This window comes from Variovorax sp. Soil_C_33 (genome assembly GCF_057656935.1).
In genome coordinates, this window is record NZ_JBDGJK010000006.1 from 166629 (window position 1) to 222098 (window position 55470).

A 55470-nucleotide genomic window follows, 5' to 3' on the forward strand; every position below is an offset into this window, starting at 1 on the left:
GCCACCGGCGATCTCTCGCGCAACCGCAAGGTCGGCCTGCTGCTGGCCCAGGGCCGCACGCTGGCGCAGGCGGTGGACTCGCTGGGCCACGTGGCCGAGGGCGTCTACTGCGCGCGCACCGTGGTGCAGCGCGCGCGCCATCTGGGGGTCGAGATGCCGATCGCCGACAGCGTGGTGGCACTGCTCGATGGCCGCGTGCGGCCGGCGGAAGCGGTCGCCGAACTGATGGGGCGCGAGCCCGGCGTCGAATCAATCTGAACAATGGACGACATCTTCGATTTTTCTACCGCCCGTGTGGCCGAGCTCGCGCAGGCCGATGCCACGCGGGCGCTGCGCGAAGACGCCGGCGACGGCGACCTCACGGCCGGCTTGGTGCCCGCCGGCCGCCGTGCCACAGCACGGGTTCTGCTGCGCGAGGCCGCCGTGCTGTGCGGCGCACCGTGGGTCGAGGCCGTCGTGCGCCAACTCGACCCGCAGGCCCGCATCGTGTGGCAGGGCGCGGAAGGCGCGCATTGCGCGGCCGACCAGACCGTGCTCGAAATCTCGGGCGATGCGCGGGCCTTGCTCACTGCCGAGCGCACCGCGCTCAATTTCCTGCAGCTCCTGAGCGCCGTCGCGACGCGTACCGCCACCTATGTCGAAGCGGTCCGCGGCACGCGCGCCGCCATCGTCGACACCCGCAAGACACTGCCGGGCCTGCGACTCGCGCAGAAGTACGCGGTGCGCGTCGGCGGCGGCACCAACCACCGCATCGGCTTGTACGACGCCATCCTGATCAAGGAAAACCACATCGCCGCCGCAGGCGGCGTCAGCGCTGCGCTGCAAGCCGCGGCGCGCGTGGCCGGCCGGGCGAAATTCGTCGAGATCGAGGTCGAGACGCTGGACCAGCTCGACGAGGCGCTGACCCAGGGCGCGCGCATGGTGCTGCTGGACAACATGGACCTTCCCACCCTGCGCGAAGCCGTGCGCCGCAACGAGGCGGCCGGAAAGACCCGCGCCGTGTTGGAGATCTCCGGCGGGGTCACACTCGAAAGCGTGCGTGCCCTGGCCGAGACCGGCGTCGATCGCATCTCGGTGGGCGCGCTGACCAAGGACATCAAGGCAGTCGATTTTTCGATGCGCTTCTAGATAGGCTCACCCCCAGGCTTGCCCACTTCGTGTGGCCGCCAACCCCCTCACCGGGGGCAACACCAGCGGCCCGGCAAAGCCGGTTCCGCGGTGTTCCTGGAAGGAACGGACATTTTGCGCAACTGGTAATGGATCAGCCATGGCTACTGCATCTTCCACCGTTATCGATGTCGACTACGAGCAGCCGGCCGAAGCCGGCGTCGCCTGCGACACGCGCCATGCCTGGGCCCGCGTTCTGCCCGAGCCGGCGCCGGCCGAACGCGAAGCGCTCAAGCAGCGCATCCGCCGCCTGCTGCGCGAGCGCGATGCGGTGATGGTCTCGCATTACTACGTGCATCCCGACCTGCAGGACCTGGCCGAGGAAACCGGCGGTCTGGTGAGCGATTCGCTCGAGATGGCGCGCTTCGGCCGCGACCATGCGGCGCGGACGCTGGTGGTCTCAGGTGTGCGCTTCATGGGCGAGACCGCCAAGATCCTCTCGCCCGAGAAGCGCGTGCTGATGCCCGACCTCGACGCCACCTGTTCGCTGGATCTCGGCTGCCCGGCGGATGCCTTCGGCGCCTTCTGCGACCAGCACCCCGATCGCACCGTGGTGGTCTACGCCAACACCAGCGCGGCGGTGAAGGCGCGGGCCGACTGGCTGGTCACCTCCAGCTGCGCGCTCGACGTGGTGCGTGCGCTGACGGCCGAGGGCCGCAAGATCCTGTGGGCGCCCGACCGGCACCTGGGCGACTACATCCGGCGCGAAACCGGAGCCGACATGGTGAGCTGGGAAGGTGCCTGCATCGTGCACGATGAATTCAAGGCGCTCGAGCTCGAACTGCTGAAGGAGGCCCATCCGCGGGCCAAGGTGCTGGTGCATCCGGAAGCTCCGGCCGACGTGATCGCGCTGGCCGATGCGGTGGGTTCGACCTCCGGCATCCTGGGCGCGGCGCAGCGCATGGACGCCGCCGAATTCATCGTCGCCACCGACAGCGGCATGCTGCACAAGCTGCGCACGCTCAATCCCGGCAAGATCTTCATCGAGGCGCCCACGGCCGGCAACGGCGCCACCTGCAAGAGCTGCGCGCACTGTCCGTGGATGGCGATGAACGGCCTGGCCGATTTGGCGCGCGTGCTCGAAACGGGTGCCGGGGAGATCCATGTCGACCCTGCGCTGGGTCTTCGCGCTCGCGTGCCGATCGACCGCATGCTGGCCTTCACGGCCGGGCTCAAGAACGGCCAGCCGCCCGGCAGCCTGATTGCCGGCATCGGCGCTGCCTGAGCCTCAGGCGCCGAGCTCCAGCGTGCAGGCGTCGCCCAGCGCGTCGCGCCAGACGCGCACCCGCGAGGGCGGCGTCCGCATGTCGGCCAGCGCATGGGCAATGAACAGGCAAAGGTTTTCCAGCGTGGGGATGCCCAGGCCGGGCACGTCGTCGAGCAGGTGATGGTCGAGCCGTTCGCGCACCGCCTGCAGGTGTTCGCGCAAGAGGCCGAGGTCGATGACCATCCCGGTGGCCGGATCGAGCGGCCCGCTGACGGCGACCTCCGCGTGGTAGGTGTGGCCGTGGATGCGGCGGCTGCCTTCGGCGTCGATCTCGCGCCTGAGGGTGTGGGCGGCGTCGAAAAAGAAGCGCTGACTGACGGTGAGTTGCTGGGTAGACATCGGTTGCGGGGTGCGGACCTCAGCGGATCCCAGTCAATTTGTGGGTCTGCAGGCTCAACCGCCAGCCGGGACGGCGCATGCAGGTATCGATGCACAGGGCCGTGTTCTCGGCCTGTGCCGGGCCGTCCATCGGCTGCAGGAAGCGGTGCGCGAAGCGGCTGCCGGCCTGCAGCGCCTCCAGGTCGAGACCGGGCTGCGGCCACACCACCTTGAGTTCCTGTCCCGTGCGCTGGACCCAGGGCGCGCCGGCCTTCGGGCTGATGCAAAGCCAGTCGATGCCTTCGGGCGCAAGCACGGTGCCGTTGCTTTCCACCGCGATCCGGAAGCGGCGCGCGTGCAGGGCGGCGATCAGCGCGGCATCGACCTGCAGCAGCGGTTCGCCGCCGGTGAGCACGACCATCCGGTGCTCGGCGTCACCGGCCGGCCATTGCGCGGCGACGGTGTCGGCGAGCAGTTCGGCGCTCGCGAACTTGCCGCCCAGGGTGCCGTCGGTGCCGACGAAATCGGTGTCGCAGAAGCGGCAGACGGCGTCGGCGCGGTCGCTTTCACGGCCGCTCCACAGGTTGCAGCCGGCGAAGCGGCAGAACACGGCCGGCATGCCGGCCTGGGCGCCTTCGCCCTGCAGGGTGTAGAAGATTTCCTTGACGCTGTAGCTCATGAAGACTCAGAGGTCGATCTCCAGGTTGTCGATCAGCCGCGTGGCGCCCAGGCGGGCCGCGGCCAGCGCAACCAGCGGCTCGCCGGGCGCCGGCGCCTGCAGGTCGGCGCGGCGGCGCAGCACCAGGTAATCGGGCTGCCAGCCGCGCTCTTTCAGGGATTGCAGCGCGCGCGCCTCGATCGCGGCCAGGTCGCGCTCGCCCGAACGCAGCGCATCGGCCATGGCCTGCAGCGCCTTCGACAACTGCACCGCCTCCGCGCGCTCGGCCTCGCTCAGGTAGCCGTTGCGCGAGGACAGCGCCAATCCGTCATCCGCACGCCGGGTCTCGCCGCCCACGATCTCGATCGGCAGCGCGAACTGCCGCACCATGTGGCGGATGACCATCAGCTGCTGGTAGTCCTTCTTGCCAAACACCGCGACATGCGGCTGCACGCAGGCGAAGAGCTTCATCACCACGGTGCAGACGCCGACGAAGAAGCCGGGCCGGAAATGGCCTTCGAGGATGTCGGCCAGCGCCGGGTCCGGATGCACCTTGCAGGTCTGCGGCTCGGGGTAGAGCGCCTTCTCGTCGGGCGCGAACAGCACATCGCAGCCGGCCGAGCGCAGCTTCTCGCAATCGCTCTCCCAGGTGCGCGGGTAGGTGTCGAAGTCCTCGTGCGGCAGGAACTGCAGCCGGTTCACGAAGATGCTGGCCACGGTGACGTCGCCCAGCGGCCTGGCCTGCTGCACCAGGGCCAGATGGCCCTCGTGCAAGTTGCCCATGGTGGGCACGAAGGCGGGGCGCTGGAAACGGGCCAGGTGCTTGCGCAGTTCAGGAATGGTGTGTGCGATGTGCATGGTCGTCATGTGCCTACCAGGCGTGAAGTTGGTCGTCGGGAAAGCTGCCGTCCTTCACCGCGCGCACATAGGCTGCAAGAGCCTCTGCGATGCCGGACGCATCGGCCATGAAGTTGTGCACGAACTTCGGCATCTTGCCGAGGTTGATGCCCAGCATGTCGTGCAGCACCAGCACCTGGCCGGCGGTGCCGCGGCCGGCGCCGATGCCGATGGTGGCGCAGTGCTTCAGTTCGGCCGTGAGCTCGGCGGCCAGCGCGGCCGGCACCATCTCCAGCACCAGCATCGCGGCGCCCGCGTCCTGCAGCGCATGGGCCTGCTGCTTGAGCAGGGCTGCCGCTTGCTCGCCCTTGCCCTGCACGCGGTAGCCGCCCAGCGCGTGCACCGTCTGCGGCGTGAGGCCGAGGTGCGCGCACACCGGGATGCCGCGCTCGACCAGGAAGCGGACGGTCTCGGTGGTCCAGCCGCCGCCTTCGAGCTTGACCATGTGGGCGCCGGCCTGCATCAGCACCGTGGCGCTGGCGAGGGCCTGCTCGCGCGATTCCCGGTAGCTGCCGAAGGGCAGGTCGGCGATCAGCCAGGCCGTGCCCTGCACGCGGCGCAGCCCGCGAAAGACGCTCTCGGTGTGGTAGCGCATGGTGTCCAGCGTCACGCCCACGGTGCTGTGCAGGCCCTGGCAGACCATGCCCAGGGAGTCGCCGACCAAGAGGCATTCGACGCCGGCCGCATCGGCCATGGCGGCGAAGGTGGCGTCGTAGGCGGTCAGCATGGTGATCTTCTCGCCGCGCGCATGCAGCTCCGCCAGGCGCGGCAGGCTCAGCGGTTTGCGCAGCGACGGCGGGGACGCGGGCGGCAGGGTGCCGTAGGGGGTGGCGGCGTTTGGCATGGTGTGCTTCTCAACAATGGCGCAGCGCGCCGCAGGTTCGAACCGGGCGGCGCCTCAAGCGGCCGGCGGCACCAGGATCGTGGGCGCCGCGGGCGCGGCGAGCGAAGGATAGTCGCGGCTGAAATGCAGGCCGCGGCTCTCGCGCCGCGCCTGCGCCGAGCGCACGATGAGCTCGGCCACCTGCACCAGGTTGCGCAGCTCCAGCAGGTCGCGCGTGACATGGAAGTGGGCATAGAACTCGTGGATCTCGGCGGCCAGTAGCGCGATGCGGTGGGCGGCGCGCTCCAGCCGCTTGTTGGTGCGCACGATGCCCACGTAGTCCCACATGAAGCGGCGCAGCTCGTCCCAGTTGTGCGAGATGACCACGGTCTCGTCGGCATCGGTGACCCGGCTGTCGTCCCAGGGCGGCAGCTCGGCGCCGGCGTGCGCCTGTGCCTCGGCGATGGCCAGAGCAGCCGCGCGCGCGAACACCATGCATTCGACCAATGAGTTGCTGGCCAGCCGGTTGGCGCCATGCAGGCCGGTGCAGGCGGTCTCGCCGATGGCGTAGAGGCCCGGCACGTCGGTGCGGCCGCTCAAGTCGCTCAGCACGCCGCCGCAGGTGTAGTGCGCGGCCGGCACCACGGGAATGGGCTCGCGCGTGATGTCGATGCCCAGCTCGGCGCAGCGCGCGAGGATGTTGGGAAAGTGCTCCTGCAGGAAGGCCGGGCTCTGGTGCGAGATGTCCAGGTGCACGCAGTCCAGCCCGTGCTTCTTCATCTCGAAGTCGATGGCGCGCGCCACCACGTCGCGCGGCGCGAGCTCGGCGCGCGCGTCGTGCGCGGGCATGAAGCGGGTCCCGTCGGGCAGTTTCAGCAGGCCGCCTTCGCCGCGCACCGCCTCGCTGATCAGGAAGGACTTGGCATGCGGGTGGTACAGGCAGGTCGGATGGAACTGGATGAACTCCATGTTCGCCACCCGGCAGCCCGCGCGCCACGCCGCGGCGATGCCGTCGCCGGTGGCCGTGTCGGGATTGGTGGTGTAGAGGTAGACCTTGCCGGCGCCGCCGGTGGCCAGGATGGTGTGCGGCGCGCGGAAGGTGATCACTTCGTCGGTCGCCTCGTCCAGCGCATAGAGGCCCAGGCAGGCCGGGTCGGCCAGCCCGAGCTTGCGGCCGGTGATCAGGTCGACCAGCGTGTGTTCCTCGAACAGCGTGATGCCGGGCGTGCGGCGCACGATCTCGATCAGCGTGCGCTGCACCGCGGCGCCGGTGGCGTCGGTCACGTGCGCGATGCGGCGCTGGCTGTGGCCGCCTTCGCGCGTCAGGTGCAGCTCGCCGTTCTCGAGCGAGAAGGGCACGCCGAGTTCGCGCAGCCAGGCAATGGCCTCGGGCGCATGCTCGACCACGAAGCGGGTCGCGGCCAGGTCGCAGAGGCCGGCGCCGGCGACCAGGGTGTCGTCCACATGGGACTGCAGGCTGTCGCCCTCGCCCAGGACGGCCGCGATGCCGCCCTGCGCCCACTGGCTGGAGCCGTCGTTCAGCGCGCGCTTGGTGAGCACGGCCACGCGATGCGTGGGCGCCAGATGCAGCGCGGCGCTGAGGCCGGCGAGGCCGCTGCCGACGATCAGGACGTCGAAGTCACGCGATGCCATGGAAGGAGGGTCGGGAAGAAGGTCAGGCGGGCGAGTAGGCGAGCCGCACGTAGATCGGCGCGAAGGCCTCGGCCTGCGTGATGTCGATCAATGTTTCCTTCGCGAGCTCGAGCATCGCGATGAAGGTCACGATCAGCACCGGCACGCCGCGCGTCACGTCGAACAGCTTCTCGAACTCGACGAACTGCCTCCCCTGCAGGTGGCGCAGCACGATGCTCATGTGCTCGCGCACGCTGAGCTCCTCGCGCGAGATCTTGTGGTGCTGCACGAGCTTGGCGCGCTTCATGATGTCGGCCCAGGCCTCGCGCAGGTCGACCACGTTCACGTCGGGAAAGCGCGGCTTGAGCGACTGCTCGATGTAGACCTGCGCCTTCCAGAAATCGCGCCCGGCCTGCGGCATCGCGCTGATCGATGCAGCCTGCAGCTTGGCCTGCTCGTACTCGAGCAGGCGGCGCACCAGTTCCGCGCGCGGGTCCTCGACCTCCTCGCCGTCCGCCGACTTCTTGGGCGGCAGCAACATGCGCGACTTGATCTCGATCAGCATCGCCGCCATCAGCAGGTACTCGGCCGCGAGCTCGAGGTTGGTCTGGCGCACCTGGTCCACATAGGTCAGGTACTGGCGCGTCAGCCCCGCCATCGGGATGTCGAGGATATTGAAGTTCTGCTTGCGGATCAGGTAGAGCAGCAGATCCAGCGGCCCTTCGAAGGCCTCCAGGAAGACCTGCAGCGCCTCGGGCGGGATGTAGAGGTCGTTCGGCAGCGCGAACAGGGGCTCTCCGTAGAGCCGGGCGAGCGCGACCTGGTCGATCACCTCGGGCATCGCGGCGATCGGCGGCGCGTCTTCGTCGATGACGTCCTCTGCCTCCACGGCGCGGGCATCGTCGCCCGCCATGGTGGCCCGGGAATGCGCTACAGGCCGGATGGGCACTTGTTACTTCACGCGCGTCTGGTAGACGTAGGGCTGCTGCGGCACATTGGCCTGGCCGTACTCCTCGAGCGCGTCGCGGTCGAGGTGCTTGTCCCACAGCAGCGCGCGGCCGGCGCGCTGTTCGGCCTCGAGGGTTGGCTTCTTTTCCTTCATCTCTTCGATGAAGTTCGTGATCTCGGAGGTGTAGTGGGGGCGGGCGAAGATGGACATGGGGGTTTGGACCTTTGCGGCGAATTTTACCGGGGCTCAATCCCGGTCTTCCCGCACCGGTGGATTCCTCATTGTTGGAGGGGTCGCCATGCGCTAGCGTGGCGGCTCCCCAACACCATAAGGAGATTGCTCATGCGCCGACTTTCGCTGTACCTCGTTTCGACGGCCGCGGCGGCCATTGCACTGGCGGCCTGCAGCGGCATGACCGGTACGCCGCAAAGCAAGATGAGCTTCTTCCTCACCAGCGCGAACCCCGGCAAGGGCGCCGATTTCGGCGGCCTCGCGGGCGCCGACCGCCATTGCCAGAGCCTGGCCGCGAGCGCGGGTGCCGGCGGCCGGACCTGGCGTGCCTACCTCAGCAGCAGTGCCATGGCGGGCACCCCGGCAGTCAATGCGCGTGACCGCATCGGCCGCGGCCCCTGGGTCAACGCCAAGGGCGAGCAGATCGCCAGCAGCGTGGACGACCTGCACGGCCCCAGCAACAAGCTCAACAAGCAGACGGCGCTGACCGAAAAGGGCCAGATCGTCAGCGGGGGCGGCGACCCCGTCAACCTGCACGACATCCTGACCGGCTCGTCGCCCGACGGCCGTGCCGTGAGTAACGACAAGGACAACACCTGCGGCAACTGGACCAAGAGTGGCGAAGGCTCGGCCATCGTGGGTCACCACGACCGCAGGGGGCTGGACGACAGTGCGCCCGCGAAGTCCTGGAACTCCTCGCACCCCACCCGCGGCTGCAGCCTGGAGGCGCTCAAGACCACAGGTGGCGGCGGTCTGATGTACTGCTTCGCGCAGAATTGAACGGTGCAAGGACGAAACAGACGAAATGGCAAGACCGCCGCGGTGGCCATTTTTCTGGCCACCGCGCTTTGCCTGACCGGCTGCGACCCGCAGCGCATCAGTGAGCTGGAGGAGGGCGTGTCGACCGAGGCCGACGTTCGGGCCCGCTTCGGCCAGCCGGAAAACATCTGGGACGCGCCGGGCGGCCGTGTCTTCGAATACAACCGCCAGCCCGCGGGCCAGAAGAACTACATGATCACCATCGGCGCCGACGGCAAGATGAGCGCGCTGCGCCAGGTGCTCACGCCCGAGAACTTCGCCCGGGTGCAGCCCGGCATGGCGATGGAAGACCTGCGCAAGCTGCTCGGCAAGCCGGCCAGGCGCACGCCGTACCCGCTCAAGAACGAGACCGCCTGGGAATGGCGCTGGCTCCAGCCGCCGAATTCGCCGATGGTGTTCGTTGCCACGCTCAATGACGACCAGCGCGTGGTGCGCTCCGGTTCTTCGCCGGACCGAAGCACCGAAGCCAATTCGAACTAGTGTGCGGCCTGGCCGGGTGCGCCCGAGGTGATCTCGTCCGCGAAGCCCGAGCGCACGATCACTTCGAGCGGCTGCGGCTGCAGCGACTCGATGCGCAGCACGCCGTCGCGCGCCAGCACCGCCTTGTGCAGCTGGCGCAGCGCGTCCAGGCCGGTGGCGTCGAGCGAAATCAGCTGCATCGCATCGAGCACCACCGTCATGCCGCGCGGGGCCCGCTCGACCGCCTGCACGGTCGGGTCCAGCTTGGCGGCGGCGCCGAAGAACAGCGCGCCGTAGAGCCTGAAGGTCAGCACCGGCGGCTGCAGCGACACCATCTCGACGCTGAACAGCGTGCTCATGCGCCGGATGAACAAGGCGCAGGCCAGCACGATGCCCGCCTGCACCGCCACCGTCAGGTCGAACACCACGGTGAGGAAGAAGGTGCCGAGCATCAGGAACCTGTAGTGCTGGCTGAAGCGGCGCAGCATGTAGGGCGAGAACTCGCGCCATTCGCCCATGTTCCAGGCCACGAACACCAGGATGCCGGCCAGCACCGCCAGCGGCACGTGCTGCGCGAGCGGTGCCGCCACCAGCACCACCACCAGCAGCGTGAGCGCGTGCACGATGCCGGCGATGGGCGAGCTGGCTCCGGCGCGCACGTTGGTCACGGTGCGTGCGATGGTGCCGGTGGCCGGCATGCCGCCGAAGAAAGGGGTCACCACATTGGCGATGCCCTGCGCCATCAGTTCCTGGTTGGGGTCGTGGCGAGGCTGGCCGCTGGCCTGGTCGGCCACGCGCGCGCACAGCAGCGACTCGATGGCGCCGAGCAGCGCGATGGTGATCGTGGGCGTCACCAGCTGCTTGACGGTTTCCCACGAGAAATCGGGCAACGCGAAGCCTGGCACGCCTTCGGGAATGCCGCCGAAGCGCGTGCCGATGGTCTCCACCGGCAGGCTGAAGCCCCAGGACACCAGCGTCAGCGTGACCAGCGCGACGATCGGCCCCGGCATGCGCGAACCGGCACGCACGGCGCGCAGCTCGGTCATGCGGCCCAGCACCAGGTGCACTGCGTAGCCGAAGCGCGTCTTGTCGTGCAGCAGTTTCGGCCAGGCGAACAGGCCGATGAGGCAGACCAGGCCGAGCCCGAAAGCGTAGAGATTGAAGCTGCCGAGGTTCGTGGCCAGCGTGTGCAGCTGGGAGAACATGTCGGCCGGCATCTTCTCGATCGAGAGGCCGAGCCAATCCTTGAGTTGCGAGATCAGAATCAGCGCCGCGATGCCGTTGGTGAAGCCGATCACGATCGACACCGGCACGTAGCGGATCAGGTTGCCGAGCCGGAACAGCCCCATCAGCAGCAGCAACACGCCGGCGCAGGCGGTCGCGATCAGCAGGTTCGCCACGCCGTAGCGCTCGACGATGCCGTAGACGATCACGATGAAGGCGCCGGCCGGCCCGCCGATCTGCACTGCCGAGCCGCCCAGGGCCGAGATCAGGAAGCCCGCGATGATCGCGGTCCAGATGCCGGCCTCGGGCTTGAGCCCGGAAGCGATCGCGAAGGCCATCGCGAGCGGCAGCGCCACGATGCCCACCGTGGCGCCGGCGCCGAGGTCCTTGAAAAAACGTTGCCTGTCGTAGCCGGCCAGCGCGTCGATCAGTCGGGGGCGGAAGTGCGCAAGCTTCAATGGCGAGGTCATGACGCTATTGTGGATGCGCCTTTTTCGCTCAGCGATCTTCGCTGTCGGGCAGCACGGCATCGGCCGTGGCGCCCACTGCCTTGCCCGCGATGCGGGCCGTGCCGATCGCCGCATCGGCCGCCAGGCCGACCGCGCCGGCGCCCACGCTCACCGCCGTGCTCGCGACGCTGACCACTGCGCAGCCGCCAAGCGGCAGGCCGAAGGCCAGGATGAGGGCGGCGATGAGGACGCAGCGGTTCATGAGCGGCGCTAGCGTACCCGCATGCCGGGTGTTGCGCCACTCGTCGGCTCGAGCACGTAGATGCCCGGCTGGGCCTTCTCGTCCGCATGGCTGGCGGCCAGCACCATGCCTTCGGAGATGCCGAACTTCATCTTGCGAGGCGCGAGGTTCGCGACCAGCACCGTGAGCTTGCCGACCAGCTGTTCGGGCTCGTAGGCCGAGGCGATGCCGGAGAAGACGTTGCGGGTCCTGCCCTCGCCGGCATCTAGCGTCAGATGCAGCAGCTTGGTCGAGCCTTCGACCTTTTGGCAGGCCACGATCTTGGCGATGCGCAGGTCGATCTTGGCGAAGTCGTCAATGGTGATGGTCGGGGCGATGCCTTCGCCGCCGGGCAGGGCGGTGGCGGGAGCGGCTTCCGGGGGCGGCTCGGGCGGCTCGAAGAGCTGGTCGAGCTGCTTGGCGTCGACGCGCTGCATCAGGTGCTTGTACTCGCCGATCGGGTGGCCCGAAGGCAAGGGCGCATGAACGTCGCCCCACGCCAGCGGATCGATCTTCAGGAATTCTTCGACGTTCCTGGCGAGCGTCGGCAACACGGGCTTCAGGTACAGCGTCAGCAGGCGGAAGGCCTCGATGCAGGCCGAGCACACGTCGTGCAGCCGCGCCTCCTGGCCTGCCTGCTTCGCGAGCTCCCACGGCTTGTTGGCGTCGACGTACGCGTTCACGTGGTCGGCAAGGGCCATGATCTCGCGCAGCGCGCGCGCGAAGTCGCGGCTGTCGTAGAGGGCGCGGATGTTCTCGGCCTCGAGGCGCAGTACCTCCAGCACATGCAGGCCGTCGCTGCTGACCTGCCCCAGCCGGCCGCCGAAGCGCTTGGCGACGAAGCCGGCCGCACGGCTCGCGATGTTGATGTACTTGCCGATCAGGTCGGCGTTCACGCGGGCGATGAAGTCGTCGGGATTGAAGTCGACGTCTTCCACCTTGGCGTTGAGCTTGGCCGCGATGTAGTAGCGCAGCCATTCGGGGTTCATGCCGATCGAGAGGTACTTCAGCGGATCGATGCCAGTGCCGCGGCTCTTGCTCATCTTCTCGCCCGAGACGGTGATGAAGCCGTGCACGTTGACCTGGCTCGGCGTCTTGAGGCCGCTGAACTGCAGCATGGCGGGCCAGAAGAGCGTGTGGAAGTAGACGATGTCCTTGCCGATGAAATGCACCTGCTCGACGGCAGGATCGGCGACGAACTCGTCGAAGCTCTGCGAGGTGCGCGAGGCCTCGTGCCAGTGATGGGCGGCCTGGCCCTTGTCGAAATGGTTCTTCAGGCTCGCGAGGTAGCCCACGGGCGCATCGAGCCACACGTAGAAGTACTTGCCCGGCGCGTCGGGAATCTCGATGCCGAAGTAGGGCGCCTCGCGCGAGATGTCCCAGTCGGCCATGCCGGCCTCGAACCACTCGCTGGCCTTCTTCGCCATCTCGGGCTGCAGCTTCCCGTCCTGCGTCCAGGTCTTCAGGAAGTCGACCACCTTCGGGTCCGACAGCTTGAAGAAGAAGTGCTCGGAGCTGCGCAGCTCGGGCGTCGCGCCGGTGAGCGTCGAATAGGGGTTGATCAGCTCGGTCGGCGAATAGACGCTGCTGCACACCTCGCAGGCGTCGCCGTACTGGTCCTTGGCGTGGCACACCGGGCATTCGCCCTTGATGTAGCGGTCGGGCAGGAACATGCCCTTCACCGGGTCGTAGAACTGCTCGATGGTGCGCGTGGCGATCATGCCGCCGGCCTTGAGCTTGCGGTAGATGCCCTGGGCCAGCTCGGTGTTCTCGGTGCTGTCGGTCGAGTGCCAGTTGTCGAAGCGGATGTGGAAGCCGTCGAGGTATTCCTTGCGGCCGGCGGCGATCTCGCCGACGAATTCCTGCGGCGTCTTGCCGGCCTTTTCGGCCGCGATCATGATCGGCGCGCCGTGCGCGTCGTCGGCACCCACGAAATGCACCATGTGGCCCTGCATGCGCTGGAATCGCACCCAGATGTCGGCCTGGATGTATTCCATGATGTGGCCGACATGGAACTTGCCGTTGGCATACGGCAGGGCGGTGGTGACGAAAAGCTTGCGCTGGGACATCGGGGAGGCGCTTTCTGGGGGGACGAGGGAGCCGGCGGGAGGGGCATTTTAGGCGGCCGGGCGCCGCTGATAGATTCCGCGGGACATGAAGCACGCCGTCTTCTTCCGCAACCTCAACCTGGGCCGGCCGAATTGCCCGACCCGGGCGCAGTTCGAAGCCGCCTTCCTGGCGGCCGGTGCCGGATCCGCTTCTTCCTTCCTGACCAACGGGACGATGGTCTTCGAGGCCCGCAACAAGACCGCCGCGCGCAAGGTGCTGCTGCGGTCCTGCGAGGCGCTCGCAATCGAATGCGGCCTGCGCGAGCCGGCCTTCCTGCGCAGCGTGGATCACCTCGCCGAGCTGGTTGCCCTCGATCCCTTCGCGTCCGTCGATCGCGACAGCGTCTACGAAGTCTGCGTGAGCTTCCTTCATCCGAAACACATCGCGCTGCCTGCGCTGCCGCTGGTATCGAAGCGCGAGGACGTCGAAGTGCTCCACGCCACCGAGGGCGAAGCCTTCAGCATCAGCCGCGTCGTCGGCAACACGCCGGGCAGCCCGAACGCCTTCCTCGAAAGGCTGCTGGGCGCGCCGGCGAGCACGCGGGCCTGGAAAACGGTCGTGCGGCTGGTTGACAAGCATTGCTGAGCCGCCTGGCAAACCAACCGTGGGTGCGGTGTGGTGACAAAAGGCACACATTAGGCTAGGATGCCGGGATGAAGTCTTTTCGGTGGAGCCCGGAGAAAAACGACATGCTCAGGGCAGATCGAGGAGTCTCTTTCGAGAGCATCGTTGTCGCTATCGAATCGGGCGGCTTGCTGGATATCCTGGCCCACCCCAATCAGGTGAAATATCCGAAGCAGCGAGTACTCGTCGTGGCTTATGACGGCTATGCGTATTTGGTGCCGTTTGTCGAAGAGGAAGACTGTTTCTTCTTGAAGACCGTCATCCCGAGCCGCAAAGCGACACGCGACTACTTGAATACGGGTGAATCAGATGCAGAACATTGACGACAACGAAAGCGAAATTTCCAGCGCCTACGACAAGGGAAAACTCAAGTCGGTCGCCACCAAGAGCGAGCTTGCCAAGTTCAAGGCGGTGGCGCGGGCCACCGCCATCAAGGATCGGCGCGTCAATATCCGCCTTTCCTCCGGCGACTTGAACGACATCCAGGTCAAGGCCCTCGAAGAAGGCATGCCCTATCAAACCTTGATTGCCAGCGTGCTTCACAAGTACGTCACGGGCCGCCTGGCAGAGCAGCCCGAACGCACCACTCCCTCGCCGCGCGCCGCCGCGCGCAAGCGGCGTCCCAGCTCCGCGAGTTGACTCGGTCATGACTCCGACCCTCCCCACCCTGTCCCTGATCGAAACCCGCGTGCTCGGCGTCCTGGCCGAGAAGCAGCGCACCGTGCCCGACAGCTATCCGCTGACCCTCAATGCGCTGGTGGCCGGCTGCAACCAGAAGACCAGCCGCAACCCGCTGATGGAAGCCACGGACACCGACGTGCAGGCCGCGCTCGACAGCCTCAAGGGCTACAGCCTGGTCATGGAAACCAGCGGCGGGCGCGTCTCGCGCTATGAGCACAACATCGAGCGGGTGCTGCGCGTGCCCTCGCAGTCAGCCATCCTGCTGACGGTGCTGATGCTGCGCGGGCCGCAGACCGCCGGCGAGCTGCGCATCGCCTGCGAGCGCATGCACAACTTCGCCGACATCTCCTCGGTCGAGGCTTTTCTCGACGAGCTGGCGGCGCGGCCGGCCGGCGCGCTGGTGGTGAAGATGCCGCGCCTGCCCGGAGCACGCGAGAGCCGCTGGGCCCATCTGCTCGCCGGCGAACCGCCCGAGAGCACGCCGGAGACCCGCACCGCGAGCGGTCCTCAGGATGCCTCGCTCGGCGAAGTGGCGGCGCTGAAACTCAACGTGGCGCGGCTCGAGGCGGAGGTTGCCGCGCTCAAGACGCTGACGGCGCGGATCTGCTCCGAGCTCGGCATCGCCAACGACGGCTGAGCTTCAGACCTCGTCGCGCACAGCGGAATCCGAAGCCAGCGCCTGCTCGACCACCTCGCGTGTCAGCGTCGGCGCAAAGGATTCGATGAAGGCATGCACATAGCCGCGCAGATAGGCGCCGCGCCGCACCGCGAGCTTGGTCAGGTTGATGCCGAACAGCGGGCCGGCATCCAGCGCGCGCAGCTGCGTGTCGCGCTCGGCCTCGTAGGCGACGCCGGCGACGATGCCCACCCCCATGCCGAGCTGCACATAGGTCTTGATCACGTCGGCGTCCATCGCGGTCAGCACGATGCTGGGCGCGAGGCCCTCATCCTCGAAGGCGCGGTCGATCTTCGTGCGGCCGGTGAAGCCGGTGTCGTAGGTGATGAGCGGATGGCGCGCGAGCGCTTCGAGCGTGAGCGGCGCATCGAGCAGCGCGTGCCCCGGCGGCACGATCACCGAATGCGTCCAGCGGTAGCAGGGCAGGGCCACGAGCTGCGGATAGTCGCCCAGCGCCTCGGTCGCGATGCCGACGTCGGCCTCGCCGTCGATCAGCATCTGTGCGATCTGCTTGGGCGAACCCTGGTGCAGGTGGAGCTTGACGCCGGGGAAGTGGCTGCGGAACTCCTGCACCGCCACCGGCAGCGCATAGCGCGCCTGCGAATGCGTGGCGGCGACCGAGAGCAGGCCGCTTTGCCGTGCCACGAATTCCTGCCCGGCATGCCGCAGGTTGCTGCTCTCCATCAGCATGCGCTCGATGATCGGCAGCACATGGCCGCCGGGTTCGGTGAGGCCGGTCAGGCGCTTCCCGGCACGCACGAAGAGCTCGATGCCGAGCTCTTCCTCGAGCTCGCGGATCTGCCGGCTCACGCCGGGCTGGGAGGTGTGGAGCGTGTGCGCGACTTCGGTCAGGTTGAAGCCGCAGCGCACGGCTTCGCGCACCGAGCGCAGTTGTTGGAAGTTCATGGGGCTCGAACGGAGAACGCGCCGCAAGGGGCGTGGCGCGCCATTGTCCGCAGCGGCCTCGAATCAGGGAACGACCGATTCGTTGATTCCAAATAATCAACTCATCTAACCGTTTGCAGAGAACGACAGGTCGAAGGTGGAACGCACCTCCAGCGGCTGCTTGATGAGTCCGACCTGGTGATAGAAGTCGGCGGTGCCCTGCTGGTCGGCGATCACCCGCGCATCGACGGGTACCCACTTCTGCTGGCGGCGCTCGAACTGCAGCTTCGCCGCATCGGCCGGGATGCCGATGATCCGCGCCAGCGTGGCCGAGAAGGCATCGACGTTGCGGTACGACCAGCGCTGCGCGCGCACCACCCGCTGCAGAAAATCCTGCAACACAGGCCGCTTGACGGCGATCGCGGCGTCGGTCGCGGCCAGGTAGCTCAGGCCCGGCAGCAGGCCGCGGCCGCTCGCCAGTACGCGCGCGTGCCTGCTGGTTTCGGCCAGCGCGGTGTAGGGTTCCCAGGTGGCCCAGGCATCGACCGAGCCTTGCGTCAGCGCGAGCTTGGCGTCGGCCGGCGCGAGGAAGCGCAGGTTCACGTCCTCCGGCTTGAGGCCGGCCGTCGTGATGGCCTTCAGCGTGATGTAGTGGCCGATCGAGCCGCGGTTGGTCGCGATGCTCCTGCCCTTGAGATCGGCGGCGGTCTTCAGCGGCGAGTCGGGCCGCACCAGCACGGCGGTGCCGTACGCATCGGAACGGTTGGCGCCGATCGCCTTGACGCGCGTGCCGGCCGCGAGCGCGAAGACAAGCGGCGCATCGCCAATCGGGCCCGAGTCCACGGCTTGCGCATTGAGCGCCTCGGCCAGCGGCGCGGCGGCCGGGAACTCGGACCACTGGATGTCGTAGCTCAAGCCTTCGAGGCTGCCGGCCGCTTCGAGCAGCGCGCGCAGGCCGCCCTTCTGGTCGCCGGCCTTGAGCACGGGGCGCGATTGCGCGTGCAGCGCGACGGCGGGCAGCGCCAGGCTGGTGGCGCCGGCGAGCGTGTGGGTGATGAAGCGGCGGCGGGATGCGTGGGTCATGTCTGTAGAGGATTCAGGGATCACTGAAGCAGTTCAGGCTCGGCCTCGACCAGCCCTTCGTAGAGGCTTTCGAAGGCATGCAGCGCGCCTTCGGGTCCGCCGATCTGGCCGTGCGTGTGGCGTGCGACGGCCTCGGCTATCGGCTGCGGGGTGCCGGCCGCTTCGGCGAGCAGTTGCGTGTGGCAGGCGTTGTCGAGCGCGATGTACCACCAGGCCGCGGCCTCGACCGTGGGGCCGGCCGTCAGGATGCCGTGGTTCTTCAGGATCGCGCCCTTGCGCTCGCCCAGCGCCTTCGCGATGCGCAGCCCCTCGCTCTCGTCGACCACCATGCCGGTGAAATCGTCGAAGAGCGCGAGGTCGTCGTGGAATACGCAACTGTCCTGCGTCAGCGTGTCCAGCTTGCGGCCCAGCGTCGACCAGGCCTTGCCGTAGGTCGAATGCGTATGCGCGGCCGCGATGATCTTCGGGTTGTATTCGTGGATCGCCGCATGGATCGCGAAGGCCGCCTTGTTGAGCGGCCGCTCGCCGATCACGGTCTCGCCCTTCGAATTGACCAGCAGCAGGTCCGACACCTTGATGCGCGAGAAGTGCACGCCCAGCGGGTTGACCCAGAAATGGTCGCTGAGCTCCGGGTCGCGCGCCGTGATGTGGCCGGCCAGCCCCTGCGCGAAGCCGAAGCGCGCGAACAGGCGGAAGGCACCGGCCAGCCGCTCCTGCCTATGGCGGCGCTCGGCTTCGATGCTGGTGCGCGGCGCGGGCGGGTCGAACCAGTATTTCTGCTGCGGATTCGGGTTGAGCCGAAGTCGCTCGGCGGGGCGGTCAATGGATAGAACGGCGCTCATGCTCATGCCGCCTTGCGTTGCGCGGCCACACGTTGCGCCACCAGTTCGCGCGTGCGCGGAATCAGTTCGCGGCCATAGTCGATCGCGTCTTCGAGCGGATCGAAGCCGCGGATCAGGAAGGTGGTCACGCCGAGCGCGTGATAGTCGAGCAGCGCATCGGCCACTTGCTCGGGCGTGCCGACCAGCGCGGTGCTGTTGGAGCGTCCGCCGATCTCCTGCGCGACCGCGGTCCACAGCCGCTTGTCGAGCCGCGTGCCTTGCTCGGCCGCGGCCAGGAGGCGCTTCGCACCCTCGCTTTGCTGCGGGCCGCCGCGGCCGAAGCCCTGCACCACGCGCAGGCGGCGGGTTTCGGCCAGGATGTTGTCGGCACGTTCCCACGCCTTGGCCTCGGTCTCGGCGAGGATCGGTCGGAACGAGACCGAGAAGCGCACGCTGCGCCCATGCTTCGCGGCCTCCGCGCGCACGCGGCCCGTGAGCTCGGTCGCCTGGGCCAGCGATTCGCCCCACAGCGCATAGACGTCGGCATGCTTGCCGGCCACCGGAATCGCGGCTTCCGACGCGCCGCCGAAATACACCGGCACGTGCGGCCGGCCGTTCGAGGTCTGCGCCGGCTTCACTTCGGAGAACGCATCCTTGAAACGGTAGTGCGCACCCTCGTGGTCGAAAGGCTTGTCGCTGGTCCAGACCTTGCGCAGCACCTCGAGGTACTCGTCGGTGCGTGCATAGCGCTGGTCGTGGTCGAGCCAGTCGCCGTCTCGCTTCTGCTCCTCGTCGGAGCCGCCCGAGATGTAGTGCACGCCGAGCCGGCCGCCGCTGAACTGGTCGAGCGAGGCGAACTGGCGCGCCGCCAGCGTCGGCGCCACGAAGCCAGGGCGGTGTGCCAGCATGAAGTGGATGCGCTCGGTGACCGAGGCGGCATAGGCCACGGTCAGCGTGGCATCGGGGCTGGTTGAATGGTGCGGCACCAGCACGCGGTCGAAGCCGGCCGCTTCGTGCGCCTGTGCGAAGGCGCGCACGTAGTCGCGGTCGATCGCAGGGCCGCGCGCGGGATGGATCTCCGAGACCTTCTGGGCCTGGATCATGCCGATGAATTCGATGTGGCTGTCGCTCATGGGTGTTTCTTCCTTCGATGCAAAAAGTGGTCAGGCCGGGTTGTTGTTGCGCGAGAGGGCGGCGGCGAAGCTGCGGTCCCACAGCGGCGCCACCTCGGCCGGGCCGTCGAGCACGCCGAGCTTCTGGAAGGTGTCGGCCACCTCCTGGTGGCTGCGCACCGCCGCGCTGGTGACCGGGCCCAGCGCGTAGTCGTTGCTGCGGCCGTTGAAGAGCTCAATCAGGTCGCTAACCGGCACCCGCGTCTCGGCCGACTGCGCCTTCGCGTAGGCGAGGTAGTTGCCGTTGGCCCAGGCATAGGCGCGCTGCAGGCGCTGCAGGAAGTCGGCGATGGCGGCATGGCGCAGCGGATCGTCCACCGCGCGCGGATTGGCATAGACCGGGAAATTGCCGGAGAGGTAGCCCTTGCCGGTCTTGATGGTGCGGGCGCCGTACTGGGTGCGGGCCAGCTGCCCGTTGTAGCCGTAGATCGCCCAGGCATCGAGGTCGCCGCGCGCAAAGGCCGAGAGCCCATCCGCCGGGCTCAGGTTGATGGCCTGGATGTCGTTGAAGCCGAGGCCGACCTCGGCCAGCTGCTTGCTCAGGTAGTAGTGCGCGGTGGTGGCGCGCACGTAGCCGACGCGCTTGCCCTTGAAGTCGGCGATGGTCCTGATCGGCGCGTCCTTGCGCGCCAGCGTGGCCTGGTTGTTCAAGTCTTCATGGATCACGGCGACGAAGCGCACCTTGGCCTTCTGGCGCGCCGCGAAGGTGGCCGGTATCTCGCTGCCCGAGCCCAGGTCCAGCGCATCGCCCTGGATGGCCTCGATGTGGAGCACGCCGTTGTTGAGTTCGCGCCAGTCGATCTTGTAGGGCGTCTTGCCCTGGCCCGAGGCCTCGATCAGCGGGCGCCAGAGGCCCTTGTAGGTGCCGATGCGCAGCGTGAGGCCGGAGAGATCGGTGCTGCCGGCGGCCTGCGTCCACCGGCTGGCGGCACCGAAGGCCGCGGCCGTGCCGGCGGCTTGCAGCCATTGCCGGCGCGACCAGGCGGAAGGGATGGATGTCATGGAAAGCGCTCTTCTGGTGGACCTTGAGGAGGCGTGACCGTAATGCGCGCCGCGGCCGAAGAGAACGCAGGAATGCGAGTTTGGATATGCGGGATTCGTCCTTCCCCGCGCGCGGCGCGGCGCTTAAGGTGCCGGCCATGAGCTCCCAAGTCCTGCGCCGCCTGCCGGCCGACCCCGCAACGGATGCCGCGCTGCTGGCCCGCCTGTCCGCCCTGTTTGCCGAGACCGCTGCCGACCACGACCGGAGCGGCGCCTTCCCGCGCGAGAACTTCGCCGAGCTGCAGGCGCAGGGGCTGATCGGCCTGGTCGCGCCGCAGGCCCACGGCGGCGGCGGCGCCTCGCTGGCGGCTGCGCGCCGCGTGCTCGCCGCCGTGGCCTGGGGCGAGCCGGCAACCGCGCTGATCCTCACCATGAGCTGGCTGCAGCAGCATGCGATCGGCCGCACCGACAGCCGCTGGCCGGCCCACCTGCGCGAGCGCGTGCTGCGCGATGCGGTGCGCGAAGGTGCGCTGATCAATGCCTTGCGCGTGGAGCCCGCGCTCGGTTCGCCGGCACGCGGCGGCCTGCCTGCCACCATGGCGCGGCGCGAAGGCAACCAATGGAGGATCAATGGCCACAAGCTCTACACCACCGGCATCGAAGGGCTGACGTGGCTCGCGGTCTGGGCTCGCACCGACGACGAGGCGGCGCCGCGCACCGGCTTCTTCCTGGTGCCGCGCAGCGCGCCCGGCATCCGCGTGGTGGCCAGCTGGGACCAACTGGGCCTGCGCGCCTCGGGCAGCCACGAGGTGCTGTTCGAGGAGGTCGCGATCCCGCTCGACCACGCAGTCGACCTGCGTGCGCCGGCCGAATGGGCGTCCGATGCCGGCAGCCAGACCGATATCGACGCCCATGCCACGCAGCAGGCCTGGATGGTGGTGCTCTTGGGCACGCTCTACGACGCGGTGGCGCGTGCCGCGCGCGATTGGCTCGTCGGCTTCCTGAACCGGCGCGCGCCGAGCTCGCTGGGCGCCTCGCTCGCGAGCCTGCCGCGCGTGCAGGAGCACGTCGGCGAGATCGAGGCCCTGCTGCGCAGCAACCGCGTGCTGCTCGACCAGGCCACGGCCGAGGTCGACGCCGGCCATGCGCCTGCCGCCACCGACAGCGGCCTCTTGAAGTACACGGTCACGAACAACGCCATCCGTGCCGTCGAGCTCGCGCTGCAGCTCACCGGCAACCACGGCCTCGCGCGCCAGAACGCGCTGGAGCGCCACTACCGCGACGTGCTGTGCAGCCGCATCCACACGCCGCAGAACGATGCGATCCTGGTGGGGGCGGGCAAGGCGGCGCTGGGGGTGCATGCATGAGCTCGCGCCGTCACTTGCTGAAGCAGGGCGCCGCACTCTCGCTGGCCGGCCCGCTGCACGCGCTGGGGCAAGGCCGCGCGACCACGACCCTGGTGCTCGGCGACCAGGCCGGCGGCCTGCGTGCCCTGTTCGAAGCTTCCCGCGCGCTCGAAGGCGCGCCCTTCCAGTACCGCTGGGCCAACTTTCAGGGCGCGGCGCCGCTGTTCGAAGCCCAGCGCAGCGCGGCCGTCGACACCGCGGTCGCGGGCGACCTGCCGGTGCTCGCCGCGGCGGTGGGCAGGACGCCGCTCAAGATCGTCGCCACCCGCGTCGGCAAGCCCGAGGCGCTGGGCATCGTCGTGCAACCTGACTCGCCGCTGCGCCGTGTCGCGGACCTGCGCGGCCAGAGCGTCGTGGTGTCGTCCGCGCGCGGCAGCATCTCGCAGTACCAGCTCTACGGCGCGCTCGAAGAGGCGGGCGTGAAGCGCGACGAAGTCAACGTGCGCTTCGTGCTGCCGACCGATGCCGCGGCCGCCTTCGCCTCGCGCCAGATCGACGCCTGGGCCGTCTTCGACCCCTACTACGCGATCGCGCTGCAGCAGGGCGGGCGCGTCCTGCGCGACGGCCGCGGCATCAACACCGCGCTGGCCTTCATCACCGCGAGCGAGCCGGCGCTGGCCGATGCCGCCAAGCGCGCGGCGATCGCCGATTTCCTGCAGCGGCTGGGCCGCGCCGGCGAATGGGCCAAGGCCAACGCAGAGGCCTACGCCAGGGTCTACGCCGATCTCACTCGGCTGCCGCTCGAGACCTCGCGCACCATCACCGCCCGTGCGGCGGTCACCGGCCGGCCCGTCAGCGAGGCCGATATCGTCGCGCTGCAGGCCGTGGCCGACCGCTCGGCGCGCGACGGCATCCTGCCGCTGCGCGTGGACGTTCGGGCCATCACCGACGCGCAGGTCTGGAAGCCGGCCGCGTGAGCGCGCTGGCGCCGCTGCGCGAGTTCGTGGTCGACTTCGGCCGCCTGCTCGACACGCATCCCGACGAGCCGCGCATCCTGGAGGAGGGCGGCGCGCTGCTGCGCCGGCTGGTGGCGCGCGATGACTGGCTGCCCGATGCGTATGCCCAGCCGCACCCGGAGCGCTACCAGCAGTTCCTGCTGCATGCCGATTCGACCGAGCGCTTCTCTGTCGTCAGCTTCGTCTGGGGCCCGGGCCAGGCGACGCCGGTGCACGACCACACGGTGTGGGGGCTGATCGGCATGCTGCGCGGCGCCGAGTACAGCCAGGGTTATCGCGAGCGCCATGGCGAGCTGCGTCCCGCGGGCGAGCCCCTGTGGCTGGCGCCAGGCGACGTGGAGGCGGTGTCGCCCCGCATCGGTGACGTGCACCGCGTGCACAACGCCTACGACGACCGTGTGTCGATCAGCATCCATGTCTACGGCGCCAACATCGGCGCGGTGCGGCGCCATACTTACCCGGCAGGCGGCGGGCGCAAGCCCTTCGTCTCGGGTTACTCCAACACGCAACTGCCCAATCTCTGGGACCAATCCGCCGAACTCCGCCATCCATGACCGACACGCTGTCCTTTGCCGCCGTGCGCGCCCACCTGCTTGCCGGCGACGAGATCGCCTTGCTCGACGTGCGCGAGGAACATCCCTTCGCGCAGGCCCATCCGCTGTGGGCCGCGAACCTGCCGCTGTCGCGCATCGAGCTCGATGCCTGGCGCCGCATCCCTCGCCGCGACACGCGGATCGTGGTTTATGGCGAGCACGAAGGCGTCGACCTCGCGCCGCTCGCCGTCGAGCGACTCGCTGCGCTCGGCTACACGCAAGTGCACCTGCTGGAAGGCGGGCTCGAAGGCTGGCGCAGCGCCGGCGGCGAGCTGTTCCGCGACGTCAACGTGCCGAGCAAGGCCTTCGGCGAACTGGTCGAGCACCAGCGCCATACGCCCTCGCTTTCGGCCGAGGAAGTGAAGGCGCTGATCGATGCCGAAGCCGACGTGGTGGTGCTGGATGTGCGCCGCTTCGACGAATACCAGACCATGAGCATCCCGACCGCGACCAGCGTGCCCGGCGCCGAGCTCGTGCTGCGCGTGCGCGAGCTCGCGCCCGACCCGGCCACGCGCGTGATCGTCAATTGCGCGGGCCGCACGCGCAGCATCATCGGCAGCCAGTCGCTGGTGAACGCGGGCATTCCGAACCCGGTCGCGGCGCTGCGCAACGGCACCATCGGCTGGAAGCTGGCCGGGCAGGTGCTCGACCGCGGCGCCGCACGGCGGGCGCCCCAAGCGAGCGAGGCGAACCTTGCCGCGGCGCGGACTTCGGCGGAAGACGTGGGGCGGCGCGCCGGCGTGCGCTGGATCGAGCTGGACGCACTCGCCACGCTCGAAGCGCCGGGCCGCACGCTCTACCGCTTCGACGTGCGCACGCCCGACGAATACGAGGCCGGCCACCTGCCAGGCTTCGCGAGCGCACCCGGCGGGCAACTGGTGCAGGAGACCGATCACCACGTGCCGGTGCGCGGCGCGCGCATTGTGCTGGCCGACGACGATGGGGTGCGGGCGCCGATGACCGCGTCGTGGCTGGCGCAGATGGGGTGGGAGGTGTACGTGCTGGCGACGCAGCCTGCGTCGGCGTACAGCGAGCGCGGCGCGGCATCGGCCGGAAGCGGATCGGCTGGCCCCGCGTCGCCGCAGACCGGCCGTTACCGCCGGCCCTACGAAGGCACCGACGCGCCGCCCGAGGCGATGCAGGCCTACCTCGATTGGGAATTCGGCCTGGTGGCGCAGTTGGAGTCCGACGGCACGCATGGCTTTCGCGTGCTCTGAATAGGTGCCGCAGCGCGGCGGACTAGACTATCTGCCATTAGGAGTTACCAATGGCAGTTACCCAGGCGGCGCTCACCGAAGCGCTCAAGACCGTCCTCGACCCCAACACGGGCAAGGACTTCGTCAGCACCAAGGCGCTGAAAAACCTGCAGATCCAGGAGGGCGATGTCTCCTTCGACATCGAGCTCGGCTACCCGGCCAAGAGCCAGGTGCCGGCGATGCGCAAGGCGCTGGTGGCGGCGGCCAAGGGTGTGGCCGGCGTGGAGAACGTGTCGGTCAATATCGCGACCAAGGTCATCAGCCATGCCGTGCAGCGCGGCGTGCAGCTGATGCCCAACGTCAAGAACATCATCGCCGTCGCGTCGGGCAAGGGCGGCGTGGGCAAGAGCACCACCGCGGCCAACCTGGCGCTGGCGCTGGCGGCCGAGGGCGCCAGCGTCGGGCTGCTCGATGCCGACATCTACGGGCCCAGCCAGCCGATGATGCTGGGGATCGACCGCCGCCCCGAGAGCGAGGACGGCAAGACCATGGAGCCGCTGGAAAACCACGGCGTGCAGGTCATGTCCATCGGCTTCCTGGTCGACCAGGACGAAGCCATGATCTGGCGCGGCCCGATGGCCACGCAGGCGCTGGAGCAGCTCCTGCGCCAGACCAACTGGAAGGAGCTCGACTACCTGATCGTCGACATGCCGCCCGGCACCGGCGACATCCAGCTGACGCTCTCTCAGCGCGTGCCGATGACCGGCGCGGTGATCGTGACCACGCCGCAGGACATCGCGCTGCTCGACGCCAAGAAGGGCATCAAGATGTTCGAGAAGGTCGGCGTGCCGATCCTGGGCATCGTCGAGAACATGGCGGTGCACGTGTGCTCGAACTGCGGCCACGTCGAGCACATCTTCGGCGCCGAGGGCGGCAAGAAGATGGCAGCCCAATACAACATGGACTACCTCGGCGCGCTGCCGCTGGACATCAACATTCGCCTGCAGGCCGACAGCGGCAAGCCGACGGTGGTGGCCGACCCTGACGGCGAGGTGGCCGGCATCTACAAGTCGGTCGCGCGCCGCGTGGCGGTCGGCATTGCCGAAAAGGCGAAGGATTTCTCCGCGAAATTCCCGACCATCACGGTCAGCAAGAACACCTGATCCAGCGCCCATGAACCTGCTCGCGTCCATGCGCTACCTCAGCGCGCTGCACGAGCACCGCCACTTCGGCCGCGCCGCCCAGGCCTGCCACATCACGCAGCCGGCCTTGTCGAACGCGCTGCGCGCGCTGGAGGCCGAGTTCGGGGTCGTCATCGTCAAGCGCGGGCGGACCTATTCCGGGCTGACGCACGAGGGCGAGGCCGTGCTGGCCGCGGCGCATCGCATGCTGCACGAGAACGAGGTGCTGCAGCAGCTGCTCAAGAGCGAGGAAGACCGCCCGCGCGGCAACCTCCGCATGGCCGCGGTGCCGACCGCGATGCCGATGCTGGCGCGCTTCGCGGGACGGCTGCGGGCGCGCCATCCGGGCATCGTGCCGACCGTGCTGTCGATGAGCTCGCTCGAGCTCGAAACCGGGCTGGAGAACCTGTCGCTCGACCTGGCCCTCGGCTACACGGAGCGCATGCGAAGCGGCGAGGTCAAGCTCACGGCCTGGCCGCAGAGCATCGAACACTATTACCTGGTGCGCCGGTCGGCGAGCGCCGGCCAGCCCGCGCTGCAGTTCGGCGCGCCGATCGCCTGGGCCGAGGCGGGGCGGCTGCCCCTGTGCCTGCTGACGCCGGAAATGCACAACCGCTCCATCGTCGACCAGGCCTTCGCCGATGCCGGCGTCACGGTGAAGCCGGCCATCGAGACCAATTCGGTGCTCACGCTGGCGCTCAGCGTGAGCGCCGGGGACGTCTGCGCCGTGCTGCCCGGCGGCATGGTCGATGCCGTGCGCAGCCATGGCGAGCTCGAGGCGCTGCCACTGGTGGCGCCGGAGGTGCGCACGCCGATCGGCTTCATGACGCAGACCGCCGTGCGGCCCTCGCGCGCCCTCGATGCGGCGCTGGCGCTGGTGCAGAGCCCGGCGTGGCAGCAGGAAGTCGCGGCGCACAGCGGAGCGCTGCGGGGGTAGTCCGGCGGCGCCGGTGCGCTGCACCATTTCTTTATTGAATCGCCCCATGTGCGGATTCAATTTGCCGAAAGCCGCCAGGGGCGCGACATTCGGGCCAGGCCGTGCCTTCGCGCGGCGACACAGTCCGCACCGACTGCCGAGGCAATGAACTACCCAGGCACCCAGAACGCCGTCCAGGCGATTCCGCTGGCCACCCCCGACCAGCTGCGCGAGCGCATCCGCCGCAAGAGCAAGCTCAAGGGCCGGCAGCCCGAGACCGATGCGCTCGCGGAGGTGCGCGCGCTCATCGGTCCGCGGCCCGATGACGGCTGGCGGCGCGACCTGCTGATCGAGCAGCTGCACCTGCTCAACGATGCGCACGGCGGCCTGCACGATCGCCATCTGGTGGCGCTGGCCTCGCTCATCAACGTTCCGATGGCCGAGGTCTACGAGGTCGCGACCTTCTATCACCACTTCGAAGTGCTGCGCGGCGACGAGCAGGCACCCGGGCTCACCATTCGCGTGTGCGACGGCCTGGCCTGCGAGCTGGCCGGTGCGCAGGACCTGCTCGCGCGGCTGCCTGCGCTGCTGGGCGCGGCCGGCCGCGACGACGTGCGCGTGATCTCGGCGCCCTGCATCGGCCGCTGCGAGCAGGCACCCGCCGCGGCGGTGCACCAGCGTGCCGTGCCGCTGGCGACGACGGATCGGGTGCTGCAGGCGCTGGATGCCCGGCCGGCAGCGCGCGAGACCTTCAATTTCGTGCCGGCGGGGCTGGCCGAGAAGAGCGTCTCGCCGCCGCCCGAGGGCATCGCAGAGATCCCTGCCTTCACCGACTACGCCACCTACCGCGCCAACGGCGGCTATGCGCTCGCGGCCGCGCTGGTCAACGGCGAGCACGATGCCGAGGCCGTCATCAAGGCGATGGAAGACTCGGGCCTGCGCGGCCTCGGCGGCGCGGGATTCCCGGCTGGGCGCAAGTGGCGCATCGTGCGCGAGCAGCCGGCGCCCCGGCTCATGGCCGTCAACATCGACGAGGGCGAGCCCGGCACCTTCAAGGACCGCACCTACCTCGAGCGCGATCCGCATCGCTTCCTCGAAGGGCTGCTGGTGGCGGCGCAGGTCGTGGGCACCGAGGCCTGCTACATCTACCTGCGCGACGAATACCACGATTGCCGCCGGCTGCTCGAGGCCGAGCTGGCCGAGCTCAAGGCCGATCCGCCGTGCGTATTGCCGCGCATCGAGCTCCGGCGCGGCGCCGGCGCCTACATCTGCGGCGAGGAGTCCGCGATGATCGAGAGCATCGAGGGCAAGCGCGGCGAACCGCGCATGCGCCCGCCCTACATCGCGCAGGTCGGCCTGTTCGGCCGACCGACGCTGGAGCACAACTTCGAGACGCTCTACTGGGTGCGCGACATCGTCGAGAAGGGCCCGCAGTGGTTCAGCGGCTTCGGCCGCCACGGGCGCAAGGGACTGCGCAGCTTCAGCGTCAGCGGGCGCGTCAGGAACCCGGGCGTCAAGCTCGCGCCGGCCGGCATCACGGTGCAGGAGCTGATCGACGAATACTGCGGCGGCATGCTGGACGGCCACACGCTCTACGCCTATCTGCCGGGCGGCGCCTCGGGCGGCATCCTGCCGGCCTCCATGAACGACATCCCGCTGGATTTCGACACGCTGCAGCCCTACGGCTGCTTCATCGGCTCGGCCGCCGTGATGGTGCTGAGCCAGCATGACCGCGCACGCGACGCGGCGCTGAACATGATGCGCTTCTTCGAGCACGAGAGCTGCGGCCAGTGCACGCCCTGCCGCGTCGGCACCGCCAAGGCGGCGGCGCTGATGCAGGTGCCGGTGTGGGACAACGCCACGCTGGAAGACCTCGCGCAGGTCATGGGCGACGCATCTATCTGCGGCCTCGGGCAGGCCGCGCCCAATCCGATCCGCTGCATCCAGAAGTACTTCCCCGAGGAGATCGCGTGAACGCTCCCACACGACTTGCCGAAGTGATCCCGCAGACCATCGAGTTCAAGCTCGACGGCCGCGCCGTCCAGGCCTTCGAAGGCGAAACCATTCTCCAGGCCGCTCAGCGCCACGGCGTCGACATCCCGCACCTTTGCTACAAGGAGGGCTTGCGCCCTGACGGCAACTGCCGCGCCTGCGTGGTCGAGGTGAAGGGAGAGCGCACCCTGGCGCCGAGCTGCTGCCGCAACGCGACGGCCGGCATGGAGGTGCAAGCCAACAGCGAGCGGGCGCTGAAGAGCCAGAAGATGGTGGTCGAGATGCTGCTGTCCGATATGCCGGACCGCGGGTACAAGTGGAACGACGAAGAGGGCGGCCCATCCGGCGGCCAGCACGGCGAGCTCAGCGAATGGGCCGAGCGCCTCCACATCGAAGTCCGACCCGAGCTCAAGGCCCTGCGCCGCGAGCAGCCCAAGTCCGATGTCTCGCATCCCGCGATGGCGGTCAACCTCGACGCCTGCATCCAGTGCAACCGCTGCGTGCGTGCCTGCCGCGAGGAGCAGGTCAACGACGTGATCGGCTACGCAATGCGCGGCAGCGATTCGAAGATCGTGTTCGACCTCGACGACCCGATGGGCGACAGCACCTGCGTGGCCTGCGGCGAATGCGTGCAGGCCTGCCCGACCGGCGCCCTGATGCCGAAGACGCGGATCGGTTCGCAGCAGGTGGATCGCAAGGTCGATTCGGTCTGCCCCTTCTGCGGCGTGGGCTGCCTGATCACCTACAACGTGAAAGACGAAAAGATCGCCAGCGTCGATGGCCGTGACGGCCCGGCCAACCACAGTCGGCTCTGCGTCAAGGGCCGCTTCGGCTTCGACTACGCGCACCACCCGCAGCGCCTGACCAAGCCCTTGATCCGCAAGCCCGGCGCGCCCAAGGACTTCAACGACGCGCCGCGGCCCGGCGACTGGCACGACGCCTTCCGCGAGGCCAGCTGGGAAGAGGCACTCGCGCTCACCGCCGGCAAACTCAAGAGCCTGCGCGACACGCACGGCAAGAAGGCGCTGGCCGGCTTCGGCTCGGCCAAGGGCAGCAACGAAGAGGCCTACCTGTTCCAGAAGCTGGTGCGCACCGGCTTCGGCAGCAACAACGTCGACCACTGCACGCGGCTGTGCCATGCCTCCAGCGTGGCGGCGCTGCTGGAGGGCGTGGGCTCGGGCGCGGTGAGCAACCAGGTCAACGACGTGGAGCATGCGGACCTGATCTTCGTCATCGGTTCCAACCCGACCGCCAACCATCCGGTGGCCGCCACCTGGATGAAGAACGCCGCCAAGCGCGGCGCCAAGATCGTGCTGGCCGACCCGCGCGTCACCGACATCGGCAAGCATGCGTGGCGCACGCTGCAGTTCAAGGCCGACACCGACGTCGCCATGCTCAACGCGCTGATCCATGCGGTGATCGACGAAGGCCTGGTCGACGAGGCTTTCGTGCGCGAGCGCGCCAGCAACTTCGAAGCGCTGCGCGAGAACGTCAAGGGCTACAGCCCCGAGGCGATGGCGCCGATCTGCGGCATCCCGGCCGAGACGCTGCGCGAAGTGGCCCGAGCCTTCGCCAAGGCGAAGGGCGCGATGGTGCTGTGGGGCATGGGCATCAGCCAGCACGTGCACGGCACCGACAACGCGCGCTGCCTGATCGCGCTGGTCACGGTCACAGGCCAGATCGGCAAGCCCGGCTCGGGCCTGCATCCGCTGCGCGGCCAGAACAATGTGCAGGGCGCGAGCGATGCGGGGCTGATCCCGATGATGTTCCCCAACTACCAGCGCGTCGACAACCCGGGCGTGCATGCCTGGTTCGAGAACTTCTGGGGCATGCCGCTCGACGAGAAACCGGGCTACACCGTGGTCGAGATCATGCACAAGGCGCTGGCGCCGGACAGCGATCCGCACAAGATCCGCGGCATGTACATCATGGGCGAGAACCCGGCGATGAGCGACCCGGATCTCAACCACGCACGCCATGCGCTCGCGAGCCTGGAACACCTGGTGGTGCAGGACATCTTCATGACCGAGACCGCCTGGCTGGCCGACGTGGTACTGCCCGCCACCGCCTGGCCCGAGAAGACCGGCACGGTGAGCAATACGGACCGCATGGTGCAGCTCGGCAAGAAGGCGCTGAACCCGCCCGGCGATGCCAAGCCCGATCTCTGGATCATCCAGCAGATCGCCCAGCGCATGGGCCTGCAATGGAACTACGAAGGCGAAGAGTCCGGCGTGGCCGCCGTCTACGAAGAGATGCGCCAGGCCATGCATGCCGTCATCAGCGGCATCACCTGGGAGCGGCTGCAGCGCGAATCCAGCGTGACCTATCCCTGCCTCAGCGCGGAGGATCCGGGCCAGCCGACCGTCTTCATCGACGACTTCCCGACCGCCGACGGCCGCGTGAAGCTGGTGCCGGCCGACATCATCCCGGCCGACGAGCGGCCTGATGGCAAATACCCCTTCGTGCTGATCACCGGGCGGCAGCTCGAGCACTGGCACACCGGCAGCATGACGCGCCGCGCCACGGTGCTCGATGCGCTGGAGCCGATGGCGACGGCCTCCATGAACCAGGGCGACCTGGAGTCGCTGGGCCTGCAGGCGGGCGACGTGGTCACGATTCGCTCGCGCCGCGGCGAGGTCGCGATCCATGTGCGCCGCGACGACGGCACGCCGAACGGCGCGGTGTTCGTGCCCTTCGCGTACTACGAGGCGGCAGCCAACCTGATGACCAATGCGGCGCTCGATCCCATGGGCAAGATCCCGGAGTTCAAGTACTGCGCGGTGCAGGTACTGCGCGGCGGCGAGCCCGTGGCGGCGGCTGGCTATGGGACCGGGGCAGTGGCAGCGGTGGAGGCGGCGACGGCGCGCTGAGAGCGGCTCGGGGTGTGACATTTTTGGCATATCGAGCGTCTTTCTGACGCCGGAGGTCGCGCCGTGGCCGGGCATGCCAGGCGCGGCCCTGCGCAATGACCTTGGCTCGAATGACTGGCATATATGTTGCTGGCTGTTACTTATCCAGCACATTCACAACGCCAAGTCAAACGTGGATCAGACAAAAAACGACAACGACATTTCATTGGATCGCCGCCTCTTCTGCGTGGGCGCGATGAGCTTCGCAGCCCTGGGAACTGCGGCCTGCGGGGACGGCGGGAGCGGCGGGTTCGCGAGTACGGGCACGCTCGGCGCGTCGTCGCAGAACGCGGCAACTTCGGCGGCGACGTCGAGCGCAGGTGCTGCGTCCGAGCCCGGCACGAACTCGACCACGCCCTCGACTACGCAAGCGCGCAAGTTCACGCATCCCGGCCTGCTGCACACCGAGGCCGATTTCGAGCGCATGCGCCTGAAGGTCGCGGCCGGTGCCGAGCCCTGGCTGAGCGGCTGGAATGCGCTGATTTCCAACGGCCGTTCCCAGCTCGGCGCTTCCCCGCGCCCGCTGGCCATCGTGATCCGCGGCGGCGAAGACTCGAACTTCGCCCAGATGTACATCGACATCGCGCGCGCCTATCAGCTGGCATTGCGCTGGAAGGTCTCCGGGGACGTGCGCTACGCCGACCGGGCGGTGGTGTTCCTGAATGCCTGGTCGTCCACGCTGACCGCGATCCACGGCAACGCGGACCGCTTCCTGGCCGCAGGCATCTACGGCTACCAGTTCGCGAACGCGGCCGAGATCATGCGCTCCTACGCGGGCTGGGCGGCGAGCGACCTGGCGCGCTTCCAGAACATGATGCTCACGGTGTTCTATCCGCTCAACCACAGCTTCCTCGTCAACCACAACGGTGCCCAGATCACCAACTACTGGGCCAACTGGGACCAGTGCGCGCTGGCGTCGATGCTGGCCATCGGCGTGCTGTGCGACCGGCAAGACATCTACGACGAGGCCCTCGGCTACTACAAGTCCGGCCAGGGCAACGGCGCGGGCCTGCAGGCGGTCTACCACGTCCATCCGGGCTATCTCGGCCAATGGCAGGAGAGCGGCCGCGACCAGGGCCACTGCACCCTCGGCATCGGTCTGGCGGGTGCATTCTGCGAGATGGCGTGGAACCAGGGCGACGACGTCTACGGCTACGAGAACAACCGCTTCCTCGCCGGCGCCGAGTACGTGGCGAAGTCCAACCTGCGCGATGCGACCAGCGCCTTCTACACGGTGCCCTTCTTCACCAACATCAACAGGCAGGGCACCCAGTCCGTGCTGTCGACGGGCGGGCAGGGGCACCAGCGCGTGGTCTGGGAGAGCGTGTACAACCACTACGCCAACCGCCTCGGCATCGCGACGCCCTATGCGGCGATGCAGGCGGCCCAACTGCGCCCCGAGCGGGACGGCGGCAACGGCGATCAACTCGGTTTCGGGACCCTGACCTTCTCGCGCGACCCCATCGCGACGCGCGGGCGCCCGAGCGGCCTGACGGCGCGGGTGCGCGGGCCGCAGGTGCTGCTGTCGTGGTGGGGCTGTACGGACGCGCTGAGCTACACGGTCAAGCGCGCGGCCAGCGCGGGCGGTCCCTACACCACCATCGCCGCCGGCATCACCGACACGCTGACATTCATGGACGGCACCGTCATCCCCGGCGCCGTGTACTACTACGCGATCGTTGCGGTGAATGCGGCAGGGGAGAGCGCGGCATCGAACGAGGTGCGGGCGGCGATCAAGCCCGAGTTGCTGCTGCAGAAGAAGACCGACGACGGCACCAACGGCCACGCCACGCTCGCCGCCGGCCTGGTGAAGGATCTCGGCGACTTCACGATCGCGACGAAGGTGTACCTGGACAGCGCCGCCACCTGGTCGCGCGTCTTCGACTTCGGCTCCGGCCCGCGCCGCTACATGATGCTGACGCCGCGCAGCAATGCCGGCACGGTCCGCTATGCGATCTCCACGGTCCACGGCTACAACGAGCAGCTGATCGACGGCAGCGCGGCGCTGCCGACCGGCCGCTGGGTGCATGTCGCGGTGACCTTGTCTGGCAGCCTCGGCACGCTGTACGTCGACGGCCTCGCGGTAGGTACCAACACGCAGATGACGCTGGCGCCCTTCGACCTCGGCGAGACCACGCAGAATTGGCTCGGACGCTCCCAGTACACGGCGGATCCGGTGCTGGCGGGGCGCCTGGATGATTTCCGGCTGTACCACGGCGCCTTGAGCGCGGCGGAGATCGCAGCATTGGTCTAGGGTTAACCCTTGAGTTTCAGTTACAGTAAGTGACTACTCGTTACACGAAAACTGAAGTCACTTACCTCCATGGACAACCCAATCCCGCGTCGAGATGCAATCAAACGCTTTGCCGCCGCCAGCGCCGCGCTGGCGCTTCCGGCCTGGGCCCAACCCGCCCGCATCGTGCTGGGGCAATCGGCCGCATTCAGCGGCCCGGCCGAGCAGCTGGGCATCCAGATGAACAAGGGCGCGCGCATCTTCTTCGATGCGCTCAATGCCTCCGGCGGCATCCACGGCCGCAGCATCGAATTGCGCACGCTCGATGACGGCTACGAGCCCGAGCGCTGCAAGGCCAACACCGACCGGCTCATCAAGGATGATGTCTTCGCGCTCTTCGGCTATGTCGGCACGCCCACCTGCCTGGCGGCGATGCCGCTGGTGGACGCGGCCAAGATCCCGTTCTTCGGCCCATTCACCGGTGCCGAGGCCCTGCGCGAGCCGTTCCGCAGGACGGTGTTCCACGTCCGCGCCTCGTACTACGACGAGACCGCGCTGATCGTGAAGCAGCTCACCTCGCTAGGCCTGCGCAAGATCGCCGTATTCCACCAGAACGACGCCTACGGCCAGGCCGGGCTGGAGGGCGTGAAGCGCGCGCTCAAGCCGATGAGCCTGGAGCCGGTGGCCGTGGGCAAGGTCGAGCGCAATTCGGTGGATGTGGCACAGGCGGTGAAGGACATCACGGCCGCGGCACCGACGGCCGTGGTGCAGATCGGTGCCTACAAGGCCTGCGCGGCCTTCATCCGCGAAGCGCGCAAGGCCGGCTACGGCGGCACCTTCTTCAACGTCTCCTTCGTCGGCACCGAGGCGCTGGGCGACGAACTCGGCAAGGACGCCCGAGGCATCATGGTCAGCCAGGTGATGCCCTCGCCGTTCTCGACCAACACCCCGATCTCCCGCGAATACCTGGAGGCCACGCGCAAGGCCGGGCCCGACGCCAAGCCCAACTATTCGAGCATGGAAGGCTACGTGGCCGCCAAGGTGATGGCGGAGGGACTTCGCCGCGCCGGCCGGGCGCCGACGCGCGATGCGCTGGTCGCCGGCCTGGAGTCGATCCAGAACTTCGACTTCGGCGGCTTCCGCGTCGACTTCAGCGCCCGCAATCACGCGGCGTCGAGCTACGTTGACCTGTCGATGCTGACGCAGGACGGCAAGGTCCGCCTTTGAGCGTGCAAGGCGGCTGCGCCGGCGCGAAACCCCGCTTGCGTGTCGCCGGCGGTGCATCGGCTATCGTCCGCCGCATGGACCCATCCGAAACCCCATCCGAGGGCGCGCACCCTGGTCTCGCCGTGGCGGTCGTGATGCGGCGCGAGCGGCTCCACGGCCCCTCGAGCCATTGGCAGCCCTGGCGCTGGACGCTCGACGAGGTGGTGCCCGACGAGCCCGGCTTCGGCGACGCGCCGCGCCTCTTGCGCGACGACGAGGGCGCGCAGCGCTGGCTGCACCCGGGCTTCAAGGTGGAATTGTTTCGCGATGAAGCAGAGGGTTACCAGCTCAACGCAACAACCCCCGCGCCCTGCTGGTTCGTGATGTGGCGCATGGAAGAAGAGGCGGCGCTCGCGCCGGAGCCGATCGCGCGGCCGCTGACGGTCACGCTGAGCTACAACGAGGCAGGCCGCTGGCTCGATGCGCAGGAGAACGTCGAGCAGGTGCCGGCGCCGGAGGAGGTGGTGGCATGGCTGCGTGCCTTCGTGGATGAACACTACGTGGCCGAGCCCAAGCGCCGCAAGCGGCCGGAGAGCTTCAAGCCGCTGGTCGATCGCTTCGGCAACGCGGCCAGCGTGTCGACCGAGAAGAAGCGCGGCCGGGGAGCGGGCGATGTCTGAGGGCTTCTTCGATCGCTGGTCGCGGCGCAAGCAGCAGGTGCGCGAAGGGGAGGTGCCGCCGCCGGAGCCGGTGGCGGCCGTGCCGGTGGAACCGGCTGCGCTGGTCGAGACGCCGGGCCCCCGTCCCGACCTTCCGCCGGAGGGGGAAGGAGAAATGCCGCCGCCGCTCACGCTGGCTGACGCCAAAGCGCTGACCATCGACTCCGACTTCAAGCCCTTCGTCGCGAAGAACGTCGCGCCCGAGGTCAAGAACGCGGCCTTCAAGAAGCTGTTCGCCGATCCGCACTTCAATGTGATGGACGGGCTGGACACCTACATCGACGACTACTCCCAGTCGACGCCGATACCCGAGAGCGTGCTGCGCCAGATGGCCAGCGCGAAGTTCCTGAACCTGTTCGAGGAAGAAGAATCGAAAGAAGACCCTGAGGCCCACACACCCCCGGACGTGGCACAGTCGATGCCTGCCGAGGAAGTTCCCAGCCCGCCGGTTGCCGATGCGCAACCCGCCAGCCAAGAGACCGATGACCACCACGCTGATCTGCGACTGCAACAAGACGATGCCCCTCGAGCCGAAGACGCTCGGGACGGCACTGGCTGAGACCCTGCCACTCCATTCGGCACTGTGCCGCCGCGAGGCGCCGGCCTTCCAGCGCGCCATCCAGTCCGGCGACGAGGTGGTGGTGGCCTGCACGCAGGAGAAGCGCCTGTTCGGCGAGCTCGCGCAGCAGACCCCGGATGCGGTGTCGCCGATCCGCTTCGTCAACATCCGCGAAACCGGCGGCTGGAGCCGCGATGCGAAGAGCGCGATGCCGAAGATCGCCGCGCTGCTCGCCGCCGCCAGCCTGCCCGAGCCTGATCCCGTGTCGACGGTCAGCTATGCGAGCCAGGGCCGCTTGCTGATCGTCGGTGCGCTCGACGAGGCGGAGAAGGCGGCCGTGCTGGTCGGCGACACGCTGGACGTCACGATCTTCTCGCAGGGCCCCGGCGCCGCCGGCGGCGCGCAGGAACGCCGCTGGCCGGTGATCGCGGGCCGCATCGATTCGCTCGCCGGCTGGCTCGGCGCCTTCAAGCTGCAATGGACGCGCGACAACGCGATCGACCTCGACCTCTGCACGCGCTGCAACGCCTGCCTCGCCGTCTGCCCGGAGCAGGCCATCGGCTTCGACTACCAGATCGACAACACCAAGTGCACCTCGCACCGCGACTGCGAACGCGCCTGCACGGTGGCCGGCGCGATCGATTTCAGCCGCGCGCCCGCGCAGCTCGACGGCGCCTTCGACCTGGTGCTCGACCTCGGCGCCGCGCCGCTCATCGACTGGCATGCGCCGCCGCAGGGCTACTTCCACCTGGCCGGCGGCCTTGCGCATGCGCAGGGCCTGCAGACGCTGCTGCGGCTGCGCGAGCTGGTCGGCGAGTTCGAGAAGCCGAAGTTCTTCGACTACAAGCAGAAGCTCTGCGCGCACAGCCGCAACGAAGTGGTGGGCTGCAATGCCTGCATCGAGGTCTGCTCCGCGCACGCGGTGACCAGCGACAAGGAGCGCCAGCGGATCGTCGTCAACCCGAACCTCTGCGTCGGGTGTGGCGCCTGCACCACTGTCTGCCCGACGGGCGCGCTCGGCTACACCTATCCGCGCACGCCCGACCAGGGCCTGAAGCTGCGCACGCTGCTCACGACCTATGGCAGCGCGGGCGGGCGTGATGCCGTGCTGCTGCTGCACAGCCAGGAAGGCGGACTGGCGCTGGTCGAGCGGCTCGGACGCGAGGCGCAGCTCGGCCGCGCGCAGGGCGTGCCCGCGAACGTGATCCCGGTCGGCCTCTGGCACGCGGCCAGCACCGGCATCGACCTCTGGCTCAGCGCGATCGCCTTCGGCGCTTCGCAGGTGGCCGTGCTCGCGACCGGCGAGGAAGCGCCGGCCTACCTTGATGCGCTGCGCAAGCAGATGGAGATCGCGCAGGCGCTGCTGCTCGGGCTGGGCTACACCGGCACGCATTTCCGGCTGATCGAGGCGGCAATGCCCGCGGCCCTCGATGCCGCGCTGGCCGCCTTGCGCGACACGCGCCAGCAGCGGCCGGCCACGGCAGCGCGCTTCGCGGTCGGCGCGGAAAAGCGCAGCACGCTCGAACTCGCGCTCGATCACCTGATCGAGGCCGCCCCGGCGTTGAAGGCGGCGCCCGAAGCGCCGCTCGCAATCCCGCTGCCGGCCGGCGCGCCATACGGCACCATCGAGGTCGACAAGAACAAGTGCACGATGTGCCTGGCCTGCGTCAGCGCCTGCCCGGCCAGCGCGCTGCAGGACAACCCGAACGCGCCGCAACTGCGCTTTGTCGAAAAGAACTGCGTGCAGTGCGGTCTCTGCGCCACCACCTGCCCCGAGGACGCGATCTCGCTGGTGCCGCGGCTCCTGGTCGCGGCCGAGCGCAAGCAGCCGGTGGTGCTCAACGAAGCCAAGCCGTGGAGCTGCATCCGCTGCGGCAAGCCCTTCGGCACCCAGAAGGCGATCGAGTCCATGCTCGGCAAGCTCGCGGGCCACGCGATGTTCCAGGGCGAGGCGCTCGAGCGCCTCAAGATGTGCAGCGATTGCCGGGTCATCGACCTGTACAGCGCGCAGAACGAAATGAAGATCACGCAGTTATGAGCATGAGTGAAAGCTTTCCGGTTTCCTCCGCGCTCGACGAAGAGCTTGCGCGCGCCGAGCTCTACGGCCTGCTGGCGCGGCTTTGGTATGCGGCGCCCGATGCCGAGCTGCTCGGCGCCTTCCAGGTCGCTCCGACCGAGGCGCCGGCCGCCGGTGCCTTTCTCGAGGAACCGTGGCGGCATCTCGTGGGCGTGGCGCGCGGCATCGACGCCGCCGCGGCAAGGAGCGAGTACGACGTGCTCTTCGGCGGCATCGGCAAGCCCGAGGTCTACCTGTTCGGCTCGCACTACCTGAGCGGCTTTCTCAACGACAAGCCGCTGGCCCAGCTGCGCAACGACCTCGACCGGCTCGGCCTGGCGCGCGAGCAGGCGGTCTCCGAGACCGAGGATCACATCGCCTGCCTGTTCGAAGTGATGCGCTATCTGATCGCCGGCGAGGATGTCGCGGTCGCCAACCTCACCCAGCAGCAGGCCTTCTTCTCGACCCACGTGCAACCCTGGCTGCCCGCCATGTGCGATGCGGTGGCGCAACATCCGAAGGCCAATTTCTATGCCGCGCTGGCGGGGCTGACACGTGCATTCGCAGAGGTCGAAGCGCAGGGTTTCGACATGCTGAACTGAGTACAAGGGAAATAGATTTACGAAATATCAGGGTCTCGACTAGTATCCAAATATATGTAACTGGTTTCATATCTTGATTCCGCCCAGCCACTCCTGGAGTTGTTAATGCAGGACAGCCAATCCGCCGGCCCGAAGCCGGCGTCCCGCCGCAAGTTCTTTTTCGGCGCCGCGTCGGTCGGCGCAGCTGCAGCAGCCGTCACGGTGCTGCCCAAAGTCGCGCCGGAGCCCGTCTCCGCCGCCACGCCCGTTCCGAAGCCTGCGCCCGAAAAGGGCGGCGGCTATACGCTGAGCGAGCACGTCAAGCACTACTACAAGACCACTTCGGCCTGAGGACGAACCCCACCATGTTGCTGACCCGGAAAGCGACCGGCGCTGCGCTCGACAGTGCCTCTTCCCGTTCTTCTTCCTCCTCCTCCTCCTCGCCCTTTGTCCACAGCCTGCGGCGCGGCCTCGCCAGTGCCTTGCCGACCATGGACCGGCGCGCCTTCCTGCGGCGTTCGGGGCTGGGCGTCGGCGTGGGCCTGGCCGCCGGCCAGCTCGCGCTGATGCGCAAGGCCGAAGCTGCCGGCGACGGCAAGCCGGCCGCCGTCGGCACCGGCAAGATCGAGATCAAGCGCACGGTCTGTTCGCACTGCTCGGTCGGCTGCGCCTCGGACGCGGTGGTCGAAAACGGCGTCTGGGTGCGGCAGGAGCCGGTGTTCGATTCGCCGCTCAACCTGGGCGCGCACTGCGCCAAGGGCGCGGCGCTGCGTGAGCACGGCCACGGCGAATACCGCCTGCGCTATCCGATGAAGCTGGTGAACGGCAAGTACGAGCGCATCAGCTGGGACACGGCGCTCGACGAGATCACCGCCAGGCTCAAGGAGCTGCGCCAGGCCAGCGGCCCTGATTCGATCTACTGGATCGGCTCCAGCAAGCACAGCAACGAACAGAGCTACCTGATGCGCAAGTTCGTGAGCTTTTTCGGCAGCAACAACTGCGACCACCAGGCGCGCATCTGCCACTCGACCACCGTCGCCGGCGTTGCGAACACATGGGGCTACGGCGCCATGACGAATTCGTACAACGACATGCGCAACTCGAAGGTGGCGCTCTACATCGGCTCGAACGCGGCCGAAGCGCACCCCGTGAGCATGCTGCACATGCTGCATGCCAAGGAAAACGGCTGCAAGATGATCGTGGTCGACCCGCGCTTCACGCGTACCGCGGCCAAGGCCGACGAGTACGTGCGCATCCGCTCGGGCTCCGACATCGCCTTCCTGTTCGGCATCCTGCACCACATCTTCAAGAACGGCTGGGAAGACAAGAAGTACATCAACGACCGCGTCTTCGGCATGGAAGAGGTGCGTGCGGACGTGCTTGCCAAGTGGACGCCCGACAAGGTCGAGGAAGTCTGCGGCGTCAAGGAAGCGCAAGTGCTGAAGGTCGCGACCTGGCTCAACGAGAACCGCCCCGGCACCATCGTCTGGTGCATGGGCCAGACCCAGCACTCCATCGGCAACGCGATCGTGCGCGCCTCCTGCATCCTGCAGCTGGCGCTGGGCAACGTGGGCAAGTCGGGCGGCGGCACCAACATCTTCCGCGGCCACGACAACGTACAGGGCGCCACCGACGTCGGCCCCAACCCCGACTCGCTGCCCGGCTACTACGGCCTGGCCGAAGGCTCGTGGAAGCATTTCGCCGCGGTCTGGGGGGTGGACTTCGAGTGGATCAAGAAGCAGTACGCCTCGCCCGCGATGATGAGCAAGCCGGGCCTCACGGTCTCGCGCTGGATCGACGGCGTGCTCGAGAAGAACGAGCTGATCGACCAGGATTCGAACCTGCGCGGCGTCTTCTACTGGGGCCACGCGCCCAACTCGCAGACCCGCGGCCTCGAGATGAAGCGCGCGATGGACAAGCTGGACCTGCTGGTGGTGGTTGACCCGTACCCCTCGGCCACCGCGGCGATGGCTGCGATGCCGGGCCGGCCCGAAGACCAGAACCCGAATCGCGCGGTGTATCTGCTGCCGGCCTGCACGCAGTTCGAGACCAGCGGCTCCGTCACCGCCTCGAACCGCTCGCTGCAATGGCGCGAGAAGGTGATCGAGCCGCTGTGGGAAAGCCGCAGCGACCACATGATCATGCAGCAGTTCGCCGACCGGCTCGGCTTCGGCAAGGAGCTCAGCAAGAACTACAAGATGCAGAAGGTCAAGGGCATGGACGAGCCCGTGCCGGACGACATCCTGCGCGAGATCAACAAGTCCTGCTGGACCATCGGCTACACCGGCCAGAGCCCCGAGCGGCTGCAGGCCCACATGCGCAACATGGGCGCCTTCGACGTGCGCACGCTGCGCGCCAAGTCGGGCAAGGACAAGATCAACGGCTACGACCTGTCGGGCGATTACTTCGGCCTGCCATGGCCCTGCTACGGCACCCCGGAGCTCAAACACCCGGGCAGCGCGAACCTCTACGACACCACCCGGCACGTGATGGACGGCGGCGGCAACTTCCGCGCGAACTTCGGCGTGGAGCGCAACGGCAAGAACCTGCTGGCCGAGGACGGCTCGCATTCGCTGGGCGCCGAGATCACCACCGGCTATCCGGAATTCGACCACCTGCTGCTCAAGAAGCTCGGCTGGTGGGACGAGCTCACCGCGGAAGAGAAGGCCAAGGCCGAGGGCAAGAACTGGAAGACCGACAGCTCGGGCGGCATCATCCGCGTGACCATGAAGAACCACGGCTGCCATCCCTTCGGCAATGCCAAGGCGCGCGCGCTGGTGTGGAACTTCCCCGACGCCATCCCGCAGCACCGCGAGCCGATCTACGGCACCCGGCCCGACCTGATGGCCAAGTACCCGACGCACGACGACAAGATGGCCTTCTGGCGCATGCCCACGCTCTACAAGAGCGTGCAGCAGAAGAACATCGCCGACAAGGTGGCCGAGAAGTTCCCCTTCATCATGACCTCCGGCCGGCTGGTCGAGTACGAGGGCGGCGGCGAGGAAACCCGCTCCAACCCCTGGCTCGCCGAGCTGCAGCAGGAGATGTTCATCGAGATCAACCCGAAGGTCGCGGCCGCCAAGAACATCCGCAACGGCGAACGCGCCTGGGTGCACACGCCCACCGGCGCCAAGCTCAACGTGCAGGCGCTGGTCACTGAGCGCGTGGGGCCCGACACCGTGTTCATGCCCTTCCACTTCTCCGGCCACTGGCAGGGGGCGGACATGCTCGCCTACTACCCCAAGGGCGCGGCGCCGGTGGTGCGCGGCGAGGCGATCAACACCTCGACCACCTACGGCTACGACAGCGTCACCATGATGCAAGAGACCAAGACCACGGTCTGCAACATCGAGAAAGCATAAAGAGGAATCGATATGGCACGAATGAAATTTGTCTGCGATTCCGAGCGCTGCATCGAGTGCAACGGCTGCGTCACGGCCTGCAAGAACGAGAACGAGGTGCCGTGGGGCGTGAACCGCCGCCGCGTGGTGACGCTCAACGACGGCGTGCCGGGCGAGAAGTCGATCTCGGTGGCCTGCATGCACTGCTCCGACGCGCCCTGCATGGCGGTGTGCCCGGTGCAATGCTTCTACCGCACCGAAGAGGGCGTGGTGCTGCACGACAAGGATGTCTGCATCGGCTGCGGCTACTGCTCCTACGCTTGCCCCTTCGGCGCGCCGCAGTTTCCCTCGCAGGGTACCTTCGGTGCCCGCGGCAAGATGGACAAGTGCACCTTCTGCGCCGGCGGCCCCGAGGCCAACGGCTCGCAGGCCGAGTTCGAGAAGTACGGGCGCAATCGCCTGGCTGAAGGCAAGCTTCCGGCCTGCGCCGAGATGTGCTCGACCAAGGCGCTGCTGGCCGGTGACGGCGACGTGGTGGCAGACATCTTCCGCACCCGCGTGCTGCATCGCGGCAAGGGCGCCGAAGTCTGGGGCTGGGGCACGGCCTACGGTTCGCAGCAGGCCGGCACCCCGACCAACGGGGGCACGAAATGAGGCGCGCGCTGGCATTGACGATGGCCCTCGGTTCGGCCGTGGTGTTGCTGGCGGCCTGCGGCGAGAAGCCACAGACCAACGCCGAGGGCGTCAAGCTCGATGCCGCGCCCTGGAGCGGCAGCGGCACGCAGCAGAACACGGGCACGGCATTCACCGCGTCGGGTTGGCAGGTCGGCGACAAGAACGCCTGGCAGCAGCAGCTCAAGACGCGGACGCAGAACGGCCAGAACGACTACGTCCGAGACAACTGAGCGGAAGGAAGGCTGCATGAACAAGGCTCTTCTGAACGCCCTGGTACTCCTGGCCGCGCTGGCTGCCGGCCCGGCCCTGGCCCAGGCGCCGAACCCGGCCGCCGGCGGCGCAGTCGCCGAGCCGCCCGCCGCCGCTGCGGCGCCGCAGCAGCACAGCGGCATCAAAAGCCAGAACATCTTCGAGGTCAAGCCCGAGGCCAGCGCCGACCCCAACTACCTGAAGCAAAGCAATGCCGAGCGCGCGAAGGTGCAGCCCGGCAACAACGCGCCGATGTGGCGGCAGGTGGGCGAGGGCGTGACGGGCTACAGCAGCCTGCCGCGTGCGCAGGCGCCCGAAGCCGGCAACCTGATCCAGCCCTTCGTGCAGTACCCGGGCTCGCGCTACACCAACGCCGGCGAAGCCTGGCGCCAGGTGCGCAACGACTGGATCATTCCCTACGGCGCGGCGCTGCTCTTCGTGGTGCTGCTGGCGATCGCGATCTTCTATTTCACGCGCGGCGCGATCGGCCTGCACGGCACCGAAACCGGCCGCAAGATCGAGCGCTTCACGCCCTTCGAGCGCGCCACCCACTGGTCGAACGCGATCGCCTTCGTCACGCTGGCGATCTCGGGGCTCGTGATGGCCTTCGGCAAGTTCTTCCTGCTGCCCATCATGGGCGCCGCCCTGTTCGGCTGGCTGACCTATGCGCTCAAGACGGTGCACAACTTCGTCGGTCCGCTGTTCGTCGTCACGCTGATCCTGATGTTCATCACCTTCGTGCGCGACAACTTCCCGACGAGGATGGACCTCAAGTGGCTGGCCCGCTTCGGCGGCTTGTTCGGCGGCAAGGAGGTGCCTTCGCACCGCTTCAACGCCGGCGAGAAGGTGGTGTTCTGGGGCGGCATCCTCGTGCTCGGCAGCATCGTGGCCGGCTCGGGCCTGTTCCTCGACAAGCTCTTGCCGGGCTTCGTCTACACGCGCGGCGAGATGCAGGTCGCGCACATGATCCACGCGGTGGCCACGCTGCTCATGATGGCCATGATCATGGGCCACATCTACATCGGCACGCTGGGCATGAAGGGCGCGTACAGCGCCATGCGCCACGGCTATGTCGACGAGACCTGGGCCCGCGAACATCACGAACTCTGGTACGACGACATCGCCGCCGGCAAGATCCCCGCACAGCGCAGCGCCGAGGCCTCGGATGCCGCGCCCGCGAAGACCGTTCGGGTCGAAGGAAGCCCCTCATGAAGAAGATGCTGACCGTCTGCGGCCTGGCCCTGGGCCTGGCCGCCGCCTCCACCGCGTTCGCCAAGCTGCCGGCGCCGCCTTCCACGCCCGAGGCCAAGCTCAAGGCCGCGGAGACCGCGGCCAAGACCGCATGGACCGGCAAGGTCGATGCCTACCAGCTGTGCCAGTCGCAGGACAAGGTGGCGGCCAAGTACCGCGCCAGCGCGGCGGCGGCCGGCAAGCAGTTGCCGCCGCCGCCGGCCGGTCCCGCGTGCGCCGATCCGGGCCCCTTCGCCTTCACTCCGCCGCAGGACAAGCCGATCGAGGCGTCGGGCGCCCATTCGCCGGCCGGCAACGCCTCTTCGCCGCCGAGCACCAACCAGCCCGCCGCGGCTGTCAATCCCACGCCCAAGCAGTGACGCGCGCCTTGCCGCTTCCGCGCCTGACCTCGGCCCGCGCCGAGCTCACGCGCGAAGTGGAGGTCGTCGACGAGCATGGCGAGCGCGGGGTCGTCTCGATCCCGGCCGAGCGCGACCTGACGGTCTACGTCGATCGCCGCGAACTCGTCACGCTGATGACGCTCGGCGCCCAGCCCGAACTGCTGGTGCTGGGCTACCTGCTGAACCAGCGGCTCATCGAGTCGGCGGCGGACGTCGAATCGATCACGGTCGACTGGGAGGTGGGTGCCGCAGCGGTGAAGACCCACGCCGGCATCGACCGCATCGAGGAGCGCACCGCCAAGAAGGTGGTGACCACCGGCTGCGGCCAGGGCAGCGTGTTCGGCGAGCTGATGGCCGGCATCGACAAGCTGGAGCTGCCCGGCACGCGCATGCGGCAGGCGCAGCTCTATGCGCTGGTCAACGTGATCCGGCTCCAGGAGAGCACCTACAAGTCGGCGGGCTCGGTGCATGGCTGCGCGCTGTTCACGCTGGACGTGGGCGACAGCGACGAGGCACGCATGCAATGCTTCGTCGAGGATGTCGGCCGCCACAACGCGATCGACACCATCGCCGGCTGGATCGCGATGCAGCCCGCAGAAAGGCTCTCCGGCGGACGCGTGTTCTACACCACCGGCCGTTTGACCAGCGAGATGGTGATCAAGTCGGCCCAGATGGGCGTGGCCATCGTGGTCTCGCGCAGCGGCATCACGCAGATGGGCCACGAGGTCGCGATGCGTGTCGGGCTGTGCGCGATCGGGCGCGCGACCAACAAGCGCTTCGTCTGCTATGCGGGTGCCGAGCGGCTGGTGCTTCAGCCGGAACTCGCGGGCGCGCGCCTCACGAGCGCCGCCTAAGCCCTTCGGTTTGGCCGGGCACGGCGCCTCGGCTATCGTCGAGGGTCTGTCGAGACCCCAACCCATGAACGCTTCTCTTCGCCTAGGCTGGCGCACCCTCTGGCGCGACCTGCGCGCCGGCGAGCTGCGGCTCCTCATCGTCGCCGTGCTGCTCGCCGTGGCTGCGCTCACCGCGGTCGGTTTCTTCGCCGACCGGCTCAAGGGCGGACTGCAGCGCGATGCGCGCCAGCTGATCGGCGGCGACGCGGTGGTGGCGAGCGACAACCCGACGCCGAAGGCCTTCGTCGAGCGCGCACGCGCCCTCGGCCTGCAGGACGCGAGCACCTATGGTTTTCCGACCATGGCACGGGCGAGCGAAGAGCAGGGCGGGGCCAGCAAGCTGGTTGCGCTCAAGGCGGTGGAGGACGGCTATCCGCTGCGCGGCAGCCTGCAGGTGAGCACCGAGCCCGGCGTGCCGGGCCGGCCCACGCGGGAGGTGCCGGCGCCGGGCGAGGCCTGGGTCGACGGCTCCCTGCTCGAAGCGCTGGCGCTCAAGGTGGGCGACACGCTGCTCCTGGGCGACGCAGGCCTGCGCATCGCGCGCGTGATCACGCTCGAGCCCGACCGCGGCGCCGGCTTCATGAGCTTCGCGCCGCGCGTGATGCTCAACCAGGCTGACGTGCCGCGTACCGGCCTCGTGCAACCGGCCAGCCGCGTCAGCTACCGCTTCGCCGTGGCGGGCGAGGACCGCGCCGTCAAGACCTTCAGCGACTGGGCGGATGCGGCCATCAAGAAGGGCGAGCTGCGCGGCCTGCGCCTCGACTCCTTCGAAAGCGGCCGCCCCGAGATGCGCCAGACGCTGGACCGCGCCGAGAAATTCCTGAACCTGGTGGCGCTGCTGGCGGCGCTGCTGTCGGCGGTGGCGGTGGCGCTGGCTGCGCGCGGCTTCGCAGCCAGCCATCTTGACGATTGCGCCATGCTGCGCGTGCTGGGCCAGAGCCAGCGCACCATCGCGCAGGCCTATGCCTTCGAGTTCGCCGCCATCGGCCTCTTCGCCAGCGCGCTCGGCGTGGCCATCGGCTACAGCGTGCACTATGTCTTCGTGCTGCTGCTCGCGGGCCTGGTCGAGACCGCGCTGCCTGCGGCCACTTTCTGGCCCGTGGCCTTCGGCCTGGGCATGGGGCTCACGCTGCTGTTTGCCTTCGGGCTGCCGCCGGTGCTGCAGCTCGCACGCGTGCCGCCGCTGCGCGTGATCCGGCGCGACGTCGGCAACCTGAAGCCGGCCTCGATCGCGGTGTTGGCGCTCGGCGTGGCAGGCTTTGCCGCCTTGCTGGTGGCGGCCAGCAGCGACCTGAAGCTGGGGCTGATCGCGGTCGGCGGCTTCGCGGCCGCGGTGGCGGTGTTCGCGCTCCTGAGCTGGATCGCGGTGCTGCTCTTGCGCCGCAGCGTCAACGAAACGACGGCGCCTCGCTGGCTGGTGCTGGCCACGCGCCAGATCTCGGCGCGGCCGGCCTATGCGGTGGTGCAGGTCAGCGCGCTGGCGGTGGGCCTGCTGGCGCTGATCCTGCTCGTGCTGCTGCGCACCGATCTCGTGGCCAGCTGGCGCAAGGCGACGCCGCCCGACGCGCCGAACCGCTTCGTGATCAACGTCATGCCCGACCAGAGCGAGGGCTTCCAGAAGACCCTGCGCGACAACGGCGTGCGGAAATTCGACTGGTATCCCATGATCCGCGGGCGCCTGGTCGCCATCAACGGCAAGTCGGTCTCGCCCGACGACTATATGGACGACCGCGCGAAGCGGCTGGTCGACCGCGAGTTCAACCTCAGCACCAGCGCCGAGGCGCCGGCGCACAACGTCGTCACGGCCGGCGCATGGAAACCCGGCGCCGCCGGCGAGCTGAGCGTCGAGGAAGGCCTGGCCGAGACCCTGGGAATGAAGCTCGGCGACACGCTGCGCTTCGACATCGGCGGCATGCAGAACGATGCGCGGATCACCTCCTTGCGCAAGGTCGACTGGGGTTCGCTGCATGCCAACTTCTTCGTCATGTACACGGTGGATGCGCTGCCCGACGTGCCCGTCACCTACATGGGCGCATTCCGCGCGCCGAATGTGAAGGGCTTCGACAACGCGCTGGTGCGCAGCTACCCCAACGTGACCAACGTCGACATGAGCGCCACCATCGGCCAGGTGCAGCGCGTGCTCGACCAGGTGATCCGCGCGGTGGAGTTCCTGTTCGGCTTCACGCTCGCGGCCGGCCTCGTGGTGCTGTTCGCGGCCGTCACCGCCACGCGCGAGGAGCGCGCGCGCGAATTCGCCGTGATGCGCGCGGTCGGCGCGCGGGGCAGCCTGCTGCGCCAGGTGCAGCGCGCCGAACTCGTGGGCGTGGGCCTGTTGGCCGGCTTCCTGGCGAGCATCGTCGCTTCATTGATCGGCTGGGGCCTGGCGCGCTACGTGTTCGACTTCACCTGGACCGCTTCGCCGCTGGTGCCGATCGCCGGTTCGCTGGCCGGCGCCGTGCTCGCGCTGGCGGCGGGCTGGTGGGGCCTGCGCGAAGTGTTGCGCCGGCCGGTGGTCGACACGCTGCGGCGGGCAGCGGAGTAGGCGCTACGATCATGTCGACTGCACAAGGTGGACGACATGACGACTGAAACCCGACCCGCGGTGCTGGACCTGATCGGCAACACGCCGCTGGTGCAGGTCACGCGGCTGGACACCGGCCCCTGCACGCTGTTCCTCAAGCTGGAGTCGCAGAATCCCGGCGGCTCGATCAAGGACCGCGTCGGCCTGGCGATGATCGATGCGGCCGAGCGCGACGGCCGCCTCGCGCCCGGTGGCACCGTGGTCGAGGCGACGGCCGGCAACACCGGCCTCGGCCTGGCGCTGGTGGCGCGCGCCAAGGGCTACCGCGTGGTGCTGGTGGTGCCCGACAAGATGTCGACCGAGAAGGTGCTGCACCTGAAGGCGCTCGGCGCCGAGGTCCATACCACGCGCTCGGACGTGGGCAAAGGCCATCCCGACTACTACCAGGACTTCGCCGCGCGGCTCGCCAAGGAGATCCCCGGCGCCTTCTTCGCCGACCAGTTCAACAACCCCGACAACCCGCTGGCGCACCAGTCCAGCACCGGCCCCGAGATCTGGCAGCAATGCGGCCACGACGTGGATGCGATCGTGGTCGGCGTCGGCTCGGGCGGCACCATCACCGGGCTCACGCGCTACTTCCGCGCGTTGCAGCCGCAGCTCTTCTTCGTGTTGGCCGACCCGGCGGGCTCGGTGGTCGCGGAGTACACGCGAAGCGGCAAGGTGGGCGAGGCCGGCTCCTGGGCGGTCGAAGGCATCGGCGAAGACTTCATCCCGGGCATCGCCGATCTCTCCGGCGTGAAGCATGCGTATTCGATCAGCGATGAGGAAAGCTTCGGCACCGCGCGCGAGCTGCTGCGGGCCGAGGGCATCCTCGGCGGCTCCTCCACCGGCACGCTGCTGGCCGCGGCGCTGCGCTTCTGCCGCGCGCAGACCGAGCCGCTGCGCGTCGTGACCTTCGTCTGCGACACCGGCACGCGCTATCTCTCCAAGGTCTACAACGACCAGTGGATGCTGGACCAGGGCCTGCTCGTGCGCGAGCGCCATGGCGATCTGCGCGACGTGGTCTCGCGCCGCTTCGAGGACGGCAGCGTGATCAGCGTCGGCCCCGGGGACACGCTGCTCACCGCCTTCCAGCGCATGCGGCTGGCCGACGTGTCGCAGCTGCCGGTGCTCGAAGGCGAGCAGCTGGTCGGCGTGATCGACGAATCCGATCTGCTGCTGGCCGTGCACGCGGACGCCGGCCGCTTTCGTTCGAACGTGCAGAGCGCGATGACCGACGTGCCCGAGACCCTGCCGTCCAGTGCGAGCCTGGCCGAGCTGGAGGCCGTGCTCGACCGCGGCCTGGTGGCCATGATCGCGGACGAGTCCGGGTTCCACGGCCTCATCACGCGCGTCGACCTGTTGAATCACCTGCGGAGAAGCTTGAAATGAGCCAGGACCCCTCCAACACCCCGAAGAAGGGTTTCGCCACCCGCGTGATCCATGCCGGCCAGTCGCCCGACCCGTCGACGGGCGCGATCATGCCGCCCATCTACGCGACCTCGACCTATGTGCAGCAGAGCCCCGGCGTGCACAAGGGCCTGGATTACGGCCGCTCGCACAACCCCACGCGCTGGGCGCTGGAGCGCTGCATCGCCGACCTCGAAGGCGGCTCGGCGGCCTTCGCCTTCGCCTCGGGCCTGGCTGCGATTTCGACCACGCTCGAGCTGCTGGATGCCAATTCGCACATCGTCTCGGGCGACGACGTCTACGGCGGCACCTTCCGCCTGTTCGAGCGCGTGCGGGCGCGCAGCGCGGGGCATCGCTTCAGCTTCGTCGACCTCACCGATCCCGCCAAGCTTGTTGCCGCGCTGCAGCCGCACACGCGCATGGTCTGGGTCGAGACGCCGACCAACCCGCTCCTGCGCCTGGCCGACCTGCGCGCCATCGCCGGGATCTGCCGCGAGCGCGGCATCCTGAGCGTGGCCGACAACACCTTCGCGAGTCCGTGGGTGCAGCGTCCGCTGGAGGCGGGCTTCGACGTCGTGGTGCACTCGACCACCAAGTACCTGAACGGCCATTCGGACGTGATCGGCGGCGTCGCCATCGTCGGCCGGGAAGCGCGGCACGAGGCGCTGCGCGAGCGCCTGGGCTTTCTGCAGAACTCGGTGGGTGCGATCGCCGGGCCCTTCGACAGCTTCCTCACGCTGCGCGGCGTGAAGACGCTGGCGTTGCGCATGGAGCGCCATTGCAGCAGCGCGCTGGTGCTGGCGCAGTGGCTCGAACGGCAGCCGCAGGTCGCGCGCGTGCATTACCCGGGCCTGCCCTCGCATCCGCAGCACGAGCTGGCCCGGCGCCAGATGGAGGGCTTCGGCGGCATGATCTCGATCGACCTGCGAACCGACCTGGCCGGCACGCGGCGCTTTCTCGAAGCGGTGCAGATCTTCGCGTTGGCCGAAAGCCTGGGCGGCGTCGAGAGCCTGATCGAGCACCCGGCCATCATGACCCACGCCACCATTCCGGCCGAGACGCGCGCGCGGCTGGGCATCGGCGATGGGCTGGTGCGGCTGTCGGTGGGCGTGGAAGACCTGGACGATCTGCGCACCGATTTGCAGCAGGCGCTGGCGAGGATCTGAGTTGCCGCGCGTCTACAGCACCGCGCAGCGCAGTTGCGGGAACACCTTCGACACCTTGTCGAGCAGGTAGTCGCCGTAGATGCCATTGAAGGCATGCACGTTGGCGCGGTCCCAGCGCGTGGCGCTGTCGTCGACCACGGCGGGCTTCGGCAGGCCTTCGATCGGCCGCACGCGTGCGTGGAAGTTGGGATCGAAGAAGAGCGGGAACGAGAGCCGGTCGCGCCCCGAGGTGTTGCGCACCACGCGGTGCGGCGTCGAGCGGTAGAGGCCGCCGGTCATGCGGTCGAGCATGTCGCCGATGTTGATGACGAAGGCATCGGGCACCGGCGTGGCGTCGATCCAGCCCTCGCCCGTGCGCACCTGCAGGCCGCCGATGTCGTCCTGCCGCAGGATGGTGAGCAGGCCGTAGTCGGTGTGCTCGCCCACACCCCATTGCACGTCGAGGTTCGCAGGCACCGGCTGCGTCGGGTAGTTGAAGATGCGGAACAGGATCAGCGGGTCGGCCGTGTAGCGCTCGGCGAAGTAGGAGGCGGGCAGGCCCAGGCTCAGCGCGATGCCTTCCATCAGCGTGTGGCCGAGCCGCGTGGCAGCCGCCATGTAGTCGAGGATGGCGGTCTTGAAGCCGGGCAGGTCGGGGAACAGGTTGCGCCCGTGCACCGGCGTGCGCGCCAGCACCAGCGGGTCGTCGTCCGGCAGCTCGGTGCCGAGATAGAGCCCTTCCTTCCAGTCGGGCCGGCCCGAGGTGAGCTCGCCCGCGAGCGGAAAGTAGCCTCGCCAGGCACGGCCGCCGAGCGCCATGCGCCATTGCATCTTGGTCGGTTCGTCCAGCGCGAAGAAGGCGCGGCTCAGGTCTTCGAGGCGCTGCGTGAGCGACGGGTCGATGCCGTGGCCGGTGACGTAGAAGAAGCCGTGCGCGCGGCAGGCTTCGCCGATCTGCGCGGCGACCGCGCTGCGCTCGGACGTCGAGGCGACCAGCGGCGCGATGTCGATCAAGGGCAGCGAAGTCATGGTCTCCAGCGTATCAAACGGCATGCGCGAAGGGCGTGCGGATGTCGGCAAGAAACTGCTGAGCGCGCGGGTGTTGCGGCCGGTTGAAGAAGTCGTCGGGCGTGGCGCGCTCGAGCACGCGGCCGGCGTCCATGAAGAGCACGCGGTCGGCCACGTCGCGCGCGAAGCCCATCTCGTGCGTCACGACCACCATCGTCATGCCTTCGCGCGTGAGGTCGCGCATCACCAGCAGCACCTCGCCGACCATTTCGGGGTCGAGCGCGCTGGTGGGCTCGTCGAACAGCATCAGCGGCGGCTGCATGGCCAGCGCGCGTGCGATCGCCACGCGCTGCTGCTGGCCGCCCGAGAGCTCGGAGGGAAAGGCTTCGGCCTTGTTCGCGAGCCCGACGCGATCGAGCAGCGCCATCGCACGCTCGGCGGCCTCGGCGCGCGAAAGGCCGCGCAGCTGGACCGGCGCCAGCGTGCAGTTGCCCATGACGGTGAGGTGAGGAAACAGGTTGAACTGCTGGAACACGAAACCGATGTGCGAGCGGAAGTCGTTCAGGTCGATGCCGCGCGCATGGATGTCGCGGCCGTCGACCGTGATGCGACCCGACTGGATCGGCTCGAGCCGGTTGATGGTGCGGATCAGCGTGGACTTGCCCGAGCCCGAAGGCCCGCAGACCACCACGACCTCGCCGCGAGCGATGGTCTCGTTCACCTCGACCAGCGCCTGGTAGTCGCCGTACCACTTATTGACGTTCTCGAACTGGATCATGCGGGTGCCTTGGGGGCCGAGTGGACGAGCGTGCGCCGGCTGGTGCGCGCCTCCAGCCAGTAGGCGAAGCGCGAGAGTCCGAAGCACATGACGAAGTAGGTGAAGCCGAGGATCAGGTAGACCTGCACCGGCTTGGTGAAGACCTGGGTGTTGATCTGCGAGGCGATGAAGGACACCTCCGCCAGCCCGATGATGTAGCCCAGCGAGGTCTCCTTGATGGTGGAGACGAACTGGTTCACCAGCGAGGGCAGCATGCTGCGCAGCGCCTGCGGCAGCACCACGAAGCGCATCGCGCGGCCGTAGCCCAGGCCGAGCGAACGCGCGCTCTCGACCTGCCCGCGCGGCACGCCCAGGATGCCGGCGCGCACGATCTCGCCGATGTAGATGCCGTCGAAAACCACCAGCGCGATCAGCATGGTCGTGAACTGGTCGGTCTTGACGCCGGTCACGCTCGGCAGGAAGAAATAGGCCCAGAACACCACCATGAGCAGCGGGGTGCCGCGCACCACGAAGGCCACGGTGGTCACCGGCCAGCGCAGCCAGCGCCAGGGGGCGACGCGCGCCAGGCCCAGCAGCAGGCCGAAGGGCAGGGCCAGCACCAGCCCCAGCGCGGCCAGCAGCACGGTGAGCGCGAGGCCGCCCAAGGGGCCGTTGGGGTACTGGCCGATCAGGAAGTAGACCCAGTAGGTCTGGACCAGCTCGATCATGCGGCCCTCGGCGGAAAGCGGTGCTGGTACAGACTGGCCGCGCCGGTGATCAGCATCGAGACCGTGAGGTATGCCGCCGTCGCGAAAGCGAAGGATTCGGCGCTGCGGAAGGTCGCGCTCTCGACCTGGCCGGCCTGGTACATGAGCTCGGCCACGCCGATCACGGTCGCGATGCTGGTGCCTTTCCAGAGGTTGAGCGTCTGCGAGATCAGGGGCGGGATCGTGACGCGCAGCGCCTGCGGCAGGATGATGCGGCGCATGGTCGCGAGAAAGCCGAAGCCGAGGGCGCGGCCGGCTTCCATCTGCACTGCGGGGATCGCGCGGATGCCGCTGCGGATGTCCTCCGCCATGTAGGCCGCGGTGTAGAGGCCCAGCGCGACCACCGCGCTCATCGCCTCGATGCGGCCGGCGTAGAGGCGCTGCTTGATGTCTTCCGGCAGCAGCTCGGGCGCGCCGAAGTACCAGAACAGCATGTGCGCGAGCAGCGGAATGTTGCGTATCGACTCGACGTAGGCGAAGCCCAGCCAGCGCAGCGGCGCGGCCGGCGCCAGGCGCAGCAGCGCCACCATCAGCGCGATGGGCAGCGCCAGCATCAGCGAGGCGGTCAGCAGTTGCAGCGACAGCAGGAAGCCCGCGACGAGCATGTCGTGGTACTTCCCCGTGATGAGCAGGGAGTAGTCGAAGGGCAGCATGAACGGATACGTCCGCGCCCGCATCGTGCGGGCGCGGGGCCCATCCTACTCATCTACGCATCCGGAGCTGCGGATGCCTGCAGGGCTCAGCTGTCGATCTTGTCGGTCTCGATCTTGAAGCTGCGCTTGTCGAAGCCCGACTTGGTCTTCGGGCCGTACCACTTGAAGAAGATCTTCTCGGCCTCGCCCGATTTCTCGAGTTCGCGCAGCGTCTCGTCGACCGCCGCCTTGAGTCCCGTCTCGCCCTTCCTGATGCCGATGGCGAGCGCTTCGGTGCTGAGGTTCTGCGGCAGCACCACGTACTGGGCCTTCTGCGGGCCGAGCTTGGCGTAGCTGTTGAGCAGCGCGGCCTCGTCGTCGACATAGCCCACGCCCTTGCCCTGCTGCAGGGCCTGGAAGGCCTGCTGGCTGGTATCGAAGGTCACGACCTCGGCGCCGGGCACGGCCTTCTTGATGTTGGGCTCCTGCGTGCCGCCGCGGATGGTCAGCACCTTCTTGCCCGAGAGCTGCGGTACCTCGGTGATGCCGCTGTCCTTCTTGACGATGGCCTTCTGGCCGGTGACGAAGGTGGTGAGCGAGAAGTCGATCTGCGCTTCGCGCTCCTTGTTGTGCGTGAGGCCGGCGGCCACCAGGTCGACATGGCCCTGCTGCAGCTCGGGAATGCGCGCCGCGACGGCGATCTGCTTCAGCACCGGCTTGACGCCGATCTTCTTGGCGATCGCGTTCACCAGGTCGACCTCGTAGCCGATGATCTCGCGCGTCTTGGGATCGATGAAGGTGGCGGGCTCGTCGGTGCCGAGCACGCCGACGACCAGCTGGCCCTTTTTCTTGATGTCGGCGAGTTGGTCGGCATGGACGGCGCTGCCCAGGAGCAGGGCGGCCGCAGTGAGGGCGGTGGCGGCGAATCGGAAACGCATGTTGTTATCTCCAGTGGAAGTCGGCCCGCACCATAGCAACAAAAGCCTGTGTCGAGAAATAGCTCTTTCACATATGCATACTGCCGGCATGCAGATTCAAGACAAGCCGCCCTTCGACACGCCCTTCGAATGGATCGGCGGCGAAGCCAAGGTTCACGCGCTGGTCGAGCGCTTCTACGACCTGATGGAGCTGGAGCCGGCCTATGCGCAACTGCGCGCCGTGCACGGCTCGACGCTCGAGAACGCGCGCCAGCGCCTGTTCTGGTTTCTCTGCGGCTGGCTCGGCGGGCCGCAGCACTACACCGATCGCTTCGGCCATCCGATGCTGCGCGCGCGGCACCTGCCGCAGAGCATCGGCGGCCATTCGATCGGCATCAAGGAACGAGACCAGTGGCTGGCCTGCATGGACCAGGCGATGGGGGAGACCGGCGTGCCTGAGGCATTGCGCGCTCGTCTGCGCGATTCCTTCTTCCAAACCGCCGACTGGATGCGGCACAAGTAGCCCCCCGGCTTTTCACTTCGCTTCGCTATGTGTAATTCGCCACAACCCGAGTGGGAGGCTTGGCCGCCTTGGGGCGGCGCGGCGGCGGCCAGCAGCTAGCGCCGTGCCGGCGCCAGCAGCACCAGCAGCGCCCCGGCCCCACCCTCCGCCGGCTTGGCCTGCACGAAGGCCAGCGTCTCGCTCTTCTGGATCAGCCAGCGCTGCACCTTGGCCTTGAGCACCGGCTGCCGTCCCGGCGAGCCCAGCCCTTTGCC

54 protein-coding genes and 1 pseudogene (2 of these 55 running past the window's edge) are annotated in these 55470 nt (G+C 68.4%); 34 read left to right on the forward strand and 21 right to left on the reverse strand.

The annotated features are described in order from the left end of the window. From AC3A6B_RS11650 to nadA, 3 genes are all read left to right on the forward strand, one after another. Positions 1-258 carry the end of an NAD(P)H-dependent glycerol-3-phosphate dehydrogenase gene (locus AC3A6B_RS11650; protein WP_487836860.1) on the forward strand. It extends 744 nt beyond the left edge of the window, so the window shows 258 of its 1002 coding nt (coding positions 745-1002); the start codon falls outside the window, past its left edge; it ends in the stop codon at positions 256-258. A gap of 3 nt (positions 259-261) precedes the next feature. Beyond that, positions 262-1128: a carboxylating nicotinate-nucleotide diphosphorylase gene (gene nadC / locus AC3A6B_RS11655; RefSeq protein WP_487836861.1), complete on the forward strand. Its 867-nt coding sequence runs from the start codon at positions 262-264 to the stop codon at positions 1126-1128. Between the two features lie 139 nt (positions 1129-1267). Then, positions 1268-2392 carry a quinolinate synthase NadA gene (gene nadA, locus AC3A6B_RS11660; RefSeq protein ID WP_487836862.1) on the forward strand — a complete coding sequence of 375 codons (1125 nt, stop codon included), beginning with the start codon at positions 1268-1270 and terminating at the stop codon, positions 2390-2392. A 3-nt stretch (positions 2393-2395) separates the two neighbouring features. Here the strand turns inward: nadA and AC3A6B_RS11665 are convergent, their stop codons facing one another. The 7 genes from AC3A6B_RS11665 to AC3A6B_RS11695 form a co-directional block, all read right to left on the reverse strand. Next, complete coding sequence (locus AC3A6B_RS11665; protein WP_487836863.1) at positions 2396-2773, reverse strand: 6-carboxytetrahydropterin synthase; 378 nt, start codon at positions 2771-2773, stop codon at positions 2396-2398. 19 nt (positions 2774-2792) lie between these two features. Continuing rightward, positions 2793-3431, reverse strand: a complete 639-nt coding sequence (queE, locus tag AC3A6B_RS11670; protein ID WP_487836864.1) for a 7-carboxy-7-deazaguanine synthase — start codon at positions 3429-3431, stop codon at positions 2793-2795. Positions 3432-3437: 6 nt separating this feature from the next. Beyond that, complete coding sequence (panC, locus tag AC3A6B_RS11675) at positions 3438-4268, reverse strand: pantoate--beta-alanine ligase (protein ID WP_487837001.1); 831 nt, start codon at positions 4266-4268, stop codon at positions 3438-3440. 13 nt (positions 4269-4281) lie between these two features. Further along, positions 4282-5151, reverse strand: coding sequence for a 3-methyl-2-oxobutanoate hydroxymethyltransferase (panB, locus tag AC3A6B_RS11680; protein WP_487836865.1), 870 nt, complete (start codon positions 5149-5151; stop codon positions 4282-4284). A 54-nt stretch (positions 5152-5205) separates the two neighbouring features. Continuing rightward, complete coding sequence (gene nadB, locus AC3A6B_RS11685; protein WP_487836866.1) at positions 5206-6783, reverse strand: L-aspartate oxidase; 1578 nt, start codon at positions 6781-6783, stop codon at positions 5206-5208. A 22-nt stretch (positions 6784-6805) separates the two neighbouring features. Next, positions 6806-7603 (reverse strand): segregation and condensation protein A, encoded by a 798-nt coding sequence (locus AC3A6B_RS11690; protein WP_487837002.1) that lies wholly within the window; start codon positions 7601-7603, stop codon positions 6806-6808. Between the two features lie 111 nt (positions 7604-7714). Continuing rightward, positions 7715-7921, reverse strand: a complete 207-nt coding sequence (locus AC3A6B_RS11695; RefSeq protein WP_093105897.1) for a DUF3460 family protein — start codon at positions 7919-7921, stop codon at positions 7715-7717. 132 nt (positions 7922-8053) lie between these two features. Between AC3A6B_RS11695 and AC3A6B_RS11700 the strand changes: the two genes are divergently transcribed. Both AC3A6B_RS11700 and AC3A6B_RS11705 read left to right on the forward strand, forming a co-directional pair. Continuing rightward, entirely contained in the window at positions 8054-8722 is a 669-nt protein-coding gene (locus tag AC3A6B_RS11700) for a hypothetical protein (protein ID WP_487836867.1), read from the forward strand. Between the two features lie 42 nt (positions 8723-8764). Then, positions 8765-9241: an outer membrane protein assembly factor BamE gene (locus AC3A6B_RS11705; RefSeq protein WP_487836868.1), complete on the forward strand. Its 477-nt coding sequence runs from the start codon at positions 8765-8767 to the stop codon at positions 9239-9241. On the opposite strand, the gene AC3A6B_RS11710 is transcribed toward AC3A6B_RS11705, so the two are convergent. From AC3A6B_RS11710 to metG, 3 genes are read right to left on the reverse strand one after another with little or no spacing between them, the layout of a single operon-like run. Next, positions 9238-10914, reverse strand: a complete 1677-nt coding sequence (locus AC3A6B_RS11710; RefSeq protein WP_487836869.1) for a SulP family inorganic anion transporter — start codon at positions 10912-10914, stop codon at positions 9238-9240. The genes AC3A6B_RS11705 and AC3A6B_RS11710 overlap by 4 nt on opposite strands. A gap of 28 nt (positions 10915-10942) precedes the next feature. Continuing rightward, entirely contained in the window at positions 10943-11155 is a 213-nt protein-coding gene (locus AC3A6B_RS11715) for a hypothetical protein (protein ID WP_487836870.1), read from the reverse strand. Positions 11156-11163: 8 nt separating this feature from the next. Further along, positions 11164-13242 (reverse strand): methionine--tRNA ligase, encoded by a 2079-nt coding sequence (gene metG / locus AC3A6B_RS11720; RefSeq protein WP_487836871.1) that lies wholly within the window; start codon positions 13240-13242, stop codon positions 11164-11166. Between the two features lie 85 nt (positions 13243-13327). Here metG and AC3A6B_RS11725 point away from each other — a divergent pair, with 85 nt between their 5' ends. The 4 genes from AC3A6B_RS11725 to AC3A6B_RS11740 all read left to right on the forward strand — a co-directional run bounded on the left by AC3A6B_RS11725 (position 13328) and on the right by AC3A6B_RS11740 (position 15224). Beyond that, a complete protein-coding gene (locus tag AC3A6B_RS11725) occupies positions 13328-13867 on the forward strand; it encodes a DUF1697 domain-containing protein (protein WP_487836872.1) in 540 nt (179 codons plus the stop codon). A gap of 68 nt (positions 13868-13935) precedes the next feature. After that, positions 13936-14229 (forward strand): BrnT family toxin, encoded by a 294-nt coding sequence (locus AC3A6B_RS11730; protein ID WP_487836873.1) that lies wholly within the window; start codon positions 13936-13938, stop codon positions 14227-14229. Then, positions 14216-14545 carry a hypothetical protein gene (locus tag AC3A6B_RS11735; protein ID WP_093105917.1) on the forward strand — a complete coding sequence of 110 codons (330 nt, stop codon included), beginning with the start codon at positions 14216-14218 and terminating at the stop codon, positions 14543-14545. The genes AC3A6B_RS11730 and AC3A6B_RS11735 overlap by 14 nt, the downstream gene beginning before the upstream one ends. A gap of 7 nt (positions 14546-14552) precedes the next feature. Beyond that, positions 14553-15224, forward strand: a complete 672-nt coding sequence (locus tag AC3A6B_RS11740; RefSeq protein WP_487836874.1) for a YceH family protein — start codon at positions 14553-14555, stop codon at positions 15222-15224. A gap of 3 nt (positions 15225-15227) precedes the next feature. Here AC3A6B_RS11740 and AC3A6B_RS11745 read toward each other — a convergent pair whose 3' ends face one another. The 5 genes from AC3A6B_RS11745 to AC3A6B_RS11765 all read right to left on the reverse strand — a co-directional run bounded on the left by AC3A6B_RS11745 (position 15228) and on the right by AC3A6B_RS11765 (position 20226). After that, positions 15228-16169, reverse strand: coding sequence for a CysB family HTH-type transcriptional regulator (locus AC3A6B_RS11745; protein WP_487836875.1), 942 nt, complete (start codon positions 16167-16169; stop codon positions 15228-15230). A gap of 105 nt (positions 16170-16274) precedes the next feature. Continuing rightward, a complete protein-coding gene (locus AC3A6B_RS11750) occupies positions 16275-17231 on the reverse strand; it encodes an ABC transporter substrate-binding protein (protein ID WP_487836876.1) in 957 nt (318 codons plus the stop codon). 20 nt (positions 17232-17251) lie between these two features. Then, positions 17252-18073: a class II aldolase/adducin family protein gene (locus tag AC3A6B_RS11755; protein ID WP_487836877.1), complete on the reverse strand. Its 822-nt coding sequence runs from the start codon at positions 18071-18073 to the stop codon at positions 17252-17254. Positions 18074-18075: 2 nt separating this feature from the next. Further along, complete coding sequence (locus tag AC3A6B_RS11760; RefSeq protein WP_487836878.1) at positions 18076-19185, reverse strand: LLM class flavin-dependent oxidoreductase; 1110 nt, start codon at positions 19183-19185, stop codon at positions 18076-18078. A 30-nt stretch (positions 19186-19215) separates the two neighbouring features. Next, complete coding sequence (locus AC3A6B_RS11765) at positions 19216-20226, reverse strand: ABC transporter substrate-binding protein (RefSeq protein ID WP_487836879.1); 1011 nt, start codon at positions 20224-20226, stop codon at positions 19216-19218. A gap of 137 nt (positions 20227-20363) precedes the next feature. Here AC3A6B_RS11765 and AC3A6B_RS11770 point away from each other — a divergent pair, with 137 nt between their 5' ends. The 24 genes and pseudogenes from AC3A6B_RS11770 (at position 20364) to AC3A6B_RS11885 (ending at position 50633) form a co-directional block, all read left to right on the forward strand. Further along, a complete protein-coding gene (locus AC3A6B_RS11770) occupies positions 20364-21572 on the forward strand; it encodes an acyl-CoA dehydrogenase family protein (protein WP_487836880.1) in 1209 nt (402 codons plus the stop codon). Next, positions 21569-22528 carry an ABC transporter substrate-binding protein gene (locus AC3A6B_RS11775; RefSeq protein WP_487836881.1) on the forward strand — a complete coding sequence of 320 codons (960 nt, stop codon included), beginning with the start codon at positions 21569-21571 and terminating at the stop codon, positions 22526-22528. The genes AC3A6B_RS11770 and AC3A6B_RS11775 overlap by 4 nt, the downstream gene beginning before the upstream one ends. Further along, positions 22525-23121, forward strand: coding sequence for a cysteine dioxygenase family protein (locus AC3A6B_RS11780; protein ID WP_487836882.1), 597 nt, complete (start codon positions 22525-22527; stop codon positions 23119-23121). The genes AC3A6B_RS11775 and AC3A6B_RS11780 overlap by 4 nt, the downstream gene beginning before the upstream one ends. Then, positions 23118-24233, forward strand: a pseudogene (locus tag AC3A6B_RS11785) (rhodanese-like domain-containing protein); the annotation flags it as partial. The gene AC3A6B_RS11780 and the pseudogene AC3A6B_RS11785, both read left to right, overlap by 4 nt. Before the next feature lie 194 nt (positions 24234-24427). After that, positions 24428-25519, forward strand: coding sequence for an iron-sulfur cluster carrier protein ApbC (gene apbC / locus AC3A6B_RS11790; RefSeq protein WP_487836883.1), 1092 nt, complete (start codon positions 24428-24430; stop codon positions 25517-25519). 10 nt (positions 25520-25529) lie between these two features. Then, positions 25530-26474: a LysR substrate-binding domain-containing protein gene (locus tag AC3A6B_RS11795; RefSeq protein WP_487836884.1), complete on the forward strand. Its 945-nt coding sequence runs from the start codon at positions 25530-25532 to the stop codon at positions 26472-26474. 144 nt (positions 26475-26618) lie between these two features. Then, complete coding sequence (locus tag AC3A6B_RS11800) at positions 26619-28427, forward strand: NADH-ubiquinone oxidoreductase-F iron-sulfur binding region domain-containing protein (protein WP_487836885.1); 1809 nt, start codon at positions 26619-26621, stop codon at positions 28425-28427. Then, positions 28424-31315 (forward strand): formate dehydrogenase subunit alpha, encoded by a 2892-nt coding sequence (gene fdhF / locus AC3A6B_RS11805; protein WP_487836886.1) that lies wholly within the window; start codon positions 28424-28426, stop codon positions 31313-31315. Before AC3A6B_RS11800 ends, fdhF begins: the two co-directional genes overlap by 4 nt. A gap of 235 nt (positions 31316-31550) precedes the next feature. Further along, entirely contained in the window at positions 31551-33608 is a 2058-nt protein-coding gene (locus AC3A6B_RS11810) for a LamG-like jellyroll fold domain-containing protein (RefSeq protein WP_487837003.1), read from the forward strand. 69 nt (positions 33609-33677) lie between these two features. Beyond that, the gene (locus tag AC3A6B_RS11815) at positions 33678-34814 is read left to right on the forward strand and encodes an ABC transporter substrate-binding protein (protein ID WP_487836887.1); all 1137 of its coding nucleotides are present in this window, start codon (positions 33678-33680) and stop codon (positions 34812-34814) included. Positions 34815-34888: 74 nt separating this feature from the next. Beyond that, complete coding sequence (locus AC3A6B_RS11820) at positions 34889-35473, forward strand: DUF3305 domain-containing protein (RefSeq protein ID WP_487836888.1); 585 nt, start codon at positions 34889-34891, stop codon at positions 35471-35473. Continuing rightward, the gene (locus AC3A6B_RS11825; RefSeq protein ID WP_487836889.1) at positions 35466-36071 is read left to right on the forward strand and encodes a DUF3306 domain-containing protein; all 606 of its coding nucleotides are present in this window, start codon (positions 35466-35468) and stop codon (positions 36069-36071) included. The genes AC3A6B_RS11820 and AC3A6B_RS11825 overlap by 8 nt, the downstream gene beginning before the upstream one ends. Beyond that, positions 36031-38109, forward strand: coding sequence for a 4Fe-4S dicluster domain-containing protein (locus AC3A6B_RS11830; RefSeq protein ID WP_487837004.1), 2079 nt, complete (start codon positions 36031-36033; stop codon positions 38107-38109). The genes AC3A6B_RS11825 and AC3A6B_RS11830 overlap by 41 nt, the downstream gene beginning before the upstream one ends. A 2-nt stretch (positions 38110-38111) precedes the next feature. Beyond that, on the forward strand, positions 38112-38729 hold the full coding sequence (locus tag AC3A6B_RS11835; protein WP_487836890.1) for a TorD/DmsD family molecular chaperone: 618 nt from the start codon (positions 38112-38114) through the stop codon (positions 38727-38729). A gap of 105 nt (positions 38730-38834) precedes the next feature. After that, positions 38835-39059, forward strand: coding sequence for a formate dehydrogenase (locus AC3A6B_RS11840; protein ID WP_487836891.1), 225 nt, complete (start codon positions 38835-38837; stop codon positions 39057-39059). 14 nt (positions 39060-39073) lie between these two features. Continuing rightward, on the forward strand, positions 39074-42070 hold the full coding sequence (locus AC3A6B_RS11845) for a formate dehydrogenase subunit alpha (protein ID WP_487836892.1): 2997 nt from the start codon (positions 39074-39076) through the stop codon (positions 42068-42070). Positions 42071-42082: 12 nt separating this feature from the next. Continuing rightward, positions 42083-42703, forward strand: a complete 621-nt coding sequence (gene fdh3B, locus AC3A6B_RS11850) for a formate dehydrogenase FDH3 subunit beta (protein WP_214695430.1) — start codon at positions 42083-42085, stop codon at positions 42701-42703. Next, positions 42700-42954 carry a hypothetical protein gene (locus tag AC3A6B_RS11855; RefSeq protein WP_487836893.1) on the forward strand — a complete coding sequence of 85 codons (255 nt, stop codon included), beginning with the start codon at positions 42700-42702 and terminating at the stop codon, positions 42952-42954. Before fdh3B ends, AC3A6B_RS11855 begins: the two co-directional genes overlap by 4 nt. Positions 42955-42970: 16 nt before the next feature. Continuing rightward, positions 42971-44185 carry a formate dehydrogenase subunit gamma gene (locus AC3A6B_RS11860; RefSeq protein WP_487836894.1) on the forward strand — a complete coding sequence of 405 codons (1215 nt, stop codon included), beginning with the start codon at positions 42971-42973 and terminating at the stop codon, positions 44183-44185. Continuing rightward, positions 44182-44583 (forward strand): hypothetical protein, encoded by a 402-nt coding sequence (locus tag AC3A6B_RS11865; RefSeq protein WP_487836895.1) that lies wholly within the window; start codon positions 44182-44184, stop codon positions 44581-44583. The genes AC3A6B_RS11860 and AC3A6B_RS11865 overlap by 4 nt, the downstream gene beginning before the upstream one ends. Continuing rightward, on the forward strand, positions 44580-45458 hold the full coding sequence (locus AC3A6B_RS11870) for a formate dehydrogenase accessory sulfurtransferase FdhD (protein ID WP_487836896.1): 879 nt from the start codon (positions 44580-44582) through the stop codon (positions 45456-45458). The genes AC3A6B_RS11865 and AC3A6B_RS11870 overlap by 4 nt, the downstream gene beginning before the upstream one ends. 64 nt (positions 45459-45522) lie before the next feature. Then, the gene (locus tag AC3A6B_RS11875) at positions 45523-48039 is read left to right on the forward strand and encodes an ABC transporter permease (protein ID WP_487836897.1); all 2517 of its coding nucleotides are present in this window, start codon (positions 45523-45525) and stop codon (positions 48037-48039) included. Positions 48040-48075: 36 nt separating this feature from the next. After that, positions 48076-49449 (forward strand): pyridoxal-phosphate dependent enzyme, encoded by a 1374-nt coding sequence (locus tag AC3A6B_RS11880; protein WP_487836898.1) that lies wholly within the window; start codon positions 48076-48078, stop codon positions 49447-49449. Then, positions 49446-50633, forward strand: a complete 1188-nt coding sequence (locus AC3A6B_RS11885) for a trans-sulfuration enzyme family protein (RefSeq protein ID WP_487836899.1) — start codon at positions 49446-49448, stop codon at positions 50631-50633. Before AC3A6B_RS11880 ends, AC3A6B_RS11885 begins: the two co-directional genes overlap by 4 nt. A gap of 12 nt (positions 50634-50645) precedes the next feature. Here the strand turns inward: AC3A6B_RS11885 and AC3A6B_RS11890 are convergent, their stop codons facing one another. From AC3A6B_RS11890 to AC3A6B_RS11910, 5 genes are all read right to left on the reverse strand, one after another. Next, positions 50646-51641, reverse strand: a complete 996-nt coding sequence (locus tag AC3A6B_RS11890; RefSeq protein WP_487836900.1) for an isopenicillin N synthase family dioxygenase — start codon at positions 51639-51641, stop codon at positions 50646-50648. A gap of 13 nt (positions 51642-51654) precedes the next feature. Then, positions 51655-52398, reverse strand: coding sequence for an amino acid ABC transporter ATP-binding protein (locus AC3A6B_RS11895; RefSeq protein WP_487836901.1), 744 nt, complete (start codon positions 52396-52398; stop codon positions 51655-51657). Continuing rightward, entirely contained in the window at positions 52395-53105 is a 711-nt protein-coding gene (locus tag AC3A6B_RS11900) for an amino acid ABC transporter permease (protein ID WP_487836902.1), read from the reverse strand. The genes AC3A6B_RS11895 and AC3A6B_RS11900 overlap by 4 nt, the downstream gene beginning before the upstream one ends. Then, on the reverse strand, positions 53102-53797 hold the full coding sequence (locus AC3A6B_RS11905) for an amino acid ABC transporter permease (RefSeq protein ID WP_487836903.1): 696 nt from the start codon (positions 53795-53797) through the stop codon (positions 53102-53104). The genes AC3A6B_RS11900 and AC3A6B_RS11905 overlap by 4 nt, the downstream gene beginning before the upstream one ends. Positions 53798-53883: 86 nt before the next feature. Beyond that, entirely contained in the window at positions 53884-54714 is an 831-nt protein-coding gene (locus AC3A6B_RS11910) for an ABC transporter substrate-binding protein (protein ID WP_487836904.1), read from the reverse strand. A gap of 88 nt (positions 54715-54802) precedes the next feature. Between AC3A6B_RS11910 and AC3A6B_RS11915 the strand changes: the two genes are divergently transcribed. Continuing rightward, the gene (locus AC3A6B_RS11915) at positions 54803-55216 is read left to right on the forward strand and encodes a group II truncated hemoglobin (RefSeq protein WP_487836905.1); all 414 of its coding nucleotides are present in this window, start codon (positions 54803-54805) and stop codon (positions 55214-55216) included. A 95-nt stretch (positions 55217-55311) separates the two neighbouring features. Here AC3A6B_RS11915 and AC3A6B_RS11920 read toward each other — a convergent pair whose 3' ends face one another. Then, positions 55312-55470, reverse strand: partial view of a Smr/MutS family protein gene (locus AC3A6B_RS11920; RefSeq protein ID WP_487836906.1) — the 3' end only. 498 nt of this gene lie beyond the right edge of the window; 159 of the gene's 657 nt are visible here — the last part of the coding sequence; the start codon falls outside the window, past its right edge; it ends in the stop codon at positions 55312-55314.

Coding starts and splice junctions, on each gene's coding strand:
- nadC (WP_487836861.1), top strand. CDS start 262: ATGGACGACATCTTCGATTTTTCTACCGCCCGTGTGGCCGAGCTCGCG.
- nadA (WP_487836862.1), top strand. CDS start 1,268: ATGGCTACTGCATCTTCCACCGTTATCGATGTCGACTACGAGCAGCCG.
- AC3A6B_RS11665 (WP_487836863.1), bottom strand. CDS start 2,773: ATGTCTACCCAGCAACTCACCGTCAGTCAGCGCTTCTTTTTCGACGCC.
- queE (WP_487836864.1), bottom strand. CDS start 3,431: ATGAGCTACAGCGTCAAGGAAATCTTCTACACCCTGCAGGGCGAAGGC.
- panC (WP_487837001.1), bottom strand. CDS start 4,268: ATGCACATCGCACACACCATTCCTGAACTGCGCAAGCACCTGGCCCGT.
- panB (WP_487836865.1), bottom strand. CDS start 5,151: ATGCCAAACGCCGCCACCCCCTACGGCACCCTGCCGCCCGCGTCCCCG.
- nadB (WP_487836866.1), bottom strand. CDS start 6,783: ATGGCATCGCGTGACTTCGACGTCCTGATCGTCGGCAGCGGCCTCGCC.
- AC3A6B_RS11690 (WP_487837002.1), bottom strand. CDS start 7,603: ATGCCCGAGGTGATCGACCAGGTCGCGCTCGCCCGGCTCTACGGAGAG.
- AC3A6B_RS11695 (WP_093105897.1), bottom strand. CDS start 7,921: ATGTCCATCTTCGCCCGCCCCCACTACACCTCCGAGATCACGAACTTC.
- AC3A6B_RS11700 (WP_487836867.1), top strand. CDS start 8,054: ATGCGCCGACTTTCGCTGTACCTCGTTTCGACGGCCGCGGCGGCCATT.
- AC3A6B_RS11710 (WP_487836869.1), bottom strand. CDS start 10,914: ATGACCTCGCCATTGAAGCTTGCGCACTTCCGCCCCCGACTGATCGAC.
- AC3A6B_RS11715 (WP_487836870.1), bottom strand. CDS start 11,155: ATGAACCGCTGCGTCCTCATCGCCGCCCTCATCCTGGCCTTCGGCCTG.
- metG (WP_487836871.1), bottom strand. CDS start 13,242: ATGTCCCAGCGCAAGCTTTTCGTCACCACCGCCCTGCCGTATGCCAAC.
- AC3A6B_RS11725 (WP_487836872.1), top strand. CDS start 13,328: ATGAAGCACGCCGTCTTCTTCCGCAACCTCAACCTGGGCCGGCCGAAT.
- AC3A6B_RS11730 (WP_487836873.1), top strand. CDS start 13,936: ATGAAGTCTTTTCGGTGGAGCCCGGAGAAAAACGACATGCTCAGGGCA.
- AC3A6B_RS11735 (WP_093105917.1), top strand. CDS start 14,216: ATGCAGAACATTGACGACAACGAAAGCGAAATTTCCAGCGCCTACGAC.
- AC3A6B_RS11740 (WP_487836874.1), top strand. CDS start 14,553: ATGACTCCGACCCTCCCCACCCTGTCCCTGATCGAAACCCGCGTGCTC.
- AC3A6B_RS11745 (WP_487836875.1), bottom strand. CDS start 16,169: ATGAACTTCCAACAACTGCGCTCGGTGCGCGAAGCCGTGCGCTGCGGC.
- AC3A6B_RS11750 (WP_487836876.1), bottom strand. CDS start 17,231: ATGACCCACGCATCCCGCCGCCGCTTCATCACCCACACGCTCGCCGGC.
- AC3A6B_RS11755 (WP_487836877.1), bottom strand. CDS start 18,073: ATGAGCGCCGTTCTATCCATTGACCGCCCCGCCGAGCGACTTCGGCTC.
- AC3A6B_RS11760 (WP_487836878.1), bottom strand. CDS start 19,185: ATGAGCGACAGCCACATCGAATTCATCGGCATGATCCAGGCCCAGAAG.
- AC3A6B_RS11765 (WP_487836879.1), bottom strand. CDS start 20,226: ATGACATCCATCCCTTCCGCCTGGTCGCGCCGGCAATGGCTGCAAGCC.
- AC3A6B_RS11770 (WP_487836880.1), top strand. CDS start 20,364: ATGAGCTCCCAAGTCCTGCGCCGCCTGCCGGCCGACCCCGCAACGGAT.
- AC3A6B_RS11775 (WP_487836881.1), top strand. CDS start 21,569: ATGAGCTCGCGCCGTCACTTGCTGAAGCAGGGCGCCGCACTCTCGCTG.
- apbC (WP_487836883.1), top strand. CDS start 24,428: ATGGCAGTTACCCAGGCGGCGCTCACCGAAGCGCTCAAGACCGTCCTC.
- AC3A6B_RS11795 (WP_487836884.1), top strand. CDS start 25,530: ATGAACCTGCTCGCGTCCATGCGCTACCTCAGCGCGCTGCACGAGCAC.
- AC3A6B_RS11800 (WP_487836885.1), top strand. CDS start 26,619: ATGAACTACCCAGGCACCCAGAACGCCGTCCAGGCGATTCCGCTGGCC.
- AC3A6B_RS11810 (WP_487837003.1), top strand. CDS start 31,551: ATGAGCTTCGCAGCCCTGGGAACTGCGGCCTGCGGGGACGGCGGGAGC.
- AC3A6B_RS11815 (WP_487836887.1), top strand. CDS start 33,678: ATGGACAACCCAATCCCGCGTCGAGATGCAATCAAACGCTTTGCCGCC.
- AC3A6B_RS11820 (WP_487836888.1), top strand. CDS start 34,889: ATGGACCCATCCGAAACCCCATCCGAGGGCGCGCACCCTGGTCTCGCC.
- AC3A6B_RS11825 (WP_487836889.1), top strand. CDS start 35,466: ATGTCTGAGGGCTTCTTCGATCGCTGGTCGCGGCGCAAGCAGCAGGTG.
- AC3A6B_RS11830 (WP_487837004.1), top strand. CDS start 36,031: ATGCCCCTCGAGCCGAAGACGCTCGGGACGGCACTGGCTGAGACCCTG.
- AC3A6B_RS11835 (WP_487836890.1), top strand. CDS start 38,112: ATGAGTGAAAGCTTTCCGGTTTCCTCCGCGCTCGACGAAGAGCTTGCG.
- AC3A6B_RS11840 (WP_487836891.1), top strand. CDS start 38,835: ATGCAGGACAGCCAATCCGCCGGCCCGAAGCCGGCGTCCCGCCGCAAG.
- AC3A6B_RS11845 (WP_487836892.1), top strand. CDS start 39,074: ATGTTGCTGACCCGGAAAGCGACCGGCGCTGCGCTCGACAGTGCCTCT.
- fdh3B (WP_214695430.1), top strand. CDS start 42,083: ATGGCACGAATGAAATTTGTCTGCGATTCCGAGCGCTGCATCGAGTGC.
- AC3A6B_RS11855 (WP_487836893.1), top strand. CDS start 42,700: ATGAGGCGCGCGCTGGCATTGACGATGGCCCTCGGTTCGGCCGTGGTG.
- AC3A6B_RS11860 (WP_487836894.1), top strand. CDS start 42,971: ATGAACAAGGCTCTTCTGAACGCCCTGGTACTCCTGGCCGCGCTGGCT.
- AC3A6B_RS11865 (WP_487836895.1), top strand. CDS start 44,182: ATGAAGAAGATGCTGACCGTCTGCGGCCTGGCCCTGGGCCTGGCCGCC.
- AC3A6B_RS11875 (WP_487836897.1), top strand. CDS start 45,523: ATGAACGCTTCTCTTCGCCTAGGCTGGCGCACCCTCTGGCGCGACCTG.
- AC3A6B_RS11880 (WP_487836898.1), top strand. CDS start 48,076: ATGACGACTGAAACCCGACCCGCGGTGCTGGACCTGATCGGCAACACG.
- AC3A6B_RS11885 (WP_487836899.1), top strand. CDS start 49,446: ATGAGCCAGGACCCCTCCAACACCCCGAAGAAGGGTTTCGCCACCCGC.
- AC3A6B_RS11890 (WP_487836900.1), bottom strand. CDS start 51,641: ATGACTTCGCTGCCCTTGATCGACATCGCGCCGCTGGTCGCCTCGACG.
- AC3A6B_RS11895 (WP_487836901.1), bottom strand. CDS start 52,398: ATGATCCAGTTCGAGAACGTCAATAAGTGGTACGGCGACTACCAGGCG.
- AC3A6B_RS11900 (WP_487836902.1), bottom strand. CDS start 53,105: ATGATCGAGCTGGTCCAGACCTACTGGGTCTACTTCCTGATCGGCCAG.
- AC3A6B_RS11905 (WP_487836903.1), bottom strand. CDS start 53,797: ATGCTGCCCTTCGACTACTCCCTGCTCATCACGGGGAAGTACCACGAC.
- AC3A6B_RS11910 (WP_487836904.1), bottom strand. CDS start 54,714: ATGCGTTTCCGATTCGCCGCCACCGCCCTCACTGCGGCCGCCCTGCTC.
- AC3A6B_RS11915 (WP_487836905.1), top strand. CDS start 54,803: ATGCAGATTCAAGACAAGCCGCCCTTCGACACGCCCTTCGAATGGATC.